Origin of the sequence: Sphingomonas faeni (assembly GCF_024273235.1) — a bacterium.
GTDB lineage: Bacteria > Pseudomonadota > Alphaproteobacteria > Sphingomonadales > Sphingomonadaceae > Sphingomonas > Sphingomonas faeni_A.
The window spans coordinates 115,343-171,756 of the sequence record NZ_JANBVH010000003.1 but is presented as its reverse complement, the minus strand read 5'-3'; the positions used below and the strand labels follow the sequence as shown (position 1 = coordinate 171,756).

The 56,414-nt window shown below is 66.1% G+C and carries 53 protein-coding genes (2 of these 53 running past the window's edge); 26 read left to right on the top strand and 27 right to left on the bottom strand.

Annotated features, from left to right (window positions below; genetic code table 11):
• Together NLI89_RS02605 and NLI89_RS02600 are read left to right on the top strand one after the other, a co-directional pair.
• Window positions 1–822, top strand: the 3' portion of a protein-coding gene (locus NLI89_RS02605) for an RsmB/NOP family class I SAM-dependent RNA methyltransferase (protein WP_254685588.1). The gene continues 366 nt to the left of window position 1, outside the view; the window shows 822 of its 1,188 coding nt (coding positions 367–1,188); its start codon lies off the left edge, out of view; the stop codon is at window positions 820–822.
• A 32-nt stretch (window positions 823–854) separates the two neighbouring features.
• A complete protein-coding gene (locus NLI89_RS02600) occupies window positions 855–1,355 on the top strand; it encodes a tetratricopeptide repeat protein (RefSeq protein ID WP_254685587.1) in 501 nt (166 codons plus the stop codon).
• A 125-nt stretch (window positions 1,356–1,480) separates the two neighbouring features.
• Here NLI89_RS02600 and rsmA read toward each other — a convergent pair whose 3' ends face one another.
• From rsmA to NLI89_RS02580, 4 genes are all read right to left on the bottom strand, one after another.
• Window positions 1,481–2,296 (bottom strand): 16S rRNA (adenine(1518)-N(6)/adenine(1519)-N(6))-dimethyltransferase RsmA, encoded by an 816-nt coding sequence (rsmA, locus tag NLI89_RS02595; RefSeq protein WP_254685586.1) that lies wholly within the window; start codon window positions 2,294–2,296, stop codon window positions 1,481–1,483.
• A gap of 8 nt (window positions 2,297–2,304) precedes the next feature.
• Window positions 2,305–3,342 carry a 4-hydroxythreonine-4-phosphate dehydrogenase PdxA gene (gene pdxA, locus NLI89_RS02590; protein ID WP_254685585.1) on the bottom strand — a complete coding sequence of 346 codons (1,038 nt, stop codon included), beginning with the start codon at window positions 3,340–3,342 and terminating at the stop codon, window positions 2,305–2,307.
• On the bottom strand, window positions 3,320–4,741 hold the full coding sequence (locus NLI89_RS02585; protein ID WP_439144465.1) for a peptidylprolyl isomerase: 1,422 nt from the start codon (window positions 4,739–4,741) through the stop codon (window positions 3,320–3,322). The genes pdxA and NLI89_RS02585 overlap by 23 nt, the downstream gene beginning before the upstream one ends.
• 82 nt (window positions 4,742–4,823) lie before the next feature.
• Complete coding sequence (locus NLI89_RS02580) at window positions 4,824–7,088, bottom strand: LPS-assembly protein LptD (protein WP_439144461.1); 2,265 nt, start codon at window positions 7,086–7,088, stop codon at window positions 4,824–4,826.
• 179 nt (window positions 7,089–7,267) lie between these two features.
• On the opposite strand from NLI89_RS02580, the gene NLI89_RS02575 reads away from it, so the two are divergent.
• The 4 genes from NLI89_RS02575 to NLI89_RS02560 all read left to right on the top strand — a co-directional run bounded on the left by NLI89_RS02575 (window position 7,268) and on the right by NLI89_RS02560 (window position 10,333).
• Window positions 7,268–8,743 carry a leucyl aminopeptidase gene (locus NLI89_RS02575; RefSeq protein ID WP_254685582.1) on the top strand — a complete coding sequence of 492 codons (1,476 nt, stop codon included), beginning with the start codon at window positions 7,268–7,270 and terminating at the stop codon, window positions 8,741–8,743.
• Window positions 8,744–8,851: 108 nt separating this feature from the next.
• Window positions 8,852–9,298, top strand: a complete 447-nt coding sequence (locus tag NLI89_RS02570) for a DNA polymerase III subunit chi (RefSeq protein WP_254685581.1) — start codon at window positions 8,852–8,854, stop codon at window positions 9,296–9,298.
• Window positions 9,299–9,392: 94 nt separating this feature from the next.
• Window positions 9,393–9,815 carry a nucleoside-diphosphate kinase gene (gene ndk, locus NLI89_RS02565; protein ID WP_254685580.1) on the top strand — a complete coding sequence of 141 codons (423 nt, stop codon included), beginning with the start codon at window positions 9,393–9,395 and terminating at the stop codon, window positions 9,813–9,815.
• Complete coding sequence (locus NLI89_RS02560; RefSeq protein ID WP_254685579.1) at window positions 9,815–10,333, top strand: GNAT family N-acetyltransferase; 519 nt, start codon at window positions 9,815–9,817, stop codon at window positions 10,331–10,333. The genes ndk and NLI89_RS02560 overlap by 1 nt, the downstream gene beginning before the upstream one ends.
• A gap of 164 nt (window positions 10,334–10,497) precedes the next feature.
• Here NLI89_RS02560 and NLI89_RS02555 read toward each other — a convergent pair whose 3' ends face one another.
• Genes NLI89_RS02555 through purM form a run of 4 tightly spaced genes read right to left on the bottom strand, consistent with a single transcriptional unit; the run spans window position 10,498 to window position 13,142 of the window.
• Window positions 10,498–11,103, bottom strand: a complete 606-nt coding sequence (locus NLI89_RS02555) for a hypothetical protein (protein ID WP_254685578.1) — start codon at window positions 11,101–11,103, stop codon at window positions 10,498–10,500.
• Entirely contained in the window at window positions 11,100–11,465 is a 366-nt protein-coding gene (locus tag NLI89_RS02550; RefSeq protein WP_254685577.1) for an MmcQ/YjbR family DNA-binding protein, read from the bottom strand. Before NLI89_RS02550 ends, NLI89_RS02555 begins: the two co-directional genes overlap by 4 nt.
• Window positions 11,462–12,034 carry a phosphoribosylglycinamide formyltransferase gene (gene purN / locus NLI89_RS02545; RefSeq protein WP_254685576.1) on the bottom strand — a complete coding sequence of 191 codons (573 nt, stop codon included), beginning with the start codon at window positions 12,032–12,034 and terminating at the stop codon, window positions 11,462–11,464. The genes NLI89_RS02550 and purN overlap by 4 nt, the downstream gene beginning before the upstream one ends.
• Complete coding sequence (gene purM, locus NLI89_RS02540; protein ID WP_254685575.1) at window positions 12,027–13,142, bottom strand: phosphoribosylformylglycinamidine cyclo-ligase; 1,116 nt, start codon at window positions 13,140–13,142, stop codon at window positions 12,027–12,029. Before purM ends, purN begins: the two co-directional genes overlap by 8 nt.
• Between purM and NLI89_RS02535 the strand changes: the two genes are divergently transcribed.
• Genes NLI89_RS02535 through NLI89_RS02520 form a run of 4 tightly spaced genes read left to right on the top strand, consistent with a single transcriptional unit; the run spans window position 13,141 to window position 18,796 of the window.
• Window positions 13,141–14,451 carry a heavy-metal-associated domain-containing protein gene (locus tag NLI89_RS02535; protein ID WP_302675573.1) on the top strand — a complete coding sequence of 437 codons (1,311 nt, stop codon included), beginning with the start codon at window positions 13,141–13,143 and terminating at the stop codon, window positions 14,449–14,451. The genes purM and NLI89_RS02535 overlap by 2 nt on opposite strands.
• 11 nt (window positions 14,452–14,462) lie before the next feature.
• The gene (locus NLI89_RS02530) at window positions 14,463–15,107 is read left to right on the top strand and encodes an HdaA/DnaA family protein (protein ID WP_254685573.1); all 645 of its coding nucleotides are present in this window, start codon (window positions 14,463–14,465) and stop codon (window positions 15,105–15,107) included.
• Between the two features lie 15 nt (window positions 15,108–15,122).
• Entirely contained in the window at window positions 15,123–17,288 is a 2,166-nt protein-coding gene (locus NLI89_RS02525) for an RNA degradosome polyphosphate kinase (protein WP_254685572.1), read from the top strand.
• Complete coding sequence (locus NLI89_RS02520; RefSeq protein ID WP_254685571.1) at window positions 17,285–18,796, top strand: Ppx/GppA family phosphatase; 1,512 nt, start codon at window positions 17,285–17,287, stop codon at window positions 18,794–18,796. The genes NLI89_RS02525 and NLI89_RS02520 overlap by 4 nt, the downstream gene beginning before the upstream one ends.
• Before the next feature lie 131 nt (window positions 18,797–18,927).
• On the opposite strand, the gene NLI89_RS02515 is transcribed toward NLI89_RS02520, so the two are convergent.
• Both NLI89_RS02515 and rnd read right to left on the bottom strand, forming a co-directional pair.
• On the bottom strand, window positions 18,928–19,224 hold the full coding sequence (locus NLI89_RS02515; RefSeq protein WP_254685570.1) for an I78 family peptidase inhibitor: 297 nt from the start codon (window positions 19,222–19,224) through the stop codon (window positions 18,928–18,930).
• A complete protein-coding gene (rnd, locus tag NLI89_RS02510; RefSeq protein ID WP_254685569.1) occupies window positions 19,221–20,396 on the bottom strand; it encodes a ribonuclease D in 1,176 nt (391 codons plus the stop codon). The genes NLI89_RS02515 and rnd overlap by 4 nt, the downstream gene beginning before the upstream one ends.
• A 171-nt stretch (window positions 20,397–20,567) precedes the next feature.
• Here rnd and aspS point away from each other — a divergent pair, with 171 nt between their 5' ends.
• From aspS to NLI89_RS02490, 4 genes are all read left to right on the top strand, one after another.
• Window positions 20,568–22,391 (top strand): aspartate--tRNA ligase, encoded by a 1,824-nt coding sequence (gene aspS, locus NLI89_RS02505; protein WP_254685568.1) that lies wholly within the window; start codon window positions 20,568–20,570, stop codon window positions 22,389–22,391.
• A gap of 26 nt (window positions 22,392–22,417) precedes the next feature.
• Window positions 22,418–23,191, top strand: coding sequence for a polyphosphate kinase 2 family protein (locus NLI89_RS02500; protein WP_254685567.1), 774 nt, complete (start codon window positions 22,418–22,420; stop codon window positions 23,189–23,191).
• Window positions 23,192–23,298: 107 nt separating this feature from the next.
• On the top strand, window positions 23,299–24,222 hold the full coding sequence (gene lipA / locus NLI89_RS02495; protein ID WP_192144670.1) for a lipoyl synthase: 924 nt from the start codon (window positions 23,299–23,301) through the stop codon (window positions 24,220–24,222).
• On the top strand, window positions 24,222–24,710 hold the full coding sequence (locus tag NLI89_RS02490) for a type II toxin-antitoxin system RatA family toxin (RefSeq protein WP_254685566.1): 489 nt from the start codon (window positions 24,222–24,224) through the stop codon (window positions 24,708–24,710). Before lipA ends, NLI89_RS02490 begins: the two co-directional genes overlap by 1 nt.
• On the opposite strand, the gene NLI89_RS02485 is transcribed toward NLI89_RS02490, so the two are convergent.
• The 3 genes from NLI89_RS02485 to NLI89_RS02475 are packed head-to-tail and all read right to left on the bottom strand — an operon-like array spanning window position 24,641 to window position 26,855.
• Window positions 24,641–25,171, bottom strand: coding sequence for a CinA family protein (locus NLI89_RS02485; protein WP_254685565.1), 531 nt, complete (start codon window positions 25,169–25,171; stop codon window positions 24,641–24,643). The genes NLI89_RS02490 and NLI89_RS02485 overlap by 70 nt on opposite strands.
• On the bottom strand, window positions 25,171–25,707 hold the full coding sequence (locus NLI89_RS02480) for a hypothetical protein (protein WP_254685564.1): 537 nt from the start codon (window positions 25,705–25,707) through the stop codon (window positions 25,171–25,173). The genes NLI89_RS02485 and NLI89_RS02480 overlap by 1 nt, the downstream gene beginning before the upstream one ends.
• Window positions 25,704–26,855: a bifunctional 2-C-methyl-D-erythritol 4-phosphate cytidylyltransferase/2-C-methyl-D-erythritol 2,4-cyclodiphosphate synthase gene (locus NLI89_RS02475; RefSeq protein WP_254685563.1), complete on the bottom strand. Its 1,152-nt coding sequence runs from the start codon at window positions 26,853–26,855 to the stop codon at window positions 25,704–25,706. Before NLI89_RS02475 ends, NLI89_RS02480 begins: the two co-directional genes overlap by 4 nt.
• Window positions 26,856–26,946: 91 nt before the next feature.
• Here NLI89_RS02475 and dusB point away from each other — a divergent pair, with 91 nt between their 5' ends.
• The 7 genes from dusB to hflX all read left to right on the top strand — a co-directional run bounded on the left by dusB (window position 26,947) and on the right by hflX (window position 36,104).
• A complete protein-coding gene (dusB, locus tag NLI89_RS02470) occupies window positions 26,947–27,945 on the top strand; it encodes a tRNA dihydrouridine synthase DusB (protein ID WP_254685562.1) in 999 nt (332 codons plus the stop codon).
• A complete protein-coding gene (locus tag NLI89_RS02465) occupies window positions 27,932–28,996 on the top strand; it encodes a two-component system sensor histidine kinase NtrB (RefSeq protein ID WP_302675572.1) in 1,065 nt (354 codons plus the stop codon). The genes dusB and NLI89_RS02465 overlap by 14 nt, the downstream gene beginning before the upstream one ends.
• A complete protein-coding gene (gene ntrC / locus NLI89_RS02460; protein WP_254685560.1) occupies window positions 28,993–30,447 on the top strand; it encodes a nitrogen regulation protein NR(I) in 1,455 nt (484 codons plus the stop codon). Before NLI89_RS02465 ends, ntrC begins: the two co-directional genes overlap by 4 nt.
• 76 nt (window positions 30,448–30,523) lie before the next feature.
• The gene (locus NLI89_RS02455; RefSeq protein WP_254685559.1) at window positions 30,524–32,770 is read left to right on the top strand and encodes a sensor histidine kinase; all 2,247 of its coding nucleotides are present in this window, start codon (window positions 30,524–30,526) and stop codon (window positions 32,768–32,770) included.
• Window positions 32,771–32,774: 4 nt separating this feature from the next.
• On the top strand, window positions 32,775–34,151 hold the full coding sequence (ntrX, locus tag NLI89_RS02450; RefSeq protein ID WP_128452791.1) for a nitrogen assimilation response regulator NtrX: 1,377 nt from the start codon (window positions 32,775–32,777) through the stop codon (window positions 34,149–34,151).
• 88 nt (window positions 34,152–34,239) lie between these two features.
• Window positions 34,240–34,815, top strand: a complete 576-nt coding sequence (gene hfq, locus NLI89_RS02445; RefSeq protein WP_439144464.1) for an RNA chaperone Hfq — start codon at window positions 34,240–34,242, stop codon at window positions 34,813–34,815.
• Window positions 34,812–36,104: a GTPase HflX gene (gene hflX, locus NLI89_RS02440; protein WP_254685557.1), complete on the top strand. Its 1,293-nt coding sequence runs from the start codon at window positions 34,812–34,814 to the stop codon at window positions 36,102–36,104. Before hfq ends, hflX begins: the two co-directional genes overlap by 4 nt.
• Here the strand turns inward: hflX and mazG are convergent.
• The 9 genes from mazG to NLI89_RS02395 all read right to left on the bottom strand — a co-directional run bounded on the left by mazG (window position 36,085) and on the right by NLI89_RS02395 (window position 44,529).
• Complete coding sequence (gene mazG, locus NLI89_RS02435) at window positions 36,085–36,795, bottom strand: nucleoside triphosphate pyrophosphohydrolase (protein WP_254685625.1); 711 nt, start codon at window positions 36,793–36,795, stop codon at window positions 36,085–36,087. The two genes, hflX and mazG, sit on opposite strands and share 20 nt — an antisense overlap.
• Window positions 36,796–36,888: 93 nt before the next feature.
• Window positions 36,889–37,476 (bottom strand): retropepsin-like aspartic protease family protein, encoded by a 588-nt coding sequence (locus NLI89_RS02430; protein WP_254685556.1) that lies wholly within the window; start codon window positions 37,474–37,476, stop codon window positions 36,889–36,891.
• Complete coding sequence (locus NLI89_RS02425) at window positions 37,473–38,237, bottom strand: MBL fold metallo-hydrolase (RefSeq protein ID WP_254685555.1); 765 nt, start codon at window positions 38,235–38,237, stop codon at window positions 37,473–37,475. The genes NLI89_RS02430 and NLI89_RS02425 overlap by 4 nt, the downstream gene beginning before the upstream one ends.
• Window positions 38,234–39,028: a TatD family hydrolase gene (locus NLI89_RS02420; protein WP_254685554.1), complete on the bottom strand. Its 795-nt coding sequence runs from the start codon at window positions 39,026–39,028 to the stop codon at window positions 38,234–38,236. Before NLI89_RS02420 ends, NLI89_RS02425 begins: the two co-directional genes overlap by 4 nt.
• A complete protein-coding gene (gene metG, locus NLI89_RS02415; protein WP_254685553.1) occupies window positions 39,028–40,575 on the bottom strand; it encodes a methionine--tRNA ligase in 1,548 nt (515 codons plus the stop codon). The genes NLI89_RS02420 and metG overlap by 1 nt, the downstream gene beginning before the upstream one ends.
• A 50-nt stretch (window positions 40,576–40,625) precedes the next feature.
• A complete protein-coding gene (locus NLI89_RS02410; protein WP_254685552.1) occupies window positions 40,626–41,603 on the bottom strand; it encodes an AAA family ATPase in 978 nt (325 codons plus the stop codon).
• A 28-nt stretch (window positions 41,604–41,631) separates the two neighbouring features.
• A complete protein-coding gene (locus tag NLI89_RS02405; protein ID WP_254685551.1) occupies window positions 41,632–42,795 on the bottom strand; it encodes a D-alanyl-D-alanine carboxypeptidase family protein in 1,164 nt (387 codons plus the stop codon).
• A 26-nt stretch (window positions 42,796–42,821) separates the two neighbouring features.
• Window positions 42,822–43,556, bottom strand: a complete 735-nt coding sequence (locus NLI89_RS02400; RefSeq protein WP_254685550.1) for a septal ring lytic transglycosylase RlpA family protein — start codon at window positions 43,554–43,556, stop codon at window positions 42,822–42,824.
• Window positions 43,540–44,529, bottom strand: coding sequence for a lytic murein transglycosylase (locus tag NLI89_RS02395; protein WP_254685624.1), 990 nt, complete (start codon window positions 44,527–44,529; stop codon window positions 43,540–43,542). The genes NLI89_RS02400 and NLI89_RS02395 overlap by 17 nt, the downstream gene beginning before the upstream one ends.
• 446 nt (window positions 44,530–44,975) lie before the next feature.
• Here NLI89_RS02395 and NLI89_RS02390 point away from each other — a divergent pair, with 446 nt between their 5' ends.
• Together NLI89_RS02390 and NLI89_RS02385 are read left to right on the top strand one after the other, a co-directional pair.
• Window positions 44,976–46,265 carry an N-succinylarginine dihydrolase gene (locus NLI89_RS02390; RefSeq protein WP_254685549.1) on the top strand — a complete coding sequence of 430 codons (1,290 nt, stop codon included), beginning with the start codon at window positions 44,976–44,978 and terminating at the stop codon, window positions 46,263–46,265.
• 274 nt (window positions 46,266–46,539) lie between these two features.
• A complete protein-coding gene (locus tag NLI89_RS02385) occupies window positions 46,540–48,192 on the top strand; it encodes a Na+/H+ antiporter (protein ID WP_254685548.1) in 1,653 nt (550 codons plus the stop codon).
• 402 nt (window positions 48,193–48,594) lie between these two features.
• Here NLI89_RS02385 and NLI89_RS02380 read toward each other — a convergent pair whose 3' ends face one another.
• Window positions 48,595–48,927: a hypothetical protein gene (locus tag NLI89_RS02380; protein WP_254685547.1), complete on the bottom strand. Its 333-nt coding sequence runs from the start codon at window positions 48,925–48,927 to the stop codon at window positions 48,595–48,597.
• Window positions 48,928–49,077: 150 nt separating this feature from the next.
• Here NLI89_RS02380 and NLI89_RS02375 point away from each other — a divergent pair, with 150 nt between their 5' ends.
• Together NLI89_RS02375 and NLI89_RS02370 are read left to right on the top strand one after the other, a co-directional pair.
• Window positions 49,078–51,237 (top strand): TonB-dependent siderophore receptor, encoded by a 2,160-nt coding sequence (locus NLI89_RS02375; RefSeq protein WP_254685546.1) that lies wholly within the window; start codon window positions 49,078–49,080, stop codon window positions 51,235–51,237.
• Between the two features lie 112 nt (window positions 51,238–51,349).
• Window positions 51,350–51,994, top strand: a complete 645-nt coding sequence (locus NLI89_RS02370) for a glutathione S-transferase (RefSeq protein WP_254685545.1) — start codon at window positions 51,350–51,352, stop codon at window positions 51,992–51,994.
• A 35-nt stretch (window positions 51,995–52,029) separates the two neighbouring features.
• On the opposite strand, the gene NLI89_RS02365 is transcribed toward NLI89_RS02370, so the two are convergent.
• Window positions 52,030–54,435, bottom strand: a complete 2,406-nt coding sequence (locus NLI89_RS02365) for a TonB-dependent receptor (protein ID WP_439144463.1) — start codon at window positions 54,433–54,435, stop codon at window positions 52,030–52,032.
• A 439-nt stretch (window positions 54,436–54,874) separates the two neighbouring features.
• On the opposite strand from NLI89_RS02365, the gene NLI89_RS02360 reads away from it, so the two are divergent.
• Window positions 54,875–55,144: a DUF1488 family protein gene (locus NLI89_RS02360; protein ID WP_128452689.1), complete on the top strand. Its 270-nt coding sequence runs from the start codon at window positions 54,875–54,877 to the stop codon at window positions 55,142–55,144.
• A 102-nt stretch (window positions 55,145–55,246) separates the two neighbouring features.
• Here the strand turns inward: NLI89_RS02360 and NLI89_RS21710 are convergent, their stop codons facing one another.
• The 3 genes from NLI89_RS21710 to cobA form a co-directional block, all read right to left on the bottom strand.
• Entirely contained in the window at window positions 55,247–55,369 is a 123-nt protein-coding gene (locus NLI89_RS21710; protein WP_302675570.1) for a hypothetical protein, read from the bottom strand.
• 145 nt (window positions 55,370–55,514) lie between these two features.
• Complete coding sequence (gene cobF / locus NLI89_RS02355; RefSeq protein ID WP_254685543.1) at window positions 55,515–56,282, bottom strand: precorrin-6A synthase (deacetylating); 768 nt, start codon at window positions 56,280–56,282, stop codon at window positions 55,515–55,517.
• Window positions 56,279–56,414, bottom strand: the end of a protein-coding gene (gene cobA / locus NLI89_RS02350) for a uroporphyrinogen-III C-methyltransferase (RefSeq protein ID WP_254685542.1). The gene runs 584 nt beyond the window's last position; only the last 136 of its 720 coding nucleotides appear in the window; the start codon falls outside the window, past its right edge; it ends in the stop codon at window positions 56,279–56,281. The genes cobF and cobA overlap by 4 nt, the downstream gene beginning before the upstream one ends.

Sequence of the window (56,414 nt, the reverse complement as noted above, 5' to 3'; positions counted from 1 at the left end):
GGCGCCGCGCTGACCGACCTCGCCGGCCGCGCCACGCTCGATCTCCGCGTCAACACGCTGATCGCCGACCGCGCGACCGTCCTCGCCGCGCTCCCCGAGGCCGAAGCCACCCCCCACGCTCCCGACGGCATCCGCCTCCCGACCGGCACCAACGTCGAAGCGCTCCCGCTCTTCAACGAAGGCGCGCTCGAGGTGCAGGACGAGGGCAGCCAGATCGTCGGCCTCGCGATGCACGCGAAACCCGGCGAGCGGATCGTCGATCTCTGCGCAGGCGCCGGTGGTAAGACGCTCGCGCTCGCCGCGACGATGGCGAACGAAGGCGTGATCCTCGCCTGCGACACCGACCGCAACCGCCTCTCGCGTCTCGCGCCCCGCGCGACCCGCGCCGGCGCGACGATCGTCGAAAGCCGCCTGCTCAACCCGACGCGCGAGATCGAGGCGCTCAGCGAATGGGCCGGTCGCGCCGACGGCGTGCTGGTCGATGCGCCCTGCTCGGGCACCGGCACGTGGCGCCGCAATCCCGAGGCGCGCTGGCGGCTCACCCCCGACCGCGTCTCGCGGCTGCAGTCGACCCAGCAGCAGGTGCTCTCCGTGGCCGCGACGCTGGTCAAGCCCGGCGGCACGCTCGTCTACATCGTCTGCTCGCTGCTCGACGCCGAGGGCACGGACCAAGTGACGTGGTTCCTGAACGCGCATCCCGGCTGGACGACCGAGCCCCTGACACTCCCCGCCGGCGCGAAGCACGGCCACGGCGTCCGCCTCGAACCCGGTCGCGACGGCACCGACGGCTTTTTTGTCGCGCGCCTCCGGGCTGCGTGCTAGCCAGCCGGTCAATGACCCGCCTGGAGACGATCATGCGTTTTTCGTCCGTTGCCCTTGCCGCCGCGCTGACACTCGTGTGCGTATCGACGTCGCTCAGCGGGCAGCGCCCCGATGCGCAGATCGACGCGCGCTCGATGCAGCTTCTCGCCCAGGGGCGCTCGCTGGTCGCCGCAGGCAATCTCGATGGCGCGACCGACGTGCTGGAAACCTCCGTGGCGGTCGATCCGCGCAATCGCGCCGCGTTCCTGCTACTCGCCAAGGTCGCCGAAACGCGCGACCTGCCGGGCAAGGCGATCCGCCTGTACCGCGAGGCGTTGCTGCTCGAACCGAACGACGTCGCGGCGTTGAAGGGGCAGGGCGAGGCACTGGTCGCCAAGGGGGCGGTGGTCCGCGCGAAGGACAACCTCGTGAAGATCCGCACGCTCTGCAAGGGTGTTTGCCCGGAAGCGACGCAGCTCGCGGCGGTGATCGCGAAAGGGCCGCCGATCGCGACGGCCCAGGTCGACAAGACGCCGGTAGCCGCCAAGGATTGACGCCTGAAAACTCCCCTCCCTGAAAGGGAGGGGTTGGGGGTGGGTAGGCCAGCTCGTGTCGCCTACGTCACCTCATACGGAAGCCGACCCACCCCCGACCCCTCCCTTTCAGGGAGGGGGGAAGATCAGCGGGTTTCTCGCGCCAACGCGGTAAAGTCCGCCACCGACAACGTCTCCGCTCGCCGCGTCGCCTCCACCCCGATCCGCTCCAGCGCATCCAGCGCGCCCGGCACGCCCTTCAGGCTCTGCCGCAACATCTTGCGCCGCTGCCCGAACGCAGCACCCGTCAGCCGCTCCAGCACCGCGAAGTTCACCCCCTCGGGCGCCTCCACCGGCACCAGATGCACCACCGCCGACATGACCTTGGGCGGGGGCGTGAATGCCGACCGATGCACCGGCATCGCGATCCGCGCGGTCGAGCGCCACTGCGCCAGCACCGCGAGGCGCCCATAATGATCGTCGTTGGTCTTCGCCACGATCCGCTCGGCGACTTCCTTCTGGAACATCAGCGTGCACGACTGCCACCACGGCAACCACGACGCTGACAGCCACCCGACCAGCAACGCCGTGCCGATATTATAGGGCAGGTTCGACACGATATGCGGCTTGCCCTCGAACAGCGTCGGCGCGTCGATCTCCATCGCATCGCCCTCGATCACACGCAGCATGCCCGGATACGCCTCGCCGAGTTCGGCCAGCGCCGGGATACAGCGCCGATCGCGCTCGATCGCCGTTACCCGTGCGCCTGCAGCAAGCAAAGCGCGCGTCAGGCCACCCGGCCCAGGCCCCACTTCGAGCACCTCGGCATCGCGCAGATCGCCCGGAACCGCCGCGATCCGCTTCAGCAACTGCATATCGAACAGGAAATTCTGGCCGAGCGCCTTGCTCGCGTTCAAACCGTACCGCGCGATCACCTCGCGCAGCGGTGGTAGTTCCGTCACCGCATCGCTCACGACTGCGCGGCGGTCTGCGCGCGTCGGTCCGCCGCTTCGCCGGCCATTGCGATCGCCGCGATCATCGCCCCCGGCTCGGCGAGGTTCTTGCCCGCGATCGCGAACGCGGTGCCGTGATCGGGTGAGGTCCGCACGATCGGCAGGCCCAGCGTCATGTTCACGCCCTCGTCGAAATGGATCGTCTTGAGCGGCACCAGCGCCTGGTCGTGATAGCAGCACATCACGACGTCATAGGTCGCGCGCGCCCGCGGATGGAACATCGTGTCCGCGGCAAACGGCCCGGTCGCATCGATGCCTTCGTCCCGCAGGATCGCGATCGCCGGCGCGATGATCTCGATCTCCTCGCGCCCGAGCGCACCTTGCTCGCCCGCATGCGGATTGAACCCCGCAAAGGCGAGCCGCGGGTTCTCGATCCCGAAATTGCGCAACAATCCGCGCGCCGTCGCACGAGATTTCGCCACGATCAGTTCGATCGACAGCGCTCCCGAGACCGCGTTCAGCGGAATGTGCGTGGTCATCGGCACCACCTTCAGCGAAGGCCCGGCCAGCATCATCACCGCATTGTCACCCGCCACGCCATAGCGTTCGGCGACGAACTCGGTCTGCCCCGGATGACTGAAACCGATCGCGTACAGCTGCGACTTCGACACCGGCCCCGTCACCAGAGCGCGCGCCGCCCCGGTACGGACGAGCCCCACGGCCAGCTCCAGCGAATGCAAGGCACAGCGGGCGCCGTCCGCGTCGGGCTGACCCGGAACGATCGCACCCGCATCGCCAACGGTAAGCACCGGCAGCGCGTCATCGAAGATCGCCGCCGCGGCGCTCAGATCGGCGATCCGCGCGATCGGGCCGGCCCATACCCGCTCGATCGCCCGTGCGTCGCCCACCGCCACGAACGGTGGCAATCGGTGCATCTCACGCGCATCCCACGCCTTGGCGATGATCTCGGGCCCGATCCCGGCAGGATCGCCCATCGACACCGCCAGCGGCGAGATGCGGCTCACGATCCCATCACCGATATTCGACCACGGCATCGCGCCGCAGATCGCGCAGCTTCTGCTGGGCGCGCAGGTTGACGCGCTGCTGCTCGAGCTGCCCCTGGATCTGCTCGGAGTTCGGCACCGATCCACCGGCCGCTTCATCGCGACCGCACAACACCAGCGCGCGAACGCCCTGCTCGGCGGACCCGAATGGCGGGCTCGACTCGCCGACCTGAAGCTTCAGCATCACTTCCTGAAGCTGCGGCGGCAGATCGCGGATGCGGACCGTGTCGTTGTCGACCACGTCTGCGCCGATTCCCGCGGCGACCTTCTCGACGGTGCCGCACCCACGCAACTCCTGCGTCGCCTTGGCGAACGCCTGCGCACGCGCAGCAGCCTGCGCCTGGTTGGTGTTAGGCGGGAAGCGCAAGGTCAGCTGCTTCAGGCTGAGCTTCGCGTCGCGCGGATCGGCAGTCAGGACCTGTCGCTTGTCGGTCAGATACAGGATCGAATAGCCACCCGAGACCTCGATCGGACCGGCAACCTGACCGACCTGCATCGTCGTCGCAGCTTCGGCGAGCTGCGCCGGCAGCGTCGCCGCACGGATCCAGCCGAGATCGCCGCCGACCGCACGGGTCGACGCTTCGGAGAATTGCCGCGCATAATATTCGAATGGCTGCGCGCCCTTCTGGATTTCCTGGAGGATCTGCTTGGCGTTCGCATAGACCTGTTGGCTGTTCGCCGGCGTCGCCGCGAGATAGATTTCCTTGAGGTTGAACTCGTCGGTGCCCTTGGCCGCCTGGAGACGGTCGATGATCGACTTCACCTCCTCGTCGCCGACATTGACGAACGGCTCGACGCGGCGACGCAGATAGCGCTGCCATGCGAGTTCGCCCTCGATCTGGCGCTTGAGCGACCGCTCCGAAGACCCGGATTCGCGCAGGAAGGCACGCATCACGACCGGCGTCCGGTTGAAGCGCTTTGACACGGCGTCATAGCTCTGGGTCAGCTCGGCCGGCGTGATCGTGATGTCGGCGGTCTTGGCTTCCTGAATCTGGAGCGTCTCGTCGATCAGCTGGCGTAGCACCTGCAGCTTGAGCCGCTCGCGATCCTCCGGCGACAGCTTTGCCTCGTTCGCCATCGCCACCAGCGCCACGCGCTGGTCGACGTCGGTGCCGGTGATGACCGTGTCGTTGACGATCGCGGTCGGCTTGCGGACGTTGGGATCGACCTTGCCGAAGATCTGGAGGTTGGTCGGGATGTCGAGACCCGTATTGTCCGGTACACTCTGGTCCTGAACCGTCCTGCCAGCGCCAGCCTGGCCCGCGGCACCTTGCGGAGGAGCGGTCTGCGCGATCGCGCTCGCCGCCAGCGCGGCCAGAACCACCGAACCGATCACACGGCTGCTACGCGCCGCCAGTCGAACATCATGCTTCAAGTGTCGGTATCCCATCATCGCACGCCGTACATCGCTCCGTCATTGCCATGACGGCGCATATCCGGCGCGATTTGCCCCAAAGTAGCTGAACGCGGGCTTAGCGGCCGAGGTTGGTGAAGGCCAGCGTCAACAGGAAGCTGTTGCCCTTACGCGCGTCGCCGGTGTCGTTGTAGGTCCGCCGCCAGGTCCCGCCGAGACGCAGGCAGTCGTCCTCATACTGGATGCCGATGCGGTGGCGGATCGGCGTGAAGCCGTCGCTGCGGGACAGCGGGTCCTCCGATGCGTTGGTAAGATCGATCACGCCCGAGCCGAACGCGGACCAGAACCGCGCGAACTGGACGCGGCCCGCGACGCGAGCCTCCTCGCGGTCACGCAGATCCTCGATCGAGGCGTCGATGTTGCGGTTGAGCTTCAGATAGCCGACCAGCACATAGGTCGCCCGCGAGCCGATCGTCGCGTCGACTTCGTTGCGGCGGATCGCAAAGCCGTCCTTGTCGAGTCGGTAACGATGGACGATCGAGACGAAGTCGCGGAACCGAAGCTCGCTGCGCCCGACGATGTCGGAGAACCGATCGCTGAGGCCGGTGCCGTCCGGCAGGATGGTGGGGCGCAGGTCCAGCCGATAGCTCTGGCCGACATTGGTGGTGAAGCTGATGCCGGGCAGGTCGAGCGCCCATTCGCCACCATAGGTGACGCGCGACGAATCCTCGAACCGGTCATAGCCCGCGAACCGGTTCAGCGAGAACAGGTTGGTGTCGTCCAGGTCAACGGCGCGCGAATCCTCGTTCGGCAGGGTGATGTTCGCGACCTTGGGGGCCGCGACGAACTGGACTCGTGGGGTAAACCGCTGCGTGCCGCCGAGGAACGTACCGATGAACGGCCATTTCACGTCCACCGCAGCCGCCCCGATAACACGCTGATGGAAGCCTTCGAGCCCGCGATAGGTGGGGATCGTCAATTCGTTGTCGCTGGTATTATACAGATCACCCCGCGCGAACGCCGTGAACGTGACCTCCTGGCCCCAGTTGGTGAAGCGACGCAGGTCCCACTGGAGGCTGGCGAATGCGCGCTGCGTGTCCTGGCCATCGGTGCGGGTCAACGCGAGCGTGTTCAACTGGAGCTGGAACCGACCGCCGACCAGTCCATCGTTGAACCGCTTGCGATAGTCGATCTCGGGCAGCGCGATCGGCTGATCCCCCTGCCTGTCGTTGACCCGCAATGTCTGCGCATACCAGCCGCTCAGCGAGAAATAGCTGCTGTCGTCGATCCGCTCCAGGCTCGCCGTGGTGCGCAGGCGATCGTCGCGCGAGATGTCGTAGCGGCGCAGGAACGTCCGGTCGGTGGTCAGGCGCAGCGACCCGCTCGCCGTCCAGTTCGGCGACAGCTGATACCGCACCATGCCGTCGATATAGCCGCGAAACGCCATGCTCGTATCGGTCGAGTTTGCGGTGTTCAGGTCGTCGCTGCGGCGGCTTTCGGTCGCATAGGCACGCACTTTGAACGCACCCTTCGAATTGAGCGCGGAATAATCGACCTGCGCCATCGGCAGCACACTGCTGTAGATATGCGGGGTGATGACCAGCCCCTGGTTGGGGGCAAGCTTCCAGTAATAGGGAACGCTGACTTCGATGCCGTTGACGCGGCTGTATCCGCCGTTCGGCGAGAGCAGCCCACTGTCGCTCCCGCCGCCGACCGGGTTGGAGAATTCGGGTAGCGGCAGGCTCGGCAGGCCGAACAGGTGCAGGCGCGCGCCCTTGTAAAAGATGCGCTTCCGTTCTGGGCGATATGTGACGCGGACCGCGGTGATCTTCCACGTCGGTTCCTTCGGACAACCGACGGAATTGGTGACGCCGCACGGCGTGTAGGCCGCCGTCTTCAAATTGACCGTGCCGTCGGCGTCGCGCGTGCCCTGCTCGGCGGCGAGGCGCCCGCCCTGTTCGAGCACGACGAGCATGTTGTCGACCACGCCATCCTTCAGCGAATCGGTCAGGTTGATCTCGTCGCCGTACGCGATGTCGCCTTCGGGATTGGTGACCGCGATGTTGCCGGTCGCGACGACCTTGCCGGTCTTGCGGTTCCAGACGACCTTGTCGGCGCGCAGGCGACTGCCCTGGCGGAACATCCGGACTTCACCGGTCGCCGTGACGATGTCCGTGTTGGTGTTGTACTCCAGCGCCGTGGAGCTGAACTGCACCTGGGCCTCGGCCGGCGTCGCCGTCGACGCGTTGGCGACCGGCGGGTCCTGCACCGGCGGCGGGACCGGACGGTTCTGGAAATCCTGAGCCTGCACGGGCGAGCTTGCCAGTCCGCACGCCAACGCGAGCGAAACGGCACAACCCGTCAAAAGGTCGATACGCAACACGATCCGAACCAACCCCTTTGGCACTGGGCAGCCGTTTGCCGCCATATCGCCCGCCTATCGCACCACCGGGGCTTCGCTGCAATCGCCGTGCGTTGAGGGGCTCCACCTTGCTTTGCCGGACCCGCGGCATCAACTTATGGGGTACGCACATCCGTTCAAAAGCTTCCCGAGGTTTCTTCATGCAGATCGTCTTCGCCCCGACCGTTCCCGCCAACGCCCCGATCCTGGCCGTCCCCGTTGCGAAGGACGGCGTGGCGAAGGTCAATTGGAGCGCGATCGGCGGCGATGTCGAAGCGGTGGCGACCAGCGCGGCGAGCGCGGCACGGTTCGCAGGCGAGGCCGGTTCGGTCGTCGAGCTGTTCGTGCCCGTCGACGGCGCAGTGCATCAGGTCCTGCTCGTCGGCGTCGGCACGGGCGAGAACGCCGATTGGGAGAAGGCGGGCGGCGCGATCACCGCACGCCTGCTGACCTCGGGTGCGACGTCGGTGGTCGCCGACCTCGCCGCCGGTGCCACGCCGACCCCGAAGGCCGCTGCACACTTCGCCGCCGCCGCCGCCCAGCGCGCATGGCGCTACGACACGTACCGCACCAAGCTCGCCGAGAAGTCGAAGCCGACGCTGACTGAGATCACCATCGCGGGCGCGCCCGACGGCACCGACGCTGCTTGGGCGGAGCAGTCCGCGGTCACCGGCGGTCTCGACCTGACCCGCTGGCTCGTGACGTCGCCACCGAACGTCGTCTATCCCGAAAGCTTCGTCGAGAAGGTGACGAAGGACGTCGAGGGCCTCGGGCTCGAGATCACCGTTCTCGACGAGGCACAGATGACCGAGCTCGGCATGGGCTCGCTGCTCGGCGTCAGCCAGGGGTCGCGGCGTGAAGCCCGCATCCTCGCGCTGAAGTGGAACGGGGCAGGGGCTGATGCGCCCACCCTCGCGTTCGTCGGCAAGGGCGTGACGTTCGACTCGGGCGGTATCTCGATCAAGCCCGGTGCGGGCATGGAAGACATGAAGTGGGACATGGGCGGGGCAGGGGCCGTCGCCGGCGCGATGAAGGCGCTGGCCAGCCGCAAGGCCAAGGCGAACGTCGTCGGCGTGATGGGCCTGGTCGAGAACATGCCCGACGGCGCCGCGCTGCGCCCGAGCGACGTCATCACCTCGATGTCGGGCCAGACGATCGAAGTGCTCAACACCGACGCCGAGGGGCGCCTCGTGCTCTGCGATTGCGTCACCTGGGTACAGCAGGCGCACAAGCCGACCACGATCGTCGATCTCGCGACGCTCACGGGGGCGATGATCGTCGCGCTCGGCACCGAGAATGGCGGCATCTTCGCCAATGACGACGCGCTCGCCGATCAGCTGATCGCGGCGGGCAAGACCACCGGCGACACGCTCTGGCGCTTCCCGTTGTCGCCCGCTTACGACAAGCTGATCGATTCGCCGATCGCCGATATGAAGAACGTGGGGCCGCGCGGGGCCGGCTCGATCACCGCGGCGCAGTTCATCAAGCGCTTCGTCGACGAGGGCGTGAAATGGGCGCATCTCGACATCGCCGGCATGGTCTGGTCCGACAAGCCCGGCACCAACCACGACAAGGGCGCAACCGGCTACGGCGTCCGCCTGCTCGACCAGTTCGTCGGCGACAATTTCGAGGGGTAAGCTCCGAGAGTAGAACTGTTCCCCCGCGGACGCGGGGGCCCAGCTAAGTACCGACACCGATCGTGACCCTGGACCCCCGCCTTCGCGGGGGAACAGCGGGAGTAAACAATGCAGGTCGATTTCTACCACCTAACCAGCCCCCTCGACCGCGTCCTCCCGCGCATCGCCGAGCGCGTCGTCCAGACCGGCGGCCGCCTCCTCATCGTCGCCGAACCCGAGGAGCAGCGCACCGCCCTCGACCGGCTGCTCTGGTCCTACGCCCCGGAGAGCTTCCTCCCCCACGCCCAGGCCGGCAGCACCGACGACGCGGCGCAAACCATTCTAATTGCTAAAGACATCCAAGAAGCCCCCCCCGCCAACGCCGCCCGCAACGTCGCGGTGGTAGACGGTCGTTGGCGTGACCTTATCCTAACCTTCGACCGTGCCTTCCACATCTTCGACGACGAAGCCATCCGCGAGGCGCGCCTCGCCTGGAAGGCGCTCGCCGACCGCGACGGCGTCGAACGCCGCTACTGGAAGCAGAACGACTCCGGCCGTTGGGAACAGGCAGCGTGATCAGGGGAACAGGCCGCCTAGTTGCATTCGGGCCGCCCCGGCTCTAGGGCAGCGCCACTTTTCCCAAGCTTTATCACAGGAGCCCGTGACCATCATGGCCGCGAACCGTACCTTTTCGATCATCAAGCCCGACGCAACCCGCCGCAACCTGACCGGTGCGGTCACCAAGATGCTCGAGGAAGCCGGCCTGCGCGTCGTCGCTTCGAAGCGCATCCAGATGACCCGCGAGCAGGCCGAGGGCTTCTACGCGGTCCACAAGGAGCGTCCGTTCTTCGGCGAGCTCGTCTCGTTCATGATCTCCGGCCCGGTCGTCGTCCAGGTTCTCGAAGGTGAGAACGCGATGCAGCGCAACCGCGACATCATGGGCGCCACCAACCCCGCCAACGCAGAGCCCGGCACGATCCGCAAGGAACTCGCCGAGTCGATCGAAGCCAACTCGGTGCATGGGTCCGATTCGGACGAGAACGCCGCAATCGAGATCGCCTATTTCTTCAAGCCCGAAGAAATCGTCGGCTGATGACCTGGCGGCTGCGACGGGCACGGCCGGGCGATGCGCCCGCGCTGTCGCTCGTAGCATCCGCCACGTTCCTCGATACCTATGCGACCGTGCTGTCCGGGGCGGATATCGTCGCCCACTGCACGACGAAGAACAGCATCGCCACGTTCGAGACGTGGCTGGCCGACCCCGCGACGATCGTGACTCTCGCCGAGCACGAACCCGGCCACGCGCCGATCGGCTACACGGTTTTGACCGCGCCAGACTTCCCGATCGAACCCGGCCCAGCGGATATCGAACTCCGCCGCATCTACCTGATGAAATACGCCCAAGGCACAGGCCTGGGCGCCGCGCTGATGACCCGCGCCCTGGAAGACGCCGCCGCTCACGAGCGAACCCGCGTCCTGCTAGGCGTATGGGACCAGAACATCCGCGCCCGAGCCTTCTACGAACGCCAGGGCTTCAAGGTAATCGGCGCCCGCCAGTTCACAGTCGGCACCACCCTCCACGAAGACCCGGTCTACGCCCGGGCGGTGTGAGGAAACCGGGGGGAGGTGAGCATATCAAGAGAGCGTGCACCCACGCCAAAAAACCACCACCCCGGCGAAGGCCGGGGCCCGAGTGGCAAGGCCATGGTAAACGACGCGCTGCACCTCGTTGGCAACGTTCCCCGATTGGGCCCCGGCCTTCGCCGGGGTGGTGGTCAAGCCGTAGGCTTCTCTTCCGCCCAGATCGCATCGAGCCGCGCCTGGTCCCCGCCACGCTGCCGCACCCGCAAGCCCTCGAGCTTCAACGCGCGCCCCCGCAGCATCCGCCCCTCGGTCTTCCAGATCACATCGTAGATTCCGATCGCCGAGCGCGTCCGGTCGCCGTCGAAATACTGCACGCTCACCAGCACCGGCAGCCGCCCCGCACGATCGTCCGATCCGCCATCGGTCAGCTTAAGCAACGGCGCCGAGAACCACGACCCATCGATGATCGGTTCAGCCGGCGGGCGCTGCGGCGATACGCCCAGCGCCCGCGGGAAGGTGATCGTCACATCCTGGAGATCATGGCGCGCATCCTTCAGCAACAGCGTGTCGCCGCCATCCTGCACGATCGCCGAAAGATCGATCTTCGTCCGCTCGCGCGCCGCATTCGACTGCGCGGCAAGCTTGTCCGCCTCGTTCGCACGGTGATCCGACCAGTTGGTCCACAACGTCAGCGCGGCGATCAGCACGCCCGCAACCGCCACGACTTCCGCCAGCGTGACCCAGCGCCGCCGCGTCGCAGCAGCCTCACGCCGTTCGGTCGGGGTCTCGCCGCTCATCGCCCACCGGCCTCCAGCAGGCGGGCAGGGGCCGCCAGTTCCCAACTGCGCGCGATCCGGTCCTCGACCAGCGCCCAATCCGGATCGCCCGCAAGGTTCACGCCGACCCACCCGGTCGCGCCAAGATACGAAGGCCGCGAATACACGCCCGGGTTCGCCTCGATCAGCATCGCCTGCTCGTCGTTACCGCCCGTCTTCACGCACACCATGGTCAGCCCATCACCATGATGATCCGCCCGAAATTGCGCGAACTGCTTGCCCGCGACGAAGAATGTCGGCTGGCCATGCGACACCGTCTCCTCGGTCTCGGGCAACGCCAGCGCCGCCGCACGAACGCGGTCGAGGGGGGACAAGTCGGTCATCGCGTCACGAACTCCGCCAAGGTCTTCGGGTACAAAGCATGTTCCGCCGCCAGCACGCGCCCCGCGAGCGCATCCGCATCGTCGCCGGCAAGGATCGGCACCTCGGCCTGCCTCAGCACAACGCCGCCATCCAGCTCTTCGGTCACGACATGCACCGAGCACCCGCCGACCGCATCGCCCGCCGCGATCGCCCGCGCGTGCGTGTTGAGCCCCTTGTACTTGGGCAGCAGCGACGGGTGGATGTTGACGATCCGGTCACGCCACGCCGCGACGAATCCGTCCGACAGCAACCGCATATAGCCCGCCAGCGCGACGATCTCGACGCCGGCCTCGCGCAACGCCGCATCGATAGCCGCCTCATAGGCCGGCTTGCCCAAACCCTTGGGCGAGATCGCAAACGTCGCCAGACCCTGCGACCGCGCCCATTCGAGCCCGGCCGCATCCGGCTTGTCCGAAGCCACCAACGCGATCTCATACGGACAGTCAGCTGCGCGCGACGCACCCACCAGCGCCATCATGTTCGACCCGCGCCCCGAGATCAGCACACCGACCCGCGTCTTCTCAGCCATGCGTCGCGGTCCAGTCCTCGCGCGCACTCCACGTACCCGTCGACCCGCGAACCGTGCAGCCATGCGCCCCGGTCTCGATCCGTCCGATCGTGAACACCGTCTCGTCCGCCGCCTGAAGCGCCGCGGTCACCGCCTCGGCCTCGTCGGCGCCGACGATCACGACCATGCCGATCCCGCAGTTGAACGTCCGCGCCATTTCTTCCGGCTCGATCGCGCCCTGCGCCTGAAGGAACGCCATCAACCGCGACTGCTCCCACGCATCGGCATCGACCACCGCATGCACACCGTCCGGCAACACGCGCGGGATGTTCTCGAGCAGGCCGCCGCCGGTGATATGTGCCAGCCCCTTGATCCGCCGTTCGCGCAGCAACGGCAACAGGCTCGCGACATAGATGCGAGTCGGCGCCATCAGGTGATCGATCAGCAACTTGTCCTGGTCGAACAGCGCAGGCCGATCGAGCTTCCACCCACGATCCGTCGCCAGCCGGCGAACCAGCGAGAACCCGTTCGAATGGACCCCCGACGACGCCAGCCCGAGCATCACATCGCCCGAAGCAATCTCGCGCCCGGTGAGCATTTTGGTCCGCTCGACAGCACCGACGCAGAAACCCGCGAGATCGTAATCGCCATCTGCATACATGCCCGGCATCTCGGCGGTCTCGCCACCGATCAACGCGCAGCCCGCGGTCTTGCAGCCCTCCGCGATCGAAGCGACGACACGCTCGGCAACCGCCGCATCTAGCTTCCCGCTCGCATAATAATCGAGGAAGAACAGCGGCTCGGCGCCCTGTACGATCAGGTCGTTGACGCACATCGCGACGAGGTCGACGCCGACACCCTCATGCCGATCCCATTCGATCGCGAGCTTCAGCTTGGTGCCGACGCCATCGTTCGCGGCGACCAGCAGAGGATCGACGAACCCCGCCGCCTTCAGGTCGAACATGCCCCCGAAGCCGCCAAGATCCGCGTCCGCACCCGGCCGCCGCGTCGAGCGCGCGAGCGGGGCGATCGCGCGCACCAGCGCGTTGCCCGCGGCGATCGAAACGCCCGCCTGAGCGTAGGTGTAGGGGCCCGAAGCGGGAGCGGCGGAGTCTGGCGTATCGGTCATGATCGGTGCTGCTAGCCACATCGCGCTTGGATTTCCACGTCTGCTTCGCCAAAAGGCCCGCGTGACGCGTATCCGTACCCTCCCCACCGCGCTTGCCGGCGCCGCTTTGCTGCTCAGCGGCGGAGCCGTGCTCGCGCAGATCGAGGGCGGCAGCCGAGGCGCAGCCCCGGTCGACAGCGGCAGCGCCTACGAGGTCAGCGGCGTCACCGTCGACGTCGCCGGCAAGACCGCCGACGCCGCACGCTACAGCGGCTGGCGGCTCGCCCAGCGCAAAGCCTGGGTGCAATTGTCGAACCGGCTCGGCGGTGGTGGCGGCCTCGTCTCCGACGGCACGCTCGATTCGCTGGTTTCGGGAATCGTCGTCGAGAACGAACAGATTGGACCGCAGCGCTACATCGCCAAGCTCGGTGTGCTGTTCAACCGCACCCGCGCGGGCTCCGTCCTCGGCATCTCCACCTATGCCGACCGCTCGCAGCCGATGCTAACCATCCCGATCCAATATTCGGGCGGCGTCGGCCAATCGTTCGAGCAGAGCACGCAGTGGCAGCAGGCCTGGGCGCGCTATCGCACCGGCAACAGCAGCATCGACTATGTTCGCCCGTCCGGTTCCGGCCCCGACGCGCTCCTACTCAACGTCGGCCAGACGCAGCGTCCCGGCCGAGGCTGGTGGCGGACGATTCTCGACCAATATGGCGCGAGCGACGTGCTGTCCCCGGTCGTGAAGATCTATCGCCAATGGCCCGGTGGCCCGGTGATCGGCGTGTTCGAAGCACGCCACGGTCCCGACAACGTCCTGATCGGTCGCTTCACGCTCCGTGTCGGAACGTCCGACGGCCTGCCGCAACTGCTCGATACCGGCGTCAAGCGGATCGACGACCTGTACCAGCAGGCGCGCCGCAACGGCTCGCTCCGTGTCGACTATAGCCTGTCGCCGCCGCCAACGCCCGAAGCCGCGGTGATCGACGACCTGCCGACCGACGAAACCGCCGATGCCAACATTGCAGTGCTGACCGGCGGCGAGGGGATCTCGATCGTCGTACAGTTCGACACGCCCGCAGCCACGGCCGTATCGTCGACCGAAGCCGCCCTCCGCGCGATCCCGGGCGTCCGTTCGGCGGCCACGACCAGCCTCGCGCTCGGCGGGGTCTCGCTGATGCGCGTCGCTTATGATGGCGATCCGGCGGCTCTCAAGACCGCGCTCGAAGCGCGCGGCTACCAGGTTTTCGGTTCCGGCCAGACGATCCGCATCCGCCGGGTTTCCCAACTTCTTCCGCCGGACCTTCCCGCGGATGCCGTGACGACAGGGTGAGCGCGACCAAGATGACTCAAATCGCGCTGCCACTCGGGTGGCCGGCGGACCCTCGCGACGACGCCTTCCTGGTTACCCCCTCCAACTCGCGGGCCGTCCATACGCTGGAGCACTGGGCGACCTGGCCCGTCATGACCGCCATCCTCACCGGCCCGCGCAAATCGGGCCGCAGCCTGCTCGCGCGGATCTTCGCGGCGAAGAGCGGCGGGACGATCATCGACGATGCCGAGCGCGTGCCCGAGGCGCAGCTTTTTCACGCCTGGAACCGCGCGCAGGAGGAGCACAAGCCGTTGCTGATCGTCGCCGACGCCGCGCCGCCCGAATGGAAGGTGAAGCTCCCCGATCTCCGCTCGCGTCTCGCGGCCAGCCCGATCGCGGCGATCGGTGCGCCCGACGACGAACTCATGCGGCTCCTGCTCGCGCATCTGTTCGAGCGGCGCAGCCTCGACGCGCGACCCGATCTGATCGACTGGCTCGCGACCAGAATCGAGCGCAGTCATATTACCGTAACGCGAACCGTCGATGCGCTCGATCAGGAGGCGATGGAACGTCGCAAGCGCTTGTCCATTCCTCTGGCACGAACCACACTCACCGAGGCCGGGCTGATCCTCCGGCCACAGCTCGCCCTGGATCTGCCGCTCTTCACGTCACCATAGACCCCAAGAGGACCGATGAACCGTCCAGCGCATATCGTCCGCCAAGCGGAAGACGACGACGATCCCATCGGCGCAGAGCCGAACGACCGGTTCTTCAACCGCGAACTCTCCTGGCTGGCGTTCAACCGCCGCGTGCTGGAGGAGGCGTGCAATCCTGCGCATCCGCTGCTGGAGCGGCTCCGCTTCCTGTCGATCTCGGGCTCGAACCTCGACGAGTTCTTCATGGTCCGCGTCGCCGGCCTGAAGGGGCAGCAGACGCAGGACGTCGACCGGCGCTCGGCCGACGGGCTCACCGCGGGCCAGCAGCTGACCGCGATCGTCCGCGAGGCGGACGAACTGATGGCGAGCCAGCAGGCGGTGTGGGGCGACCTGCGCGTGCTGCTCGACGAGGCCGGCTTGTTCGTCCTGCGGCGCGATGCGGTCGAGGGCGAGGCCGACGAGTGGCTCGAAACGCATTTCCGCGATCAGATCTTCCCGATCCTGACCCCGCAGGCGCTCGATCCGGCGCATCCGTTCCCGTTCATCCCGAACCGCGGCCTGTCGGTGATCTTCGACCTCGTCCGCCGTTCCGACAACGAGCCGGTCCGCGAACTGGTCATGCTCCCACACACGATGACGCGCTTCGTCCGCCTCCCCGGCGAACCCGCGCGCTACATCTCGATCGAATCGATCCTGAAGCGGTTCGCGCCGGTCCTTTTCCCCGGCTACGAAGTCCTCGCCGCCGCCAGCTTCCGCGTGCTGCGCGACAGCGACATGGAGATCGAGGAGGAGGCGGAGGACCTCGTCCGCTACTTCGCCAACGCGATCAAGCGCCGCCGCCGCGGCCGCGTGATCCGTCTGGAACTCGAAACCGGTATCCCCGACGTGCTCGCCGCGGTCCTCAAGGACGAACTCGGCGGCGCGGATGCGATCATCACCGAGAGCGGCAACCTGCTCGGCATCGTCGACCTCGACGGCCTGGTCGACGAGGATCGCCCCGACCTGAAGTTCCCGCCCTTCACGCCGCGCTTCCCCGAACGCATCCGCGAATTCGGCGGCGACTGCTTCGCGGCGATCAAGGCCAAGGATATCGTCGTCCACCACCCGTACGAGACGTTCGAAGTGGTGCTCGCCTTCCTGAAACAGGCGGCGAACGACCCCGACGTCGTCGCGATCAAGCAGACGCTCTACCGCGCCGGCAAGCAGCCCGCGGTCATCAACGCGCTGATCGCCGCCGCGGAGGCGGGCAAGTCGGTCACCGCGGTGGTCGAGTTGAAGGCGCGGTTCGACGAAGAGCAGAACATGGTCTGGGCCTCCGCACTGGAGCGCGCAGGCGTGCAGGTCGTCTACGGTTTCATCGACTGGAAGACGCACGCCAAGGTATCGCTGGTCGTCCGCCGCGAAGGGCAGGCGTTCCGCACCTACTGCCATTTCGGCACCGGCAATTACCACCCGGTCACCGCCAAGATCTACACCGACCTGAGCTTCTTCACCGCCGACGCCGCGGTCGGGCGCGATGCGGCGCAGATGTTCAACTACATCACCGGTTATGTCGAGCCGACCGACATGGCGAAGGTCAGTCTCAGCCCGCGCGATCTGCGCCAGAATTTGATGAACCTGATCGACGTCGAGATCGCCAACGCGCGCGCCGGCAAACAGGCGGGCGTCTGGGCGAAGATGAACTCGCTGGTCGACCCCGCGGTGATCGAGAAGCTCTACGAGGCAAGCGGGGCAGGGGTCGAGATCGACCTCATCATCCGCGGCATCTGCTGCCTGCGCCCCGGTGTACCCGGCCTGTCCGAGACGATCCGCGTGAAGTCGGTAATCGGCCGGTTCCTGGAGCACAGCCGGATCTGGGCGTTCGGGAGCGGCAAGGCGCTCCCCAATGACGGCGCCAAACTCTTCATCTCGTCGGCCGACTGGATGCCGCGCAACTTCGACCGCCGCGTCGAATATATGCTGCCGATCCTCAACCCCACCGTCCACGACCAGATCCTCGATCAGGTCATGGTCGCGAACCTGATCGACAACGAGCAGAGTTGGGAGCTAGGCCCCGACGGCGAATATAGCCGCGTCGATCCCGGCGACCGCCCGTTCAACCTGCATCGGTATTTCATGACCAATCCGTCGCTTTCCGGCCGTGGCGCCTCGCTCGCGACCAGCAATGCCGTGCCGACTCTGTCGCTTCGGCGAAAACGATGAGCGTCACGAATATCCTGTTCGGTAATTCCACGCCCAAGGCCGAAACCGACGATCACCCGCGTACGGGGATCATCGACATCGGCTCGAACTCGATCCGCCTGGTCGTGTATCAGGGCCCGCCACGCCTGCCCGCGATCCGGTTCAACGAGAAGGTTCTGGCCGGGCTCGGACGCGGGCTCGCGGCGACGGGCGCGATCGAGAAGTCGGCGCTGAAGACGGCGCGCGTCGCCCTCGCGCGGTTCGCCGCCGTGGCCAAGGAAATGGAATGCTCCACGCTCCGCACGGTCGCGACGGCAGCGGTACGTGATGCGAAGAACGGCGGCGAACTCATTGCTACAGCTGAACAACTAGGACTCAAGGTCGAGACGCTCTCGGGCGAACAGGAGGCCAGCGCCGCCGGCTACGGCGTCCTATCGGCGATCCCCGATGCGGACGGCATCGTCGGCGATCTTGGCGGTGGCAGCCTGGAACTCGTCCGCGTCCGCCGCGGCAGGATTGAGGACCGCGTCTCGTTCCCGCTCGGTGTCCTCCGTATCGGCCCGCTTCGCGCAAAGCGTGGCAAGGTGCTCGAACGCTACGTCGCGCGGCTGGTTCGCGAGGCTGGCTGGACGGCGAAGGGGCAGGGACTTCCGCTGTATCTCGTCGGTGGATCGTGGCGCGCGCTGGCGCGTCTGGACATGGAGCTGTCGGACTATCCGCTGCCGATCATCCACCAGTATCCGATGACCGCCGCGACGATCACCCGGCTCAGCCGCACGATTCCGCAGCTCTCGAAGCCGCGCCTGAAGGCAATCCCCGGTCTTTCGTCCGGCCGTACGTCCACGCTGGCCGACGCCGCCGCGCTGCTCGGTGTGCTGATGCGCCAGCTCGGCAGCAAGACGACAGTGGTATCGGCATACGGCCTGCGCGAAGGGCTGCTCTACGGCGACTTGGAGCCCAAGACCCGCGTACTCGACCCGCTGATCGTCGCCGCCCGTGAAGAAGGGCGTCTCCTGGGTCGCTTTCCCGAGCATGGCGACCTGCTCGACCGCTGGATCGCCCCGTTGTTCGTGACCGAAGCGCCTGCGCTGGCGCGCATCCGCCACACCGCCTGCCTCCTCGCCGACGTAGGCTGGCGCGCCAACCCCGAGTTCCGCGCCGAACGCGGCGTCGAGATCGCGCTCCACGGCAATTGGGTAGCAATCGACGCCCCGGGCCGGGGAATGCTCGCCCAAGCGCTCTACACGAGCCTCGGCGGAGATTTGGCGGCGGCGGATCCGGTTGGGCGACTCGCAACGCCGGCAGCTGTGAAAAGCGCAACGGCCTGGGGACTCGCGATGCGCCTCGGCCAGCGTATGAGCGGAGGCTTGGCCGGTCCGCTTAAGCGCTCCAGCCTTTCCGACGACGGCGTGTTCTTGACCCTGACGCTACGCCCAGACGATCGCGGCCTTTACGGCGAAGCGGTAGAACGTCGGCACACCGCGCTGGCGACGGCGTTAAGTCGCAAACCCTCGTTGGCACTCAGCTAAATTCCTCCCCTGGCAGGGGAGGTGGCAGTCCGCAGGACTGACGGAGGGGTATCGCGCTATCGAGAGGGAGGCACCCCTCCGTCTGGCAAGTGCCAGCCACCTCCCCTGCAAGGGGAGGATACCGAGCAGACTCAAGCGCAGGTAAAACGCTCGATCCGGCCCTTCGCGTCGACGTACACATTCAGCCGGTCAGGCCGGAAATCCATCGTGACCGCCGTATTCGGCGCGATCCAGCGGAGCGTCCGCGAGCCCGACCGAGTCTGCATCACGTCCGCCCGGGCATCGCTCGCGCGCTTCCCGACCAGATCACCCAGCGAATCGGCATTGCACGCGGCCGCAACCGGCGGAGCGGCCGGCGACTCACCGCGCATCTCGACCGGCGTACACGCCGCCGAAGCCAGCAAGGCTGCGACAAGAACGACTTTCATGCGGCATCCTCCGTACGTGTCATCTTCAGCTTGCCGCCAATGACCGCAAACGCCAGTCGTCCCTCGACCAGATCGAGTGCATCGCGCCCGAACTGATCGAACCGCCAGCCCTCCAGCATCGGCAGCCCGGTGCGAACGCCCGCCGCGAGGGCTTCGAGTTCATCCGTCCGCGCCAACAATTTCGACGCGACATCAATGTCTCGCGAGCGGATCTTGAGCAGCAGCTTCAAGAGGTCCGCGACCAGCGATCCCTCCTTGCCGAGCCCCGGCTTGCGATCGTCGCGCGGCGGCAGCTCGTCCTCGCCAAGCGGCTGCGCACTCTCGATCGCGGCCATCAGCCGTCCGCCGATGTCGTTGCCTGCCCATGTCGCCGACAACCCACGCACGCGCGCTAGGTCGGCCTGTTTGCGCGGCGGATGCCCCGCCATGTCGCCCAGCGTCTCGTCCTTGACGATCCGGCCGCGCGGCAAGTCCTTCGCCTGCGCCTCCAGTTCACGCCACCGCGCCAGCGCCTTCAGTCGCCCCAGCACCTCGGGCTTGCGCCCCGAAATCCGCACGCGCTTCCACGCCAGATCGGGATCGTTCGCGTAATTCGCGATATCGCCGAGCCGCTCCATCTCCTGGTCGAGCCACACCCCGCGCCCCGTCTTGCGCAACCGCTCCAGCATCTTCGGGAAGATCTTCGACAGATGCGTGACGTCGCCGATCGCATATTCGATCTGCCGCTCGTCCAGCGGCCGCCGCGCCCAGTCGGTAAACCGCGCGCCCTTGTCGACCGCGATGCCTAGCCAGCTGTCGACGAGGTTCGAATAGCCGATCTGCTCGCCTTGCCCCAGCGCCATCGCCGCGACCTGCGTGTCGAACAGCGGGAAGGGCGTCTTGCCGGTCAAATTATAGACGATCTCGATATCCTGACCGCCGGCATGGACCACCTTCAGCACATCGTGATTCTCGACGAGCAGGTCGAGCAACGGCTTCAGGTCGATGCCCGGCGCCATCGGATCGATCGCGGCGGCTTCCTTGTCGTCGGCGATCTGGATCAGGCAGAGTTCCGGGTAATAGGTGCTCTCGCGCATGAATTCGGTGTCGACGCACACATAGTCGGCGTCGGCCATGCGCGCGCACAGATTGGCGAGCGTGGCACTGTCGGAGATAAGCGGGTGGATATGCATGGACCGTCCATAGCGAGGCGTGTCCGCCTTGACAAAGGCGGGTGAGGAAGGGAAGCGCGAGGCATCCAATTCCCGTCATCCCAGCGAAAGCTGGGATCTCCCGTCGCAGGGCGCACCCTTGCCGCACGAGATCCCGGCTTCCGCTGGGACGACGTATGAGAGACGAGACACATGCACGCCTATCGCACCCACAACTGCGCCGCCCTCCGCCCCGAACAGGTCGGTGAAGAGGTCCGTGTCTCCGGCTGGGTCCACAAGAAGCGCGATCACGGCGACCTCGTCTTCATCGATCTGCGCGATCACTACGGCATCACCCAGATCGTCACCGACGTGTCCGGCCCGGTCTTCAAGGTCATCGAGGGCCTGAAGAGCGAGAGCGTCGTCACGATCACCGGCAAGGTCACCGCAAGGGCACCCGAAGCGGTCAACCCGAACCTGCCGACCGGCGGGATCGAGATCCGCGCGACCGCCGCGACCGTCCAGTCGATGGCCGGCGAGCTGCCGATGCCGGTCGCGGGCGAGGCCGAATATCCCGAAGATATCCGCCTGCGCTATCGCTACCTCGATCTGCGTCGGGAGCGGCTTCACGCCAACATCATGCTCCGCAGCCAGGTGATCACGTCGCTGCGCAACCGCATGAACGCGCAGGGCTTCACCGAATTCCAGACGCCGATCCTCACCGCGTCGTCGCCAGAAGGCGCACGCGACTATCTGGTGCCGAGCCGCGTCCATCCGGGCAAGTTCTATGCGCTCCCGCAGGCGCCGCAGATGTTCAAGCAGCTGCTGATGGTCGCCGGCTTCGACCGCTATTTCCAGATCGCGCCGTGCTTCCGCGACGAGGACGCCCGCGCCGATCGTTCGCCCGGCGAGTTCTACCAGCTCGATTTCGAGATGAGCTTCGTCACGCAGGACGACGTGTTCAATGCGATCGAGCCCGTCCTGCACGGCGTGTTCGAGGAGTTCGCGGACTGGCAGGGCAAGGGCCGTCAGGTCTCGGCATTGCCGTTCAAGCGCATCCCGTACCGCGAATCGATGCTGAAATACGGCAGCGACAAGCCCGACCTGCGCAACCCGATCCTGATCCACGACGTCGGCCATCACTTCGTCGATTCGGGCTTCGGCCTGTTCGCAGGGATCGTCGCCGGCGGTGACGTGGTCCGCGCGATCCCCGCGCCGAACACCGCCGACAAGAGCCGCAAGTTCTTCACCGACATGAACGACTGGGCACGCGCCGAGGGTCATGCCGGGCTCGGCTACATCACGCAGAAGAACTGCGAACTCGGCGGCCCGATCGCCAAGAACCACGGCGAGGAAGCCACCCGCAAGCTGATCGCCGAGATGGGCCTCGGCCCGAACGACGGCATCTTCTTCGCCGCCGGCAAGGAACTCCCCGCCTCCAAGCTCGCAGGCGCTGCGCGTGCGCGGATCGGTGCCGATCTCGGCCTGATCGACGAGAACCGGTTCGAATTCTGCTGGATCGTCGACTTCCCGATGTTCGAGTATGACGAGGACGCCAAGAAGATCGACTTCAGCCACAACCCGTTCTCGATGCCGCAGGGCGAGATGGAGGCGCTGGAAACCAAGGATCCGCTCGATATCCTTGCCTATCAGTACGATATCGTCTGCAACGGCGTCGAGCTGTCGTCGGGCGCGATCCGGAACCACCGGCCCGAGATCATGTACAAGGCGTTCGAGATCGCCGGCTACACGCAGGCCGATGTCGACACCAACTTCGCCGGCATGATCAACGCGTTCAAGGTCGGCGCGCCGCCGCATGGCGGCTCTGCACCGGGGATCGACCGGATGGTCATGCTGCTCGCCGGCGAGCCGAACATCCGCGAGGTCGTGCTGTTCCCGATGAACCAGAAGGCCGAGGACCTGATGATGGGCGCGCCGAGCCCGGTCAGCGCCAAGCAGCTGAAGGAACTCAACATTCGCCTGACGGTCGATGGTCCGAAGGACGTGACGAAGGCGGTCGCGCCGAACGCAGGCTGATCAATCTGAGTGATGGAGCGCAGCGCATGACGATACACCTGGCCGACTACGAAGCCGGCGACGCGTATGACGGCAAGTACAAGCATGACCTGACTGCGCTCCAGAAGCGGCTCGAACATATCCAGGTCGCGCATATCGTCGGCGGTACGCGCGCGATCGTCATGTTCGAGGGCTGGGACGCGGCTGGCAAGGGGGGCATCATCCAGCGGCTCTCCGCCGAATGGGACCCGCGCAACTACAAGGTCTGGCCGATCGCAGCCCCCACCGCGGACGAGAAGGCACATCATTTCCTTTGGCGCTTCTGGCACCGGCTGCCTGCCGACGGCCACATCGCAGTGTTCGATCGCAGCTGGTACGGTCGCGTCCTCGTCGAGCGCGTCGAGGGTTTGGCCAGCGAGACCGAATGGCGTCACGGCTATGACGAGATCAACGCGTTCGAGGCGCAGCAGGTCGAGAGCGGGACGACGCTGATCAAGCTGTTCATCCATACCACGCAGAAGGAGCAGGATCGTCGCCTGAAAGCGCGGCTCGACGATCCGTGGAAGCATTGGAAGACGGGCCTCGACGATTATCACAACCGCTCGCGCCGGAAGGACTATCTGGAGGCGATGAATGAGATGTTCGCACGCACTGATACTGCAACGGCACCGTGGACGGTGATCGACGGCAACGACAAGAAGGCGGCCCGCATCGCAGCGCTGACGGTGATTGCCGATCGCCTCGAAGCCGGCGTGTCGATGATCCCGCCGCCGATCGATCCGAAGGTGAAGCGCGTGGCGGAAAAGGCGCTCGGGCTTTGACGGCGGTCGATCCCGCAGCCGGACCAAGTCACCGAAGAAACGCGTGATATCTCGCGCAAAACCGCATGCATGTTGTCTCGGGTAGCCGGCATCGCTATCTCGCTCCCATGAACGAGATGACCCCGATCGCCGTCCCGCGTGCCCGCAAGCCCGATTGGATCCGCGTCAAGGCGCCGACCTCCGCGGGCTTCGCGAAAACCCGCGAGCTCATGCGGTCGAAAAGCCTCACGACGGTGTGCGAAGAGGCCGCGTGCCCGAACATCGGCGAATGCTGGTCGAAGAAGCATGCGACGGTGATGATCCTCGGCGATACCTGCACGCGCGCTTGCGCGTTCTGCAACGTGAAGACCGGCATGCCCCGCGCAGTCGACCGGATGGAGCCGCAGAACGTCGCCGACGCCGCCGCGCAGATGGGTCTCAACCACATCGTCATCACCTCGGTCGATCGTGACGACCTGCCCGATGGCGGCGCGTCGCAGTTCGTGAAGGTGATCCAGGCGATCCGCGCGTCGAACCCGACGACGACGATCGAGATCCTGACGCCTGACTTCCGCAACAAGGCGCAGGCCGCGATCGAGTCGATCGTCGAGGCGCGTCCCGACGTCTACAACCACAATCTCGAGACCGTCCCGCGGCTCTATCCGACGATCCGCCCGGGCGCGCGCTACTACGCGTCGCTGCGCCTGCTGGAGAGCGTCAAGAAGCACGATCCGTCGATTTTCACCAAGTCCGGCGTGATGCTCGGGCTCGGCGAGGAGCGCCTGGAGATCCATCAGGTTATGGACGACATGCGCTGCGCCGACATCGATTTCCTGACGATGGGCCAGTATCTTCAGCCCACCCCGCGCCACGCCAAGGTCGCCGAGTTCGTGCCGCCCAAGGCGTTCGACGCCTATGCCTCGATCGCGCGCGCAAAGGGTTTCCTACTGGTCGCATCGTCGCCGCTGACCCGGTCGAGCTATCACGCCGGCGATGATTTCGAGCGGTTGCGGGCGAATCGTGACGCGAAGCTGGGCGTTGCGCGCATCTGATGCCGAAGCATTCCGAAACGCGTCATTTGCCCTACACTCCTGAGCAGATGTTCGACCTGGTGGCCGATGTCGGTCGCTATGCCGAGTTCCTGCCCTGGGTCAGTGCGATGCGGGTGCGCTCGAACAGCGAGACCGAGACGCTCGCCGACATGATCGTCGGGTTCAAGGGCCTGCGCGAGACGTTCACGTCGCGCGTGCAGAAGGTCCGCCCGAGCGAACTGAACGTTGATTATGTCGATGGACCGCTAAAGTATCTGCGCAACGAATGGCATTTCCGGCCCGAGCCTCAGGGCTGCGCGGTCGATTTCACCGTCGACTTCGCGTTCAAGAACCGGATGTTCGAGATGATCGCCGGCCAGGTTTTCGGCGCTGCACTGCGCAAGATGATCGGCGCGTTCGAGACTCGCGCCGCCGAGCTTTACGGCGCCGGGTCTTCCGGGGCCGGTGCGTCCGGCAGCAAGAGTTCGAGCGCACACAACGCGGCCTGAAGCCGGATCCCGCCACGACCGAGATCGCCGAAATCCCTGCGATCGGCATGGACGTCGGACGGGTCGCGACCCTTCTCGGCGCGACCGAATACAACGGTGCCGACCGGCTTCTTGAGCGACCCCCCGCCGGGCCCCGCCACGCCCGTGATCGCCACGGCGATGTCCGCGCCCGACTGCTTCAACGCGGCCTGTGCCATGCTCCACGCGACCGCGATCGAGACCGCGCCAAACGTTTCGAGCACGTCGGAACTGATCTTCAGCACGCCGAGCTTGGCTTCGTTCGAATAGGTGACGAAGCCCACTTCGAACACGTCCGACGATCCGGGGATTTCCGTCAGCGCGGCCGCGACGAGGCCACCGGTGCAGCTCTCGGCGACCGCGACACGGCGCCCGATCGCGCGGTTCTGCTCGACGACCTTACGCGCGGCGTCGACCAGTTCGGGGGGAAGGATGGTATCCATCAGCGAGTCTCCACCGGGCACAGCAGCATCGCCACCGCGGCGATATCACCGCCGCGCGGCTTCTGCGATTTCAGGTACCGCAACGTCTCCACGACGATGGCCGCGGTGTTGCGGGGCGGCAAGGGTTGAAGCAGCGTCAGCATCCGGTCGATCGTCCCGCAATCGCGCGTCGCGATCCGCCCGACGATCTGCGGCACCAGCAACGTCGTCAGCAATGGCCGCGCGAACTCCGAATCGAGCATCGCGTCGACCGCAGGATCGCTCAGCTTTACGATCGCCGCGCGAGCGGACGGCCAGGCGCGGTCGGACTCGATCTGATAGCGATCTATCAGCGCACTCGACTGCCGCCGGATCAGGCTGGCGGCCGGGAGTTGCGCCGCGCAGACGCGACCGGTTTCGCGGAGGATGTCGGGCATCGCGACGAGCGTCAGCGATTCGGCCTCGGGCCCGGTGATGCAGCGGGGTTGCGCAGCCGCCGGGCTGGCGAGAAGCGCGACGGCGGCCAGCGCGGCGCCGATCCTCATGCGGGCCGTCATGCCGGCGCTCCGGGCACGCGGACGGTTGCGACGGCCTGTGCGGCGATGCCTTCGCCGCGGCCGGTGAAGCCGAGTCGCTCGGTCGTCGTCGCCTTGACGCTGACCCGATCGAGCGTGAGCCCGAGCAGGTCGGCGATCCGCGCGGTCATCGCGGCACGGTGCGGGCCGATCTTAGGTGCCTCGCACATGATCGTCAGGTCGACGAAATCGATCCGGCCGCGCTTGTCGGCAATCAGCTTTGCCGCGTGCTGGAGGAATTGCGCGGAGTCGGCGCCCTTCCATTGTGGGTCGCTCGGCGGGAAATGCGTGCCGATATCGCCGGCCGCGATCGTGCCGAGCAGCGCGTCGGTCAGCGCGTGGAGCGCCACATCCGCGTCGCTATGCCCAGACAGCCCCTTGTCGTGCGGGATCAGGACGCCGCCGAGCCAGAGTTCCTCGCCGGTTTCGAGCCGGTGGACGTCGAAGCCCATCGCGGTGCGGGTTTCATACGCGACACGCGCCTCGGCGGCCGCGAAATCTTCGGGGTGGGTGACTTTCTCGAGCATAGCCGAGCCCTGCACCAACGCGACGCCGACGCCAAGCCGCCGCACCATCTGCGCGTCGTCGGTGGCTTCCTCGTCTTCGGGCCAGACGGCATGCGCGGCGCGTAACGCCTCCACGGAAAACGCCTGCGGAGTCTGCACGCGGTTGAGGTCAGCGCGGGCCACGATGTCCCCAAGCAGCACGGTGCCGCGCGCAAGCGTATCGGTCACCGGGAGGACCGGAATGGCCGCGTCCCGAGTCTTCAGGGCGGTGACGAGCGAATCGATGATTTCGGCGGAGAGGAAAGGGCGGGCCGCGTCGTGGATCAGCACGTGCGTCGCGTCGCCGATCGCCGCGAGTCCGTTCGCGACCGACTCGCGGCGCGTGGCTCCGCCGATGACGGTTCTTACGCCGCTGCCGAGCGACTCGGCGGCAAGAGCCTGCTGCCCTTCACCGATGATGACGATCGTCTCGGCAATCGCGGGATGCGCGGAAAACGCGTCGTAGGAATAGGCGATCATCGAACGCCCGGCGATCAGCGCGAACTGCTTGGGAACCGATCCCCCGGCGCGCACGCCGGTTCCGGCGGCGACGATGATCGCAACGATACGGTGTGCCTGTGTCATCGTCGCGACCTAGCGGTTCGACCGGAGGCTCGCCAGTCTTGCGACCGAGCGCGGGACAGGGTAGGGCGATGCCTCTTTTTCAGGCACATCCATGCGTAATCTATCCCCCATCCAGATCGGTCCCGTCCGGATCGAAAGCCCCGTCGTGCTCGCGCCGATGACCGGCGTCACCGACATGCCGTTCCGCACGCTGGTGCGACGCTATGGCTCGGGCCTCAACGTCACCGAGATGGTGGCGAGCCAGGCCGCCATCCGCGAGACCCGCCAGTCGTTGCAAAAGGCGGCGTGGGATCGGCTCGAGGAACCGGTGTCGATGCAGTTGATCGGCTGCACCCCGTACGAGATGGGCGAGGCTGCCAAACTCAGCCAGGATCGCGGCGCGGCGATCATCGACATCAACATGGGCTGTCCGGTGCGGAAAGTCGTCAACGGCGATGCGGGCTCGGCGCTGATGCGCGATACTAAGCTCGCCAGCGCGATCATCGAGGCGACCGTCAAGGCGGTCGACGTTCCCGTGACGCTGAAGATGCGAATGGGCTGGTGCCATGACAGCCTCAACGCGCCCGACCTCGCGCGGATCGCCGAGGATCTCGGCATCAAGCTGATCACCGTCCACGGCCGCACGCGCAACCAGATGTACAAGGGCAATGCCGACTGGGGCTTCGTCCGCAAGGTCAAGGATGCGGTGAGCGTGCCGGTGATCGTCAACGGCGATATCTGCACGATCGAGGACGCCGAAGCAGCGATGGACCAGTCGGGCGCGGACGGCCTGATGATCGGTCGCGGCAGCTATGGTCGCCCGTGGGTGCTCGGCCAGGTCATGGAGTGGTTCGCCACCGGCCGCCGCATCGAAGACCCGTCGATCACCGAGCAATATGACGCGATCGCAGGCCATTACGAGGCGATGCTCGAACATTACGGGATCGAGACCGGCGTCAACATGGCGCGCAAGCATATCGGCTGGTACACTAAGGGCCTGCCCGGATCGGCCGAGTTCCGCAACAAGGTGAACCAGATTCCCGATCCCAAGCAGGTCAAGGCGATGCTCGCCGAGTTCTACGCTCCCTGGCGCGACCTTGCAGCGGCCTGACACGCACTCTCGGGTACGGCCGGGTTTTGCGGAACTGTTCGCGGCGCTCCCGGTCGCCGTCGTCGTGGTCGATCCGAATCAGCGCGTCGCGCATGCCAATGCGCTCGCCGAGCAACTGCTGAACCTGTCGGAGCGGCTGATGATCGGGCAGCCGCTCGACGCGATCATCCCGCCGCCCGACGATCCGCGCAATCGCGACGGGCACGGGCTCGCAGTGTACGACACAGAGATGTCGACTGCGCGCGGCGGCAAGATCCGGGTCGATTTCGCCGAGACGCAGATTGCCGACTACCCGGGCTGGCGCGCGATCACGCTGCATTCCGCGGCGACCTCGCGGCGGCTCGGCCATTCCGCCGACCGCGCGGCCGGCGCGCGTGCGGCCGTCGGTGCGGCGGCGATGCTGGCGCACGAGATCAAGAACCCGCTATCCGGCATCCGCGGCGCCGCGCAGTTGCTCGGCGCGGGCGAACTGACGACGCTGATCGTGACCGAAGTCGACCGGATCGCGGCGTTGATCGACCGGATGCAGGATTTCAGCGACACGCGTCCGCTGCCGCTCGCCAGCGAAAACATCTACCCGTTGCTCGGCCATGCGCGTCGGCTGGCGCTCGCGGGGTTCGCGCGCGGGATTTCGATCGAGGAACGCTTCGATCCGTCGCTCCCGCCCGCGCAGATCAATCGCGATGCACTGCTCCAGATCGTCATAAATCTACTCAAGAACGCACGCGAAGCCGTTCGAAACGAACGCGAACCTCGGATCGTGATGACGACCGCCTACCGCCACGGCATCACCGTCAGTTCGGCCCCCGGCAAGCCACGCCTGCCGCTGCCGATCGAAATCTGCGTGTTTGACAACGGTCCCGGTGCGCCTGCCGATATCGCCGATCATCTGTTCGATCCGTTCGTGTCCGGCCGGCGCGAAGGGCAGGGGCTGGGTCTCGCGCTTGTCGACAAGCTGACCCGCGACATGGGCGGGATCGTCCAATACGCCCGCGAAGGTGCGCCCGAAATGACCGTTCTGCGTCTGCTGCTCCCGAGGGCGGCATCATGAGTACGGTTCTGGTCGTCGACGACGACGCCGCGATCCGGACTGTCGTCGCGCAGGCGTTGCGTCGTGCGGGCCATGAGGTGTCCGTGGCCGACAGCCTCGCGCAACTCGAACGCGCGCTCGCCGCGTCGCTCCCCGATGTTCTCGTCACCGACGTCATTCTTCCGGACGGCGACGGTATCGATCATGTCCGCAGCGTTGCCGCGCGCTTTCCCCTGCTGCCGATCATCGTTCTCTCAGCGCAGAACACGCTGACCACTGCGGTCCGCGCGGCTGAGGTTGGCGCATATGAGTATCTGCCCAAGCCGTTCGACCTCGACGTGCTGGCCCGCGCGGTCGCCGGTGCGCTCGCGCGTGGCGGGATGGTGTCGGAGGACGCGCTCCATGACGAGGACCGCGCACTGCCGCTGATCGGGCGATCGGCGGCGATGCAGGACGTGTACCGGGTCATCGCGCGGGTCGTCTCGAACGACCTGACCGTGCTGATCTCGGGCGAATCGGGCACCGGCAAGGAACTCGTGGCGCGCGCGATCCACGATCTCGGCCCACGCAACGCCGCGCCGTTCGTGGCGATCAACATGGCTGCGATCCCGCGCGAACTGATCGAGGCCGAACTGTTCGGGCATGAGCGTGGCGCATTCACCGGCGCGGCGACGCGCAACGCCGGCCGGTTTGAACAGGCGTCGGGCGGCACATTGTTCCTCGACGAGATCGGCGACATGCCGATGGAGGCGCAGACCCGCCTGTTGCGCGTGCTCCAGTCGGGCGAGTTCACCAGCGTCGGCGGCGCGCGGACGATCCGCGTCGACGTCCGGATCGTCGCCGCCACCAACCGCGATCTCAACGCGCAGGTCGCCGCCGGGCATTTCCGCGAAGACCTGTTCTACCGCCTCAACGTCGTCCCGATCACGCTGCCCGCGTTACGCGAGCGCCGCCAGGATATCGCGTTGCTCGCCCGCCATTTCCTCGACCATGCCGCGATGCAGGGCCTTCCGCGCCGCCAGCTCGGCAGCGATGCGCTCACCGAACTCGGCGCGCACGACTGGCCGGGCAACGTCCGCGAACTCGAGAACCTGATGCGCAGGCTGGCGGTGCTGGCACGCGACGAAGTGATCGGCGCCGACGCGATCCGCACGATGATCGGCACGCACGCGGTCATCGGCGAACCCGCCGACATCGAGATCGGCCACGCCGTTCGCGCGATGATCGAGCGGATTGCACGGGAAAACCCCGCCGCGCTCGACGACGGTACGCTGTACGACCGCGTGATCGGCGAGGTCGAGCGCCCGCTGATCGAGGCGATGCTGGCGCGCCACGGCCAGAACCAGCTCCGCGCCGCCCGCGCGATGGGGATAAACCGCAATACCCTGCGCAAGCGCCTCGATACGCTCGGCATCGATATCGGCCATGGCGGGAGCGAGACGCAGCGGCCCGAAGAGACGGAACGTCGCTGACTCTGTCATTATGTGGTTTCCCGGCAACGGTTGACGTTGTATCGGGGCAACGATGATCGCTTCAGCGACGCTACCGATGGATGATGACGGGCCCGCACACCGGTTCGCGGTGACGCCTGCGATCGAGGCGCTTGTTCTGGCGGTCGCCGTCGCGATCGGTGTCGCGAGCTATTTCATCATCACCGGCACCGACGCACCGCAGCGCCTGATCCCGCCGCCGCTGGTCGCGCTGCTGCTCGTCGCCAACCTCGTGCCCGGCATCGCCTTGCTGATGCTGCTCGGCCGGCGCGTGGCGATGCGGCGCGCGGCGCGGTCGCCTGTGGGCGGTGGTGGACGCCTCCACGTCCGTCTCGTCGCGCTGTTCTCGATCGTCGCCGCGGTGCCGATGCTGCTGGTGACGATCTTCGCGTCGCTGCTGTTCCAGTACGGCGTTCAGTTCTGGTATTCTGACCAGGCGCGCGGAATGCTCGAGAACGCCACTGGGCTCGCCCAGTCGTCCTACGGGCGACAGCTTAACCGGTGGCAGGAAGCGACCGTGACGATGGCGAGCGACATGTCCGCCTATTTGCGCGAGCGCTCGCTGCAGAGCCCGGACTTTTCCGGATGGTTCCTGCAGCAGGTCTATTACCGCAGCCTTTCCGAGGCGGCCTTGTTCAAGCTGTCCCAGCAGCAGGGGATCCAGACGCTGGCGATCGTCAACCCGTACGAGATCGACTTTACGCGCCGCGTCACGCCCGCGGCGATCGCCGAGCTGCGGTCCGGCAAGAGCGCGGTCCTTGCGGTCACGGGCGATCGTATCCAGACGATCACGATGCTGCCGGGATCGGACGAACTGTTCCTGTATGCGGGCCGCGTCGAGGATACGAAATTACTGTCCGAGCAGACCACGCGCGCGAACGAGGTTCTGACGAGTTATCGATCCCTCCTTGCCCGATCGCGCAGCCTCCAATTGCGGTTCAATGCGGCACTTCTGCTGATCTCGCTGCTGATCGTCGGCGTGGCGGTCTGGATCGCACTCGCGGTGGCCGATCGCTTGGTGCGTCCGGTCGGCGAGCTGGTCGATGCGGCCCGTCGCGTTGCCGCGGGCGACTTGACCGCGCGCGTGCCTGATCCGCGCAGTCGCGACGAGGTCGGCACCCTGGCCAACGCCTTCAACCAGATGACGGGGCGGCTCGAAGAGCAGAATACCGAACTGGTCACGGCCAACGGCCAGTTGGAAAGCCGCCGCGCGCTGATCGAAGCGGTTATGGCCGGGGTCTCGGCCGGCGTGGTCGCGACCGGCCGCGAGCGGACGATAACGATCGCCAACGACTCCGCGACGACCTTGCTCGGGACCGATGCCGGCGGGCTGGTCGGCCGTCGTCTGGTCGACATCGCGCCCGAACTCGATGCGATGCTCGACGGGGGCGACCGCGAAGCGATCGTCGAGGTCGGGCAGGGTGGCGATGTCCGTACCCTGGCAGTGCGGATCGCGCGGCCCTCCACGGGGCCGATCCTGACGTTCGACGACATCACGCAGCAATTGCTCGATCAGCGCCGTGCGGCCTGGTCCGATGTCGCGCGCCGGATCGCGCACGAGATCAAGAATCCGCTGACCCCGATCCAACTCGCGGCCGAGCGCCTGCAACGCCGCTATGGCGCGAAGGCCGAGATGCAGGACGGGACGTTCTCACGGCTTACCGACACGATCATTCGTCAGGTCGGCGACCTGCGCCGGATGGTCGACGAATTCTCGTCGTTCGCGCGCATGCCCAAGCCCGTGTTCCGCGAGGAATCACTGGTCGATGCCGCTCGGCAGGCACTTTTCCTGCACGAGGTGGCGCACCCTGCAATCGGCTTCCATCTGGTCAACGACGATCCCGGCCTCGCGCTCATATGCGATCGCCGCCAGATCGGCCAGGCCCTCACGAACATCGTCAAGAACGCGGTCGAAGCCATTGAAACACGTGGCGAACCGGGTGGATCGGTGACGATGACGCTCAGCCAGGAGATCGGCCGGAGCGTGACGATTGCGGTCGCCGATACCGGCGTCGGCCTGCCCGCCGACCGCGACCGGATCATGGAGCCCTATGTCACGACGCGGGCGCGCGGCACCGGCCTCGGGCTTGCCATCGTCAAGAAGATCATTGAGGAGCATTGTGGAACGATCGGCTTCTCCGATCGGCCGGGTGGCGGCACGCTCGTCACCATGACCTTCGACACCAGGGCTCTGGCAGCACTGGACCAGGGGGGCCTGAACCAAGTGGGCCTCGACGCAGGGGGGCCGCTACCCGAGGGGGCAGGGGATGGCCAACTCGCCACCATGACTCGTAACCGGACATGATTTGATGGCGCTCGATATTCTCGTCGTGGACGACGAACGTGACATTCGCGAACTGGTCGCCGGCGTCCTCGAAGACGAAGGCTATGACACGCGCGACGCCGGCGACAGCGATTCCGCGCTGGAGGCGATAGCCGCACGGCGTCCGTCGCTGGTGCTGCTCGACGTCTGGCTGCAAGGCTCGCGGCTCGATGGGCTCGAGCTGCTCGACGAGATCAAGCGTCGCGACCCGTCGATCCCCGTGCTAGTCATTTCGGGCCACGGCAATCTGGATACCGCGGTCGCCGCGATCCGGCGTGGCGCGTCCGACTTCATCGAAAAGCCGTTCGAGGCCGAGCGCCTGCTCCTCATGGTGGCGCGTGCGACCGAGACCGAACGGCTGCGGCGCGAAGTCGCGACCTTGCGAGCGACGGTCGGCCGCGAGACCGATCTCACCGGCAGTTCGGGCGCCATCAACGGCGTCCGCGCGACGTTGAAGCGGGTCGCGGCAACCGGTAGCCGTGTGCTCGTGATGGGCGGCGCAGGCGTCGGCAAGGAAGTCGCCGCGCGGCTGCTGCATGGCTGGAGCCAGCGTACCGATGCCCCGTTCATCGTCGTCAGCGCGGCGCGGATGACGCCCGAGCGGGTCGACGAGGAACTGTTCGGGGTCGAGGAGGCGGGCGATCTCGTCCGTCCCGGCCTGTTCGAGCAGGCGCATGGCGGCACGTTGTTTCTCGACGAGATCGCCGACATGCCGATCACGACGCAGGCGCGGATCCTGCGCGCGCTGACCGACCAGAGTTTCACGCGGGTTGGTGGCACGCGGGTGGTCAAGGTCGACGTTCGCGTCGTCTCGGCGACGGCGCGCGACCTTGTGTTCGAGATCGCCGAGGGGCGCTTTCGCGAGGATCTGTATTACCGCCTCAATGTGGTCCCCGTGACGATCCCGCCGCTGTCGGATCGCCGCGAGGATATCCCGGCGCTGGTTCAGCATTTCATCGCGCATTACGCGTCCGAACGCCGGGTGCCGACGCCGGAGATCGCACCCGATGCGATGGTCGCGCTGCAATCCTATGACTGGCCCGGCAACGTCCGCCAGTTGCGCAACGTCGTCGAGCGGACGATCATCCTGGCGCCGGGCGATCGCATCGGCCGGATCGATATCGACCTGTTGCCCGCCGAAGTGCTCGGCGATCAGGGCGATATGGGGGCGGCGGGCGGCACCGCGATCATGGGATCGCCGCTGCGGGAGGCGCGCGAGACGTTCGAGCGCGAATATCTGCGCGTCCAGATCCGGCGCTTTTCGGGCAACATCTCGCGCACGGCGAGCTTCATCGGCATGGAGCGATCGGCACTCCACCGTAAACTGAAGCTCCTCGGCATTACCGAAACACGCGACGAATAAGGCGCCGCAATTTCGCCGCCCTCTGGAACTATGGGGGTGTCGATCATAGATCACATACGGTGCCCGGTAACCGGGTGCATCTCCGACGCTGGGAAACAGCGCCTTGCGGGCAAAGTCCCGCCAAAAACAAAGGGTTATCCCATTGGCCGATAAACCAGGCTCGCTTCAGGACCTCTTCCTGAACGCACTCCGGCGCTCCAAGACGCCGGTCACGATGTTCCTCGTCAAGGGCGTGAAGCTCCAGGGCATCGTCACATGGTTCGATAATTTTTCCGTACTGCTCCGCCGCGATGGCCAGTCGCAGCTGATCTACAAGCATGCGATCTCGACGATCATGCCCGCCGGACCGATGGACGTGTCGGCCATCGTAGACGCGGTCGGCGAGAACCAGAAGAAGCACCCGTTGTTGCAGGACATTTTCCTCAACGCGGTGCGCAAGTCCGAAGACAGCGTTACGATGTTCCTGATCAACGGCGTCATGCTGCAGGGCCAGATCGCAGGCTTCGACCTGTTCTGCATGCTGCTCCAGCGCGAGGGCATGGCACAGCTCGTCTACAAGCACGCGGTCTCGACGATTCAGCCGGCGCGCCCGCTGAACCTCGCCGAGGAACCTACCGATACGGATGATGCCGATGACGCAGATGATGCGGACCATGACGATTGAGTAGCGGTTTCGAACGCGACCGGGACGAGTTCGCGCGCGGGGCGCGCGCGATCGTCGTCCTTCCCGATCAGGGCGACACTTCGCGCGACGTCGACGCACGCCTGGAGGAGACCGCGGGTCTTGCCGCCGCGATCGGCGTCGAGGTCGTCGAACGGATCGCCTACCGTGTTCGCCAGCCCAAGCCGGCGACGCTGATCGGCAGTGGCCAGGTCGAAATGCTTGCGGCGCAGGTGCGGATGGAAGACGCAGGGCTCGTCGTATTCGACGCGAGCCTCAGCCCGATTCAGCAGCGCAATCTCGAAAAGGCGCTCGAAACCAAGGTCATCGATCGTACTGGCTTGATCCTCGAAATCTTCGGCGAGCGTGCGGCGACCGCCGAGGGGCGCTTGCAGGTCGAACTGGCGCATCTCGATTATCAGGCGGGCCGTCTGGTTCGCAGCTGGACCCATCTCGAACGCCAGCGGGGTGGTTTCGGCTTCCTCGGTGGTCCGGGCGAAACCCAGATCGAAGCGGATCGCCGCCTGATCCGCGACCGGATGGCCCGGCTCAAGCGCGAGCTCGAGCAGGTCAGCCGGACGAGGGGGCTTCACCGTGAGCGGCGCCAGCGTGCACCGTGGCCGGTGATCGCGCTCGTCGGTTATACCAATGCGGGCAAGTCGACGCTGTTCAACCGGCTGACCGGCGCCGACGTGATGGCGGAGGATCTGCTGTTCGCGACGCTCGACCCGACGTTGCGGCAGATCCAGTTGCCCGGCATCGACAAGGCGATCCTCTCCGATACGGTCGGGTTCGTCTCGGACCTGCCTACGCAGCTGGTTGCCGCGTTCAAGGCAACGTTGGAGGAGGTCGTTTCCGCCGATCTGCTCGTCCACATCCGTGACATCGCGCATCCCGATACCGAGGCGCAACGGACCGACGTCGAGACCGTGCTCGCCGAGATCGGCGTCGACGAGAACACGCCGCGGTTCGAGGTCTGGAACAAGCTCGATCTGCTCGATGCTGATACGCACGAGGAGATCGCCGCGCAGGCGTCGCACCGAGACGACGTCGTCGCGATCTCGGCGCTGAGCGGGGAAGGGGTGGATGAGCTGATCCACCAGGTCGCCGCCAAGCTGACCGGTGCTCACCGTCGGTACAGCATCACGCTCGATGCGACCGATGGCGCCGGGGCAGCGTGGCTGCATGCGCACGGCGAAGTGCTCGGCAGCTTGGACGACGAACTCGAGACGACCTACGACGTGCGACTGTCGGAAAGCGACTACGACCGGTTCATCCGCCGCGACGCTTGACCGACTGCCACAGGGCTTCCTTCTGATCGAGACTGCTGGCGGCGAAACCGTCGCCGCCAGCAGTCTCGATCGCTCGGAAACGTGCCTCGAACTTGGCGTTGCTCGAGCGTAATGCGGCCTCGGGATCGACACCGAGATGGCGTGCCCAGTTCGTCACCGCAAACAACAGGTCGCCGATTTCTTCTGCGACGGTGTCCGAGCCGGCTTCGCGAACCTCTTCTATTTCCTCGAAAACCTTCGCGAGCGGACCCGCTGCATCGGGCCAGTCGAACCCCACGCGCGCGGCCCGCTTCTGCAGTTTCTCGGCGCGGGACAAGGCGGGCAGGCCGATCGCGACGCCGGCCAGCGCGCTCGGATCGGACTTCTCCGCACGCTCGCTGGCCTTGATCGTTTCCCAGCCCGGCGAGGTCGCGGCATCGCCGAAGATATGCGGGTGGCGGCGCTCCATCTTGTCGCTGATCGCGGCGACGACATCGGCCAGCGTGAATGCGCCCGATTCCTCGGCGATACGGCTGTGGAACACGACCTGGAGCAACAGGTCGCCAAGCTCGTCCTTGAGATCGGCGGGATCGTCGCGCGCGATCGCGTCGGCAACCTCGTACGCTTCCTCGATCGTGTACGGCGCGATCGTCGACCAAGTCTGCACCCGATCCCATTCGCATCCGTCGACCGGATCACGCAGCCGCGCCATGATGGAAGTGAGGCGTTCGATCACAGGGAGCACCTGTGAATAGCCATCGATCCACTGCCCACCTCAAGATCGATAATATACATTATGTAAAATCTATTCCTGGATCGGAGTCAGGATGAGCGTGGCGTTCTCGACCCGCCAAGATCCCAGCTTCGAAAGAAAGTTCATGCCGATGACGTCGGTATCGCCGAACGACGTCGACGTGACGATCCCGAGATCGGTGGCGGTGATCGTACCGATCGTCACACGCCTAGCCGTCGCGGTGCGTGCCGACACGTCGCCATTGGCGGTCGAGATGATCACCGGGAACGGGCTTTTGTCGCTATCGAGTCCCGCGGCCTTCGCGGTGGCCGACGACAGCGCGGTCGTCGTCGCGCCGCTGTCGATCAGCATGCGCCGCCGTACCCCGTCGATATCGACATCCGCCCAGAAATGCCCGTCCTCGGCCATGCGTATCCGCATTTCGGTGCCGCTAACCTGCTGGTCCGCGAGCAAGGTCTTCAGTCCCGACAGCCGGTCCCGCTGGCTCGCGATGAGCAAAGCCACCGCGAAGATCGCGACCCAGGCCAAGGCCATCTTCAGTACGGGTTTCAGCGGCAGCCGGCGCGCCACTAGCGCGGACAGCGGCAGGATCAGCATGACCGCGTACAGCGCGAACTGGGCTGCGCGGTCGCCGGTCATGCGGTGAGGACTAACCCGTCATAGCCGGGCTCGACCCCAGCCGGGAGTTCATGCCGCAGCGTCGCGTAATCCATCGTGTTGTCCATGTGGATCAACGCCGTCCGCTTCGGCGTCAGGCGTTCCACCCAGTTCAGGACGGCCGGCAATTCCATGTGTGTCGGGTGCGGACGTCGGCGGAGCGCGTCGACGACCCATATGTCCAGATCCTGATACAGGCTGGCCATGTCATCGGTCATCACGTTGAAATCGGTTGCATATCCGATGGATACACCGTCCGCTTCGAACCGCAAGCCCGCGGCGTGGATGCTGCCATGCGGCTGATCGGTGACACGGATGTCGATCCCGCCGATCGACAGCCGGTCCGGCAAGATCTCGGCCGCGATCGTCGGTGGATAGCCGGTACGACCGTGAAAGGCGTAGGTGAAGCGTGCATCCAGCGCCGCCAGCGTGAACGGGCGCGCATAGCCGAGGACCGGCGTTCCCGCCGCGTGGAAGAGTTGCCGCACGTCGTCGATGCCGTGGCAATGATCGGCGTGGTCGTGCGTCCAGAGTATCGCATCGACCCGGTCTATATCGGCCGCTAACAACTGCTCGCGCATATCAGGGCTGGTGTCGATCAGGATCCTGGTGCCGTCATGCTCGACCAGCGCCGACGCGCGGGTGCGGCGGTTGCGCGGCTCGGTCGGGTCGCATTCGCCCCAGTCGTTGCCGATCCGCGGCACGCCCGAGGATGTGCCGGAGCCGAGGATCGTGATCTTCATGCTGCGACGGCTCCCGACGCTCGCGTCTTGGCGAACAGCGCATGGAAGTTCTCCGCCGTACGACGCGATAATTCCTCGACATTTTCGCCGCGGAGGTCGGCGAGAAACGCTGCGGTATCGGCGACGAAGCCGGGTTCGCCGGTCTTGCCCCGGTGCGGCACCGGCGCGAGGAACGGTGCGTCGGTCTCGATCAGCAGACGGTCGATCGGCAGCCGTGCTGCGGTTTCCTGCAGGTCGCGCGCGTTCTTGAACGTCACGATCCCGGAGATCGAGATATAAAGGCCCAAGTCCAACGCCTTGTCGGCGAAAGCTCCGCTCGCCGTGAAGCAGTGGATGACGCCGGCATAGGCCCCCTTCTCCATTTCCTCAGCCATGATCGCGGCGGTATCGTCCTCGGCATCGCGGGTGTGGACGACGATGGGCAGTCCGGTTTCGCGCGACGCAGCGATATGCGCGCGAAAGCTCGCCTGCTGGCGGGCGCGATCCGAGGTGTCGCGGAAATAGTCGAGGCCGCTTTCGCCGAGGCCGACGACCCGGGGATGCCGCGCGCGCTCGATCAGCTTGGCCGCATCGACGTCGGGATAGGTATCCGCCTCGTTGGGATGGATGCCGATCGTCGCCCAGACGTCGGGCTCGCGCTCGGCGGTGGCGACGATATCGTCCCATTCGCTCTCGCGCGTCGAGATGTTGAGCATCGCCGTCACACCTCGCGCGCGGGCGCGCTCGAGCACCGCCTGCTGGTCCTCGACGAGGCCCTTGTAGTTCAGGTGGCAATGGCTGTCGGCGAGCATCAGGCCTCCGCCGGCAGTTCGAGACGCGGGAAGACGGGCGACGGTGGCGCGATCCGGAAGTCGGAGGCAGCGATCCGGTCGTACCAGCCGTCATCGTCGATCGCGCCGTGATCCCGCTCGGTAGCACCGATCTGGTCTAGCACCTTACCCGCGGACTCAGGCACGACCGGCAGGATCGCGATCGCCAGCATGCGGATCGCGCGGACCAGCGTCCGCAATACCGCGTTCATCCGCTCGGGATCGGTCTTGCGCAGCGCCCAGGGCGCCTGCGCGTCGATATACTGGTTGCAGGCGAACACGCCGCGCATCCACGCCTCGATCCCTTGTGACAGCGCGAGATCGGTGAAGCCGGCCTTGAACCCGGCACAGGCAACGACGACCTCCTCGATCAGCATGCCGTCCGCGTCCTGAACCGTACCCGCCGTGGGAAATTCGCCGCCCAAGTTCTTGGCGATGAACGACAAGGTCCGCTGTGCGAGGTTGCCGAAGCTGTTCGCGAGCTCGGCGTTGACGCGCGTCACGATCGCCTCGGGCGAATAACTGCCGTCCTGGCCGAAGCTCACCTCGCGGAGGAAGAAGTAGCGCAGCGCATCGACGCCGAACGCATCGGCCAGCGCCATCGGATCGACGACGTTGCCGACCGACTTCGACATCTTCTCGCCGCGCGTGAGCAGGAAGCCGTGACCGAACACGCTCTTGGGCAGCGGGATGCCCGCCGACAGCAGGAACGCCGGCCAATAGACCGCGTGGAAGCGAACGATATCCTTGCCGATCAGATGGATATCCGCCGGCCAGTATTTCGCCTTGTCGCCGGTCATGTCGGGATAGCCAATCCCGGTCAGATAATTGGTGAGCGCATCGACCCAAACATACATCACGTGCCCGGGGCTCCCGGGCACCGGAACGCCCCAGTCGAAGCTGGTGCGCGACACCGACAGATCCTTCAAGCCACCCTCGACGAAGCGCATCACCTCGTTGCGGCGGCTTTCGGGGCGGATGAAATCAGGGTTGGCCGCGAACAGATCGAGCAGGGGCTGCTGATACTTCGACAGGCGGAAGAACCAGGTCTCCTCGGCGGTCCATTCAACGGGTGTACCCTGCGGCGAGCGGCGATCGTCGCCCTCCCCGGTCAGCTCGGATTCGTCGTAGAACGCCTCGTCGCGGACCGAGTACCAGCCCTCGTAGCGATCGAGATACAGGTCGCCCGCGTCCGCCATCGCCTGCCAGATCGCGGCGCTCGCGGCGTAATGATCCTCGTCGACGGTGCGGATGAACCGATCGTAGGAGATACCAAGACGGTCCGCCATCGCGTGGAAATACGACGACATTTCATTGGCGAGTTCGCGCACCGGCATATCTCGGTCGCGCGCCGCCTGGACCATCTTGAGGCCATGCTCGTCGGTCCCGGTCTGGAACAGCACGTCACGGCCGGCCTGACGCTGGAAGCGCGCGATCGCGTCGGCGGCGATCATCTCGTACGCATGGCCGATATGCGGACGGCCATTGGGATAGTGGATCGCGGTGGTGATATAGAAAGGGTCGGCCATGCCGCGCTCCTAGAGCATCGCCCCGATCAGGTGAAGCCTGCGCAGCCCTATCAACGGCGTAATGTCGCGACGATTCCCGCCATCTCGAACACCGTGGCTTGTGCGTCGAGCGACAGGCCGGTCGCCGCGCCCGCCAGCTCACGTGCCGCGGCGTGCGCGTCGAGCGCAGATCGCAACGCGGCGCCCGAGCGGGTCCGGGCAGCATTGGCGATAAACGCGGGCGCGCGGTCGAGGAACGCTTCGTAGCGCGGTTGTGCGGCCTTGAGCCCTAGTGCCTTGGCGAGCTTCAACCGGCGCCCGTTGTCGCGATCGCCGTCCTGCGCGATCGCTGCGATGGCATCGTCGATCGCCGCGATGTCGAGCCCGGCATAACGAAGCGCGCGTCCGGGCGCGCCGTCGCTCGCACGCACCAGCGCGGCGACCTCGCCCTCGCCTGCCTCGGGCTGCAAAGTCCGGATCGCCGTCGCGAGCTCGCTATCGTCAAGTGCCTCGAACCGCAGCAACCGGCACCGCGAGCGGATGGTCGGCAGCAACCGCCCCGGCGCATGGCTGACCAGCAGGAAGATCGTGCCCGCGGGCGGTTCCTCCAGATTCTTGAGCAGAGCATTCGCCCCGCCCCGCTCCAGATCGTCGATCGCGTCGATCACCACGACGCGCCGCGGGCTCATCGACGGCGTGGTCGCAAACAGCGGCTGCAGCGTCCGCACCTGCGCGATCGTGATGCTGCGCGCGAGATCCTGATCGGGCTTCTCCGGGTCTTTCGGCAACCGCGCGAGCACGCGAAAATCGGGGTGCGACCCGGCCTCCATCAGCGACCGCGTCCTGTTCCCCTCGGGAACCTCGAACCCGGTCGACCCGCTATCGAGCTCGGCCGCGTCCGCCAGCATGCGCATTGCGGCGGCGCGCGCGAAGCTCGCCTTGCCGACGCCCTGCGGTCCGGCGATCAGCCACGCATGATGCAGCGACCCGCCGCGCATCGCCGCCATGAAGGCAGCCTGCGCGGCGGTGTTGCCGATGATCGACGTCATGCCTGCAACGCCGTCGGCGCCCGGGCCATCACCCGAAGAAGCCGGTCAGTCCTGCCCATGCACGACCGAAGAAGCCGGCCTCGGCGACGTCCTTCTCGGCGACCAGCGGCATGGTCTGCTGCAGCCCGTCGGACGTGGTGACGACGAGATCGGCGATATGCTGGCCGGCCTTGATGGGCGCCTTGATCGGGCCGTCATACACGACCTTCGCGGTGAGATTGGGCGAGGTGCCGGCGGGCAGCGTCACGGTCAGCGCCTTGGGGGCGACGAGCCCGACCGACGACGAATCCCCGAGCTGGACCGAGGCGGTCTCGACCTTTTTGCCCTTCGCGACGATCGGCTTGGACTGCCACGCGCGAAAGCCCCATTCCATGAAGCGCACGGATTCCTCGGCGCGCTGGCCCGAGCTCGTCAGGCCGGCGACGACCATCACGAGGCGCCGGCCGTTCTGGATAGCGGACCCGGTGAAGCCATAACCGGCCTCCTCGGTGTGCCCGGTCTTCAGGCCATCCGCACCGGCAACGCGGCCGAGGATCGGATCGCGGTTCGCCTGAGTGATGGCGCTGCCGCCCATCGTCTTGCCCCAGGTGAAATCGCGCTTCGAATAGAATTGCTTGTAGAGATCGGGATAGTTGGTGATCGTCGCCGCCGCGAGCTTGGCGAGATCATGCGCGGTCACATAGGTGACGCCGTTGTCGGGCCAGCCATTCGCGGTGCCGAAATGGCTGTCCTTGAGGCCGAGTTCGGCGGCCTTGCGGTTCATCCGCTCGGTGAACGCCTGCTCGGACCCGGAGATGCCCTCGGCGAGCACGATGCACGCATCGTTCCCCGACAGCGTGACGATCCCGTACAGGAGATTAGCGACGCTGACATTCTCACCCGATGACAGGAACATCGTCGAACCCGCTGCCGGACCATGCCATTTCGCCCAGGTCTCGGGGCGCACGGTCATCATCTGGTCGAGCTTCAGTTCGCCCTTCTTCACCATGTCGAACGCAACATAGACGGTCATCATCTTGGCGAGCGACGCCGGCGGCATCCGCCGATCCGCATCGCGCGCGAACAGCACCGCGCCCGACGACAGATCCTCCATATAGGCGATCGGCGCAGCAGTCTGGAATTGCGGCGCGGCAGCGATGGATGGGTGCGCCAGCGCGATGGCGACGAGCGGGGCGACGATCAGCTTCTTCATGGGGTATTCCGTGAGCAAAAGGGAACTCAATCCGTAGGCAGGACCTGTGCATCGCCATAGCCGCGCTCGGCGACCGCGTCACGCGCGCGTTGCAGGCTGGCGGCATCTTTGAACGGGCCGATGCGAACGCGGTACAGTCCCCCGCCCTCGACGACCTTGGCATCGAGGCGCTTCGCCAACGCCTTCGCGCGCGGTTCGTTCGAGAAGGTCGCGACCTGGAGCACGTAGCGCTGTCCAGGCGTGAGGGCTGCCACGGGTTCGCGGGCCGGCGCCGTGTCGACGCTATAGGCTTGCGTGTAGGTGGGCGTCCGGACCCCGACGGCCTTCCCGGCGCGCAGCAGCGAGGCGTCGCGGGCGCTAGGCACGATCGAGCGGATACGGACCTTTGCGATCTGCTGGCGGTCGGTGCCGAGCAGATGCGCCGCGGCACGCGAAAGGTCGATCATCCGGTCCCGCCGGCCCGGCCCGCGATCGTTGATCCGGACCAGGATCGACCGGCCGGTCGCAACCGACGTCACCTCTACGAACGACCCGAGCGGCAAGGTGCGATGCGCGGCAGTCATCGCGTCGGGATCGAACGCTTCGCCGGACGCGGTGCGGTTTCCGGACAATTCCTCGCCATACCAACTCGCTAGCCCGGTATCCTTGTAGCTGCCGTAAAGACCACCACCGGCCGGGAACGCCGCGCCGACGCTTTCGCGCGAATTGCTGCAGGCCGCCAGCGCGAACGCCAGGGCAATGGCTCTAGCGTTCGACCGCATCGGCCAGCAGCCCGACCGACAGCGCGTAGAAGTTGGAGCAGTTGTAATCGAGGATCACACGATAGTTGCTGGTGAGCAGATAGGCGGTGGCGCCCTGCCCGTCCGGCTCGAGCAACGTCGCCATCACATTGTCGGCGGGCAAGCTCCGGCCCTGCGGCGTCACGCCGAGCGCGCGCCACTCGGCGATCGTCCGCCAGCCGCTATGCCGCTCGAACACGCGCGGGCACCGCGGCGACACCAGCCGATTGCGCACCTGTGACCGATCGAGCCCGGCCGGCACGTTGACCGCGACACCCCAGGGCTGCCCGGGACGCCAGCCGGCGTCGGTGAAGTAATTGCCGATCGATGCGAGCGTATCGGCCGGGCTGTTCCAGATATCGGCGCGGCCATCGCCGTCGCCGTCGCGCGCTAGGCGGAGATAGATCGACGGCAGGAATTGCGGATTGCCGGTCGCCCCTGCCCAGCTGCCCTTCAACTGGTCACGCGTGACGCCGCGATCGAGCATCTTCAGGCCGGCGATGAACTCGCCTGCGAACAGCGATCGGCGGCGGCCTTCATAGGCGAGGCTCGCCAGCGAGCGGAGGAGGTCGAAATTGCCGGTATAGCTGCCGTAATTCGTCTCATGCCCCCAGATCGCGACCATGATCGATTCCGGCACCCCGGTCTGCTGCTCGATCCGCTGCAACCGCGAGCGCTGCGCCAGATAGGTCTGTCGCCCGCGCGCGATCCGCGCGGTATCGACGTGCTGCGCCTTGTAGGGGGCGAAGGCCGGAATGGCGCTGCTGCTGTTCGTCGCCCCCGGCTGCCCACGGTCAAGCTCGATCACACGGGGGTTCAGCGTCAGCCCGGGAAACACGGCGTCGGCGGTGCGGACGCTGACGCCCTCGGCCAGCGCCTGCTGGCGAAGCACGGTCATGTACGAGCGAAAGCCGGCATCGTCCTGTGCCAAGGCGGGCGCGCTCCCGGTCAGCATGGCGATCGCAGCCACCAGTCCGTTGCGCAGCCAAGCCACGCGTCCCGTACGCAGCCTAGCTGCTATCGATGCCCCACCCATGCTCAACCTACTGCCACAGCCCCGCCCGGATCGGAACCTCGCGTCGTCGCGAGCCAGGCACGCATAGCCGCGTGAGGGTTATCCCAGCTTCCGTCGAATGGCGCGCGCGTATCCTGGAAACTGTGCGCTGCCGGGCAGTGCCGCATCCGGCTTGGGATCGGCGGCGCGCAGGTCCGAACCTTGTCTTCCTACCGTGGCCCACTGGGTGATTCCGGTGTTCGACCGATCTCGCGCTGCGGCGGTACCTCTTCTAAGGTGTACGCGATGGTATGCTCGCGTCATTCGCACGCTCCCCTGCTCTGAGCGATCGGACGGGGATTGCGCAGTGTCGCGAATGACCGAGGCGGCGGGATAGGGGTACAGGCGTGATCGAGGTGAATTTCGACGGTATCGTCGGGCCGACGCATAATTATGCGGGCCTCTCGATCGGTAACCGTGCGTCCGCCGCCAATGCGGGCGGGATATCGCGGCCGCGGGTTGCTGCGTTGCAGGGCGTCGGCAAGATGCGGCGGTTGATGACGTTGGGGCTGAGGCAGGGCGTATTCCTTCCGCATGTCCGGCCCCACGTCGCTTGGTTGCGAGAGCTGGGCTTCGACGGCGGCGATTCTGAGGTTCTTGCGGCGGCCTGGAGCGCGGACCGGGCGCTCGTCGCGAACGCGATGTCGGCGTCGGCGATGTGGACCGCCAATGCCGGCACCGTGTCCCCCGCCTCAGACACGGCCGACGGACTGTGCCACATCACGCCCGCCAATCTGTCGACGATGCCGCACCGCGCCAGCGAAGCCGAGCAGACCGAACGGCAACTCCGCCTTGCCTTTGCCGACCGACGGTTCTTCCGCGTTCATCGCCCCGTGCCGGCAGCCTTTGGCGACGAAGGCGCGGCCAATTTCATGCGGCTGGCGTCTCCGTCCGGCAGGTGTGCGATCGAGATGTTCGTGTATGGTGAAGGCCGAGCCGGCGGCTTTCCCGCCCGCCAGCACCGTACGGCGAGCGAGGCGGTGGCACGGGGGCATGGGCTCGATCCCGCGCATACGCCGATGGTCCGCCAGAGCGACGCGGCAATCGCTGCCGGCGCCTTCCATAACGATGTCGTCGCGGTGGCGAACGGCCATGTCCTGTTCGCGCATGAACACGCCTTTGCGGATCCAGCCGGGCTCCGCGAGGCGGTACATGCGCTCATGCCGGACGCCGTGATCATCGAGGTGCCCGCGGATCGCGTCAGCCTGGACACGGCGATCCGAACCTATCTGTTCAACTCCCAGCTCGTGACGATGCCCGACGGCGACATGGCGCTCATCCTACCCGCGGAGGCACGCGAGAACGATCACGTCTGGACATGGCTGACCGAGCTGGTTGCCCGTGAAACACCGATCCGGCGGCTGGAGGTCGTCGATGTCCGGGAGTCGATGCGTAACGGCGGCGGTCCGGCCTGTCTGAGATTACGGGTCCAGGTCGATGCGGACGCGCTTGCGGCGATCGACCCCAGGTTCCTCCTCGACGACGTCACCTGCGACAGGATCGAAGCCGTGATCGCGCGGGAATGGCCGGAGTCGATCGCCCCCGACGATCTGGGCGACTCACGCTTGTGGGAACGTTGCGCCACGGCGCGCGGCGCACTCACAGCCGCGCTTGGTTTCGGGCCTGGCGAAATCTGACAGCGGGATATCGATCGGACGGGTGGACGGTATTACCGATCGCCGCTGCCCGGTTCCGTCGGCGAACTCGCCCAGGCTCCTGCTCTTCGCAGTCCGGTCTTCCGAAAATTCGGCCCGTCTGCTACCCGCGTAGCATAGTGCGGTCTTCGACGGTGCGTCCCTGTGTTCGCCATGTGCGGAGCAGCGCGTGTGCCGGCCGCAAATCTTATGCCGCGTGCCAGTCGCGCGTCACAGCCAATTTCGAACACGCTTTTCGAAAACGAGGAAATCCGGTTTGCAGATTGTGACCTTGTGCCTGTTCTTGTTGCTCGCCGTGGTGGTCAGCGGTGTCGCGTCCCGGATGCTACCCTCGGCGTTGCCCCGGCCGCTCGTCCAGATCGCGTTGGGCGCACTGATCGGCACGGTCGCGCATGTCCGTGTAGAGCTCGATCCCGAACTGTTCTTCCTCCTGCTCGTACCGCCGCTGCTGTTCCTCGATGGCTGGCGAATTCCGAAGGACGAGCTGTTTCGCGATCGCGGCGCAGTGCTCGGACTCGCGCTCGGCCTGGTGTTCCTGACGGTTCTCGGCATGGGTCTGTTCGTGCACTGGCTCATTCCGGCGATGCCGCTCGGGGTCGCGTTCGCGCTGGCGGCGGTCGTGTCGCCGACCGATCCGATCGCGGTATCCGCCGTCGCGCAGAAGGCGCCGATCCCGAAACGCATGATGCACATCCTCGAAGGCGAAGCGCTGCTGAACGACGCCTCGGGCCTGGTCTGCGTGCGGTTCGCGATCGCCGCGGTGCTGACCGGTACCTTTTCGCTTGCCGATGCCGCGGCGACCTTCGCGTGGATGGCGATCGCCGGGGTCGGAATCGGCGTCGGCATCGCCTTGGGCGTCGTCGCGACCAAGACGGCATTCGCGCGGCGGTTCGGTGATGAAGCCGGCTCGAACATCCTCGTCAGTCTGTTGATCCCGTTCGCGGCCTATCTGCTGGCCGAACACATCCACGCATCGGGCGTGCTCGCCGCCGCCGCCGCCGGGATCGCGATGACCTTCACCGACGCGACGACCGCCGTTGCCGCGGGAACGCGGATCCGGCGGCGGGCGGTGTGGGACATGCTGCAGTTCACGCTCAACGGCGTGATCTTCGTGCTGCTCGGCGAACAGTTGCCCGAGGTGTTCGTCCGCGCGCGCGATACCGTCACGTCGACCGGGCATGTGAGCCCGTGGTGGCTGGCGATCTACGTCGTCGCGATCGTCGTCGGCCTCGCGGCGCTTCGCTACGGCTGGGTGTGGGTGTCGATGCAGTTCACGCTGTTCCGCGCACGTCGGCGCAACGATCTGGCGGGCAGCGCCAGCCCCCCGCGCCGGATCATCGCCGCGATGTCGTGCGCAGGGGCACGCGGCGCGATCACGCTGGCAGGTGCGCTGACGTTGCCGCTGAGCATGAATGACGGGACGCCCTTCCCGGCGCGCGATCTGGTGATCTTCCTCGCGTCGGGCGTGATCCTGTGTTCGCTGATCATCGCCGCGGTCGCGCTGCCGCTGTTGCTACGAGGCCTCAGCCTGCCCCCCGAGACCGGGGTCGCCGCGGCACGGGATCAGGCACGGCTGGTGGCGGCGAATGCAGCGATCGCGGAACTCGACCGGGTCCAGCACCGGATGGCCGAGGGGCGCGACGACCCCGATCGCTTTACCGATGTCGCAGCGCGGCTGATGGATCAGTATCGTGAACGCATCGACAGCCTGTCGTCGCAACCGGAGGATCGCGCGCGGCAGGGTGAGATGCAGATCGAACGCGACATGCGGCTCGCCGCGGTGAGAGCCGAGCGTAATGCGATATTCGATCTGGCACGTCGCCGCGAGATAGGGATCGAACTTGCCGAACAGCTGGGCCGTGAGCTCGACCTGATCGATGCGCGCCTGTCTCGCCAAGGGCTTGGCTAAGCCGAGCGACGACCGACCTGGGGGCGATTTACCGAACGTCGCCGATATCCAATGGTGGGGAAACTCGCGCCCCGCCTGTCCGTGTGACTGAAACCGGCGGGGCGCTGAAGGTACGCATACTGTGGCGATGCCTCTGCCCCGCGCTATGCAGTGTGAAGGTGAATTTCAGATTAACGAAGGGGCCCCAACCGTCCGTGCGACACTCTCGTATCCGGTCGGAGCCCCCAGGACGCAGCAGCCATTCGGTCGCGCGTCGCTGAAGTAAAGCTAGCAGGAGATTGCTAGCGGGGAAGTGCGCTCCGTCAATCTGGCGGCTCGCCTTATCCCGGAATCCGTTCGGTTTGACCGATGTCGGAGGCATAGTTGATCCGTGTTGGATCGGACGGAGCTTTCGCCGCTGGTTCAGTCCGGCAACTTCACCTTGCGCAGCGAGGCGATCACCTGTCGCGCGCCCTTGGGCGCCACTTGCAGGAACAGATCGAACAGGTCACCGTCCGTCAGCGTCTCGATTGCCATGCTCATCGGCAGGGCGATAGCCTGGCGGCTCCGCGCGCCGGGCTGCGCCTCGAGCACGATCGTCCGCCACGCCATACCAACCGGCGGCGGCCCCCCGACGTCGTCGAATTCGCCGGGGATCATTGCCCGGATACGCAGCCGCCGCTCGGGATTTTTGTCGAACCACGACGCATCGCCGGTGGTTGCGATTTCGTTGACCAAGGCCTTTCCGTTTTTCACGGCGTAACTCCTGTCGCTGCTTGAGTGCATGGCGATCGACCTGTTGCCGGATTGCCGCAGACGCAAGCCTTCCGATACCAGACAGTCAACTCACTATTGATAATAGTTATCATAAACATTAGCGGGGCGGCATAACGCAAAGGGTATCACATGACATATCGTCTCGGCATCGCCGTCCTGCTCGGCTCCGCCGCTTTCGTCGCTACGCCAAGCAATGCGCAAACCGCGCAGACCAATACCGATAACGATTCGGGCATCATCGTCGTGACCGGGCAGCACGCGCGGACCCAGGCCTCTTCCGGTACCAAGACCGACACCCCCCTTGCCGAGACCCCGCAGTCGATCACGGTCATCACGAGCGACGACATCGCAGGGCGCAGTCTGCAGAACCTCAACCAGGCGCTGCGCTTCGTTGCCGGCGTCACCCCCGAGACGCGCGGTGCGAGCGCGGAAGTCTACGACCAGTTCAAGTTGCGCGGGTTTGATGCCCCCGTTTATCTCGACGGGCTGAAGCAGTTCGGCAGCCCGTCGGGCTATGCCGTGCCACAGGTCGACGTCTCGCGGCTCGATCGGATCGAGGTCATCAAGGGCCCGGCATCGGTGTTGTACGGCCAGTCGAGCCCTGGCGGCCTCGTTGCGGAATCGAGCAAGCTGCCGCTCGATCAGGCGCTGTATGGCGCGATCAGCGGGACATACGGCAATTACGACCTCTACCGCGTCGACGCCGATATCGGCGGTCGTGCGGGCGAAGGCGTCCTGTGGCGGATCAACGGCAGCGCGAACGGTGCCGACACGCAGCAGAAGTTCGGCAAGCGCGAGCGCCAGACGATTTCGGGCGCGGTGACCGCCGGCGCGGGCAGTACGACCAGCTTCACGCTGCTCGGCGCCTATTCGCATGATCCGCACAACGGCACGTACGGCGTGTTTCCTGCCAGCGGCACGTTGCTGACGAACCCCAACGGCAAGTTGCCGACCAGCTTCGACGGGGGTGAGGCCGGCAACCGCTTCAGCCGCGACCAGGCGGCGCTGACCTATATCTTCCGCCATGATTTCGGCGGCGGCTGGGCGTTTCGTTCGTCGGGGCGCTATCAATATGTGAAGTCGGCGCTGGGGCTGATCTATACCGCTGGCGGACTCGATACGAGCGACCCCACGCAGCAGACCTATAGCCGAGCGTCCTATGCAACCCGCGAACAGCTCAACAACTGGACGTTCGACAACCAGTTGACCGGCATCGTCCAGACCGGTCCGATCAAGCACACGCTGCTCTTCGGTGTGGACAGGCAGGTTGCGCATTCGACGGAAGATTTCGCGTTCGGTTCCGCTCCGTCGTTGAACGGCTTCGCACCGGTTTATGGAACGGTCACAACGCCGCAGAGCGTGGCGGCAGTACCTGATCCGTTCGGAGGCTATATCACAACCCGCCAGCGTCAGCAGGGCGTGTATGCGCAGGACCAGATGGCCCTCGGCGACCTGCGCGTTGTGCTCAGCGGGCGACAGGATTGGGCGCGCGCGCAACAGGACGACGGCGACGCCAAGCACGACGAGAAGTTCACGTATCGTGCCGCAGCACTCTATACGCTACCGTTCGGGCTGGCGCCGTATGTCAGCTATTCGACCTCGTTCGAGCAGCAGGCAGGTACCGTGCTGCGTCCCGATGGATCGTTCGGCATTGCCGATCCGTCGCTGGGCAAGCAGTTCGAAGCGGGGGCCAAGTTCACCGTGCCGGGTACGCAGATTCTGCTGTCGGGTGCATGGTTCCGGATCGATCAGACCAACGTGCTGACCTCGACGCCGACCTTCTCCGTCTCGACGCAGACCGGCAAGGTTCGTTCGCAGGGTGTCGAGTTCGAGGGTAGTGCCCCCCTGCCCTACGGCTTCAACGCGCGCGTGGCCTATAGCCGGCAACGGGTGAGGGTGACGCAGGACGTGAACGATCCATCGCGTGTCGGTCGCGGGCTTGAAACCGTCGGTCGCGGCGGCGCGTCGCTCGGTCTCGACTGGGCGCCGCCTATCGGCGGGCTCGAAGGGCTCACGATCGGCGGTGCGGTGCGGCACGTCGACCAGGTCTACGCGGGCGTTACGCCGGGTGAGACGCAGGGCCGCAACAGCCCGTCCTACACGGTGTATGATGCGCTGATCCGCTACGACCTGGAAAAGTTCGCGCCTTCGCTGCGAGGCCTTAGCCTGGCAGTCAACGGCGCTAACATCTTCGACAAGAAGTATCTGACGTCGTGCTTCGCGAATTATAACTGGTGCTGGTACGGCAACCGGCGGACGGTGCAGGCGACGATCGGCTATCGTTTCTGACCCGAGCCATCGACGGTCCCGATCGAGGTTGCGGAGCAGCATCGGTCGGGACCGTCGGAAGCGGTGCCGGGATCAGGCGACCCGAGCGCGGCGTTTCGCTATAGGCCCGCGCATGGTCCCCGTCCTCTACAGTTTCCGTCGCTGCCCCTATGCGATGCGGGCGCGGCTTGCGGTCGTGGCGAACGGCCGATCGGTCGAGCTGCGCGAGATCGTCCTGCGCGCCAAGCCGGCGGCGATGCTCGAGGTTTCGCCCAAGGGGACGGTGCCGGTGCTCGTGATGCCGGACGGCTCGGTGATCGACGAGAGCCTCGATATCATGCGCTGGGCCGGAGCGGACGCGTACGACGGGTGGCCGACCGATGCCGACACGGCGCTGATCGCGACCAATGACGACGCCTTCAAACACCATCTCGACCGGTATAAATATGCCGATCGCCATGGCGTCGATCCGGTCGAGCACCGCGACGCCGCGACGGTCGTGCTGGGCGCGCTGGACGAGCGGCTGCGCGATACCGGCAGTCTGGGGGAGAATCCGCGCGCCGGTCGGCCTTCGATGACCGATCTCGCGATCATGCCGTTCGTCCGACAGTTTGCGCAAACCGACCGATCCTATTTCGACGGACTGCCGTTCGAGCGACTCCACGCCTGGCTGGCGACGCATCTGGCATCCGCGCTGTTTGCCCGGATCATGATACGCCCGGTGCCCTGGCAACCGGGCGATCCGCCGATCCTGTTTCCGGCGATCGACGCGGAATAAGGAGGCCATGGTCAACCCGCGGCCCCCTGCCCTCCTCAGAACCCTACGCTGATCGTCCCGAACACCTGGCGAGGTGCCAGCGGGAACTGGTTGAAGGTGCCGCTCGCCGCGCCGATGCTGAGGGTCGAGGCCGCGCGCTTGTTGGTGATGTTGGTCACGTTCAGGCTGACCGTGGCGGTGCGGACGATCTGCCCTTCGGACAATGGTATCCGCGCAGCGATGCGGCCCGAGAGCGTGAAGTAGGACGGCACCGACAGGTCGTTGGTGTAGGTCGCGTACCGCTTGCCGATGTAGTCGCCGACGAGCTGCGCGTCGAAGATGTCGTAATTGGCCGAGGCGGTGAACTTGTTGAGCCAGTCGGGGCTGCCCGGCACCTTCTTGCCCGCAGTGCCGACCGTCGTCGTGCCGCTGACATAGTCCTGTTCGTAGCGCGAATTGTTGTACGACAGCGCGTCGTAGAACGAGAAGTGCGAGCCGAACCGGACCGTGCCGGCGACGTCGAACCCGTCGGTCTTCACCGCGCCGACATTCTGGAGGATCGCCGCGCCGCTGACGACCGCCGTCACCACCGGCGTCGGGCTGATGCCGAGCAGGCGGTTGCTGAAATCGACGTGATAGACGCTGATCTGCCCCTCGAACCCGGTGATCGGGCCGAGGTTCACCGCATGGTGCGAGCGCAGTCCGGCTTCGTAGGTCCAGCTCGTCTCGGGCTCGACGTCCTGTTTGAACAGGTCGAACGCCGCCTGGCTGCCCAGGGCGAACGGCGAGAGGCCGGCAGCGGCGCTGGTCTGGAACTGGCGGATGTTCTTCTGGACGTTGATGAACAGCTGCTCGGTGTCGGTGGCGTCCCACAGCGCACCGAGCTGGGGCAGGAAGTATTTGTGCGTGTCGATCTTGCCGACCGGCAGCGCGACCGAGCCGGTGAACGAGCCCGGGATCGGCTGCACGGGCACGCGCTGCGACGCGTTCTGGAACGTGCTCTTGACGCCGCCCTGGATCGTCAGCGTCGGCAGCAGCTTCCAGCTGTCCTGGATATGCGCCTGGTATTCGTCGACGCGCACTTCGCTGTGATATTGCGTGATCAGCGGCGTCAGCTCGTCGCGTGGGCGCTGGTACGGCGTGCTAGGATCGTTGACCGGGAACGGATACCAGCGGCGATAGGCGGACGAGCTCTGATGCTCGTACCAAGCCCCAAATTCGATGTGATGCGCGCCGAGATCGATGCCGACGCTCGAGACCAAGCCGCCGCGATCGATCCGGTATTCGGTGGTGCGCGTGGCGAGGCCGGAGCCGCCGAATACCGAGGTCAGGTTTTGGCCGGGATAATAGAACGAGAACAGCTTGGGCAGGCCGGCGACGTCGATCGGGCCGCCGATGACGCCGACGCCGTCGTTATGGTGGTAATAGGCCTGGTTCGAGAAGGTCACCCGGTCGCTGACGTTCCAGTCGTATTTGACGTAGCCGAGATAATCGGTGCGCGCTGCGACGCCGTAGTAATTGCGGTAGTTCGACCCGTCCGCCTTGTACGCGCCGGAGTTCAGATAGGTCAGCATTTCGTTGAAATTGGGGTAGACGAACGGGCGGACGTACGGCGCTGTCGCTTGCGTCGCGGTAGTGATGACGGTCGAATCCTCGTTCGGCTCGGTCTTGTCCGAATAGGCCGCGTAGAGCGTCAGCTTGCCGTTCGAGTCATCGTGGACGAACTTGGCATTGGCCTGATAGCCGCCCTGGATGCCGTTGAAATCCCACGCCTTCGCCTTCTGGCGCGCGCCGGAGATGTAGAAGCTGTTGCCATTGCCGAAGGTGCCGCTGTCGATCCGCGCGAACAGGCGCGAGGTCGAGTTGCTGCCGAGCGTCTGGTCGACCTGGACGCCGAGATCCTTGCGCGGGTCGCTCGAGAAGGTGTCGATGGTGCCGCCGAGGTTGCTGGTCGATGCGGTGCCGAGATCGCCGGCGCCGCTGGCCAGCGTGACGCGTGAGACGTTCTCCGAGATGATCGCGCGTTGCGGCGACAGGCCGTTATAATTTCCGTAATTCTGGTCGCCGAGCGGGAGGCCGTCGAGCGTATAGCCGAGCTGTTGCGCGTTGAAGCCGTGGACGAACAGCGAGATGTTCTGTTCGTTGTTGCCCCAGGGATCGGCGGTCAGGAAGGTGACGCCCGGCAGCGTCTGGAGCGCCTTTAGCGGGCTGACGCCGGGCAGGATCTTCTGCATGTCGACGCCGCTGATCTGCGCGACCGAGCGCGTGGCGGTGCCGGTGACGACGATCGCATCGTCCTGACCGGCGGGTGCCGGTGCCGGATCGGGTTCGGATACCGGCGCGGGCGAGCCCGGCTCGGCATCCTTGGCGACCAGCGCCTGAGCGGACGAGGCCGTTGGCGCGCCGACCGCGACCAGGCCGACAGCGCCGCACAACAGCCGTGCGGCGGTACGAGAAAACATCGTCATTCTTGAAAACCCTTAGCGAGATCGTTCGATCGTCACTCCCGGGGCTGCGCCTATTGCGCCTTCGAGACAGTCGAATGACCGTTGCGCTACAGAATTATTATGGTGCGGTGCAGCGACCGAAAGCGCCGCCGCACCGCCGCCAGCGCTACTTCGCGGCCGCCGTCGGGCCGCGGTCTTCGAGCAATCGGACCGATGTCGGGATCCTTGCCGTAGAACGCCTGGCGCCGATGCTGGGGGTTGCAAGGACGAAGAGGAAAGCGGCGGAACGAAGCAGGCTGGCACGCGGCAGCGGAGACGCGCAATGGCAAGAGAGATGTCCCGGTAAATGCCCTCACCGGTCCCTCGTTACAATCCATGTGCAAACCGCCGGGTTGAGCGCTTGCGCTGCCGCGCGTGCGCAGGCAGTAGGCGGTCAAACCCCAGGAGTTCGAACATGGCAAATACCCTTGAAATCGATCAGGCGAGCGTCGTCGACAACGACATCCAGAAGCAGATCGAATTTTCCGGCGAGTTCGACGGCGACGAGTATGAGTTCGCGGTCAAGTATGCGGTCCTGAAGGAACTCAGCGGCGACGAGCCCGAGGACGACGGCATCGAGCTGTTCAATCGCTTCAACGACGATATCGTCGACGCCTGCCTCGCAGCGATCGAGCGCAAGCCGAACGCGACGACGATCGTCGTCGACGAAGACGATCTGGAATAGACTGAAATGAGCGGGACAGGGAGAGCGACGGAAGGGCCTTCCATCCTTCGACCTCCCTGCGTACTGGCCGTTGGAACGGCAGGCGGACCGGCCTGCTGCGTTTCAGTCGCCGGTCACGAACCGCCTGATACGGGTCGAGTAGCGGCTACCGACGAGTAAGGTGACGCCGAACAGCATTGACGCCCCCCATATCGCCGCGATGGCGATAATGACGAATTTCACCATGGTCGGACTCCGACGTTGTTTCAATAATTCGGTTACGATGGCTGGCGATTACGACCGCCAAGACGGATATCTGCTGAACGGGATAGCAATCCGAGGTTCAGGTTAACCTGAGTTGCCAGGTCGCACCTTTGTGATAGCGTCGCGCTCAGGTAGCTTTTGTCGCCGGGCGGCGGCGCAGGACGTAGATGTCCATGATCCAACCGTGCCGCTCGCGCAGCGCAGCGCGCGTCCGCACGATCTGCGGCCCGATGCGGTCGAGCGGACCGGCCAGCAGCGCTTGATGCGGCATGCCGAGATAGGCGCCCCACCAGATGTCGATCCCTTCCGGAACAAGGACTTCGAATGCGCCGCCGCCATCGAGCATCACCGCGACGGTATCGGCGCCGGCCGGCCACCCCCCTTCCCTCAGGCGGCGCCCGGTGGTGATCAGGACCGGCGCGCCCAGCGTATTCAGTGGGATGGCATGCGCCGCGGTCAGCACTTGCAGGCTGGTGATGCCGGGCTCGACATGAACCCGCAGCGCGATCCCGTCGGCGCGCAGCCGGTCCGCGATCCGCAGCGTGCTGTCGTACAGCGACGGATCGCCCCAGACGAGTAGCGCCAGGCGCCCGCCGTCGGGCAGATGCGTTGCGATCTGGGTGGCCCAGGCTGTGGCGATCGCATCGTGCCAGTCGTCGACGGCTTCCAGATACGGCGCGCGGGCGTCGCGTATGGGGAGGTCGAACTCGACCACGCGGGTCGAGCCGATCAGGACGTCGGCGCAGATCGTGCGGCGCAGATCGATCAGGTCGGACTTCGCGTCGCCCTTGCGGGGGAGAAGGATCAGGTCGGCGGCGTTCATCGCGGTGACGGCGGCGCGCGTGAGGTGATCGGGGTTGCCGGTGCCTATGCCGATCAGGTGGAGATCGATCATTCGGCCTCCATGAGCGGTCCGTAGAGGATCAGCGCGGGCTTGCTGGAAAAGCCTGCCTGCAACTGCTCGGCCAGTTTTGCGATCGTCGAGCGGATCAGGGACTGGTCGGGGTGGCCGATATTCTCGGCGATC

What these genes read in the sequence shown, in the direction of transcription:
- NLI89_RS02500 (WP_254685567.1), top strand. Translation starts at nt 22,418, where the DNA reads ATGACGATACACCTGGCCGACTACGAAGCCGGCGACGCGTATGACGGC.
- NLI89_RS02420 (WP_254685554.1), bottom strand. Translation starts at nt 39,028, where the DNA reads ATGCTCGCCGACAGCCATTGCCACCTGAACTACAAGGGCCTCGTCGAG.
- NLI89_RS02490 (WP_254685566.1), top strand. Translation starts at nt 24,222, where the DNA reads ATGCCGAAGCATTCCGAAACGCGTCATTTGCCCTACACTCCTGAGCAG.
- NLI89_RS02560 (WP_254685579.1), top strand. Translation starts at nt 9,815, where the DNA reads ATGACCTGGCGGCTGCGACGGGCACGGCCGGGCGATGCGCCCGCGCTG.
- NLI89_RS02375 (WP_254685546.1), top strand. Translation starts at nt 49,078, where the DNA reads ATGACATATCGTCTCGGCATCGCCGTCCTGCTCGGCTCCGCCGCTTTC.
- NLI89_RS02365 (WP_439144463.1), bottom strand. Translation starts at nt 54,435, where the DNA reads ATGTTTTCTCGTACCGCCGCACGGCTGTTGTGCGGCGCTGTCGGCCTG.
- NLI89_RS02475 (WP_254685563.1), bottom strand. Translation starts at nt 26,855, where the DNA reads ATGACACAGGCACACCGTATCGTTGCGATCATCGTCGCCGCCGGAACC.
- NLI89_RS02395 (WP_254685624.1), bottom strand. Translation starts at nt 44,529, where the DNA reads ATGCTGACCGGGAGCGCGCCCGCCTTGGCACAGGACGATGCCGGCTTT.
- rnd (WP_254685569.1), bottom strand. Translation starts at nt 20,396, where the DNA reads ATGCATATCCACCCGCTTATCTCCGACAGTGCCACGCTCGCCAATCTG.
- NLI89_RS02530 (WP_254685573.1), top strand. Translation starts at nt 14,463, where the DNA reads ATGACTCAAATCGCGCTGCCACTCGGGTGGCCGGCGGACCCTCGCGAC.
- ntrC (WP_254685560.1), top strand. Translation starts at nt 28,993, where the DNA reads ATGAGTACGGTTCTGGTCGTCGACGACGACGCCGCGATCCGGACTGTC.
- NLI89_RS02400 (WP_254685550.1), bottom strand. Translation starts at nt 43,556, where the DNA reads ATGCGGTCGAACGCTAGAGCCATTGCCCTGGCGTTCGCGCTGGCGGCC.
- NLI89_RS02535 (WP_302675573.1), top strand. Translation starts at nt 13,141, where the DNA reads ATGATCGGTGCTGCTAGCCACATCGCGCTTGGATTTCCACGTCTGCTT.
- pdxA (WP_254685585.1), bottom strand. Translation starts at nt 3,342, where the DNA reads ATGCCGTGGTCGAATATCGGTGATGGGATCGTGAGCCGCATCTCGCCG.
- NLI89_RS02555 (WP_254685578.1), bottom strand. Translation starts at nt 11,103, where the DNA reads ATGAGCGGCGAGACCCCGACCGAACGGCGTGAGGCTGCTGCGACGCGG.
- NLI89_RS02480 (WP_254685564.1), bottom strand. Translation starts at nt 25,707, where the DNA reads ATGACGGCCCGCATGAGGATCGGCGCCGCGCTGGCCGCCGTCGCGCTT.
- NLI89_RS02570 (WP_254685581.1), top strand. Translation starts at nt 8,852, where the DNA reads ATGCAGGTCGATTTCTACCACCTAACCAGCCCCCTCGACCGCGTCCTC.
- NLI89_RS02410 (WP_254685552.1), bottom strand. Translation starts at nt 41,603, where the DNA reads ATGACGTCGATCATCGGCAACACCGCCGCGCAGGCTGCCTTCATGGCG.
- NLI89_RS02430 (WP_254685556.1), bottom strand. Translation starts at nt 37,476, where the DNA reads ATGACCGGCGACCGCGCAGCCCAGTTCGCGCTGTACGCGGTCATGCTG.
- NLI89_RS02360 (WP_128452689.1), top strand. Translation starts at nt 54,875, where the DNA reads ATGGCAAATACCCTTGAAATCGATCAGGCGAGCGTCGTCGACAACGAC.
- NLI89_RS02525 (WP_254685572.1), top strand. Translation starts at nt 15,123, where the DNA reads ATGAACCGTCCAGCGCATATCGTCCGCCAAGCGGAAGACGACGACGAT.
- NLI89_RS02370 (WP_254685545.1), top strand. Translation starts at nt 51,350, where the DNA reads ATGGTCCCCGTCCTCTACAGTTTCCGTCGCTGCCCCTATGCGATGCGG.
- NLI89_RS02575 (WP_254685582.1), top strand. Translation starts at nt 7,268, where the DNA reads ATGCAGATCGTCTTCGCCCCGACCGTTCCCGCCAACGCCCCGATCCTG.
- lipA (WP_192144670.1), top strand. Translation starts at nt 23,299, where the DNA reads ATGAACGAGATGACCCCGATCGCCGTCCCGCGTGCCCGCAAGCCCGAT.
- mazG (WP_254685625.1), bottom strand. Translation starts at nt 36,795, where the DNA reads ATGGCGCGGCTGCGTGATCCGGTCGACGGATGCGAATGGGATCGGGTG.
- NLI89_RS02550 (WP_254685577.1), bottom strand. Translation starts at nt 11,465, where the DNA reads ATGACCGACTTGTCCCCCCTCGACCGCGTTCGTGCGGCGGCGCTGGCG.
- NLI89_RS02425 (WP_254685555.1), bottom strand. Translation starts at nt 38,237, where the DNA reads ATGAAGATCACGATCCTCGGCTCCGGCACATCCTCGGGCGTGCCGCGG.
- ndk (WP_254685580.1), top strand. Translation starts at nt 9,393, where the DNA reads ATGGCCGCGAACCGTACCTTTTCGATCATCAAGCCCGACGCAACCCGC.
- NLI89_RS02600 (WP_254685587.1), top strand. Translation starts at nt 855, where the DNA reads ATGCGTTTTTCGTCCGTTGCCCTTGCCGCCGCGCTGACACTCGTGTGC.
- NLI89_RS02405 (WP_254685551.1), bottom strand. Translation starts at nt 42,795, where the DNA reads ATGAAGAAGCTGATCGTCGCCCCGCTCGTCGCCATCGCGCTGGCGCAC.
- dusB (WP_254685562.1), top strand. Translation starts at nt 26,947, where the DNA reads ATGCGTAATCTATCCCCCATCCAGATCGGTCCCGTCCGGATCGAAAGC.
- NLI89_RS02585 (WP_439144465.1), bottom strand. Translation starts at nt 4,741, where the DNA reads ATGGGATACCGACACTTGAAGCATGATGTTCGACTGGCGGCGCGTAGC.
- metG (WP_254685553.1), bottom strand. Translation starts at nt 40,575, where the DNA reads ATGGCCGACCCTTTCTATATCACCACCGCGATCCACTATCCCAATGGC.
- ntrX (WP_128452791.1), top strand. Translation starts at nt 32,775, where the DNA reads ATGGCGCTCGATATTCTCGTCGTGGACGACGAACGTGACATTCGCGAA.
- aspS (WP_254685568.1), top strand. Translation starts at nt 20,568, where the DNA reads ATGCACGCCTATCGCACCCACAACTGCGCCGCCCTCCGCCCCGAACAG.
- purN (WP_254685576.1), bottom strand. Translation starts at nt 12,034, where the DNA reads ATGGCTGAGAAGACGCGGGTCGGTGTGCTGATCTCGGGGCGCGGGTCG.
- NLI89_RS02485 (WP_254685565.1), bottom strand. Translation starts at nt 25,171, where the DNA reads ATGGATACCATCCTTCCCCCCGAACTGGTCGACGCCGCGCGTAAGGTC.
- cobF (WP_254685543.1), bottom strand. Translation starts at nt 56,282, where the DNA reads ATGATCGATCTCCACCTGATCGGCATAGGCACCGGCAACCCCGATCAC.
- NLI89_RS02515 (WP_254685570.1), bottom strand. Translation starts at nt 19,224, where the DNA reads ATGAAAGTCGTTCTTGTCGCAGCCTTGCTGGCTTCGGCGGCGTGTACG.
- NLI89_RS02455 (WP_254685559.1), top strand. Translation starts at nt 30,524, where the DNA reads ATGGATGATGACGGGCCCGCACACCGGTTCGCGGTGACGCCTGCGATC.
- NLI89_RS21710 (WP_302675570.1), bottom strand. Translation starts at nt 55,369, where the DNA reads ATGGTGAAATTCGTCATTATCGCCATCGCGGCGATATGGGGGGCGTCA.
- purM (WP_254685575.1), bottom strand. Translation starts at nt 13,142, where the DNA reads ATGACCGATACGCCAGACTCCGCCGCTCCCGCTTCGGGCCCCTACACC.
- NLI89_RS02520 (WP_254685571.1), top strand. Translation starts at nt 17,285, where the DNA reads ATGAGCGTCACGAATATCCTGTTCGGTAATTCCACGCCCAAGGCCGAA.